The sequence below is a fragment of the Pseudomonas sp. 21LCFQ02 genome (assembly GCF_024129895.2).
In the GTDB taxonomy this organism is placed as follows: Bacteria; Pseudomonadota; Gammaproteobacteria; order Pseudomonadales; family Pseudomonadaceae; genus Aquipseudomonas.
On record NZ_CM178749.1, the window covers coordinates 3323761 to 3381431 of the forward strand.

The window sequence follows — 57671 nt, forward strand, 5'->3', positions numbered from 1 at the left end:
CGTCGGAAAATGCTCTGGCGCAGAAGGTGCGTGCCAACAATCTGGCGAACGTTTCGACCACCGGCTTTCAGCGCGACTTCGAACAGGCCCGCTCGATGCCGGTGTTTGGCGAAGTCATGCCGTCGCGCGCCTATGCCATGAGCGAACGGCCGGGTACTGACTTTTCCGGTGGCGCCCTGATTGAAACCGGCGGTGACCTGGATATCGCCGTCAAGGGTGACGGCTGGATTGCCGTGCAAACCGCTGACGGTGGCGAAGCCTATACCCGTAGCGCCGGCATGAACATTGACGCGCTGGGTGTGTTGCGCGCCGCCAATGGCCTGCCAGTGATGGGTAACGGTGGCCCGATTGCAGTGCCTCCGCAGCAGCAGATCGATATCGGTTCCGACGGCACCATCAGCATTCGCTCGTTGGGAGAAAGCCCGCAGGTCATGGCGCAGATTGACCGCATCAAGCTGGTCAATCCGGCTCTGGCCAACCTGGAAAAAGGCCCTGACGGCCTGATTCACACCAAAGACGGGCGGCCTGCCGAGATGGACGCCAATGTGCGCGTCGAGTCGGGGTTCCTGCAAGCCAGCAACGTTAATGCGGTCGAGGAAATGACCTCGATCCTGGCGTTGTCCCGGCAATTCGAATTACACGTAAAAATGATGAAAACCGCTGAAGAAGACGACCAGGCAATGGCTCGCGTCTTGCAGATTGGCTAACCATTGACAGCTCGCGCCGGTAACCCGGCGCCTGAGGAGAAAACCCATGCTTCCTGCTCTGTACGTCGCCAAAACCGGCCTGGCTGCCCAGGACACCAACCTGACGACCATTTCCAACAACCTGGCCAACGTTTCGACCACCGGTTTCAAGCGTGATCGGGCCGAGTTTCAGGACCTTCTTTACCAGATCAAGCGTCAGCCAGGTGCTCAGTCCACTCAGGACAGTGAGCTGCCGTCCGGCCTGCAGGTCGGTACCGGTGTGCGTATCGTCGGCACCCAGAAGAGCTTCGTGGCCGGCAGCCTGCAGACCACCGAGAACCCGCTTGACATGGCCATCAACGGCCGCGGTTTCTTCCAGATCATGCAGCCCGACGGCACTATCGGCTACACCCGTGACGGTACCTTCCACCTGGATGCCAACGGTCAGATCGTGACTTCCAACGGTTTTGCCCTGGAGCCGGCAGTGGTGGTTCCGCAGGGTGCCCAGACGTTTACCGTGGCTCAGGACGGCACTGTATCGATCACGCTGCCGGGGGCGACAGCGACCCCACAGGTGATCGGTAACATTCAGACTGCCGAGTTCATCAACCCGGCCGGCCTGCAGGCCATTGGCGGCAACCTGTATCTGGAAACCGCTTCCAGCGGTGCGCCGAACGTTGGCCAGCCGGGTCTCAACGGTCTGGGCCCGGTGCTGCAAAATACCCTGGAAAACTCCAACGTCAGCACCGTTGAAGAACTGGTCGACATGATCACTACCCAGCGCGCCTACGAGATGAACTCCAAGGTGATTTCTACCGCTGATCAGATGATGCAGAACCTGGTACAAAACCTGTAAGACCTGATGCACCTGCTCAATCTGCCAAGGCGCCGTCGCGGCGCCTGCTACATCGCGAGGTTTCAAGAGTCATGAAGCGCTTATCTGTTCTGCGTTTTCCCGTGCTGATCGCGCCGCTGTGCGCCGCTGTGCTATTGAGCGGTTGTGTAGCGCCAAACGCCAAGCCCGATGACCCTTATTACGCTCCGGTGTTGCCGCGCACACCGATGTCGGCGGCTGCCAACAATGGCGCGATCTATCAGGCAGGGTTTGAGCAGAATCTGTACGGTGACCGCAAGGCATTCCGGGTTGGTGACATCATCACCATCACGCTGTCGGAGCGGATGGCGGCAAGCAAGGCAGCCAGTTCGGGGTTGAGCAAGGACAGCAATACCAGCGTCGGCCTGACCTCGCTGTTCGGTTCGGGTCTGACCACCAATAATCCGATCGGCAGCAATGACCTGAGCCTCAGTGCCGGCTATGAGGGCAAGCGGGCGACCACCGGTTCCGGTCAGGCTGCGCAGAGCAACAGCCTGACCGGTTCGGTCACTGTTACGGTGGCCGATGTGATGCCCAACGGGATTCTGGCGGTGCGTGGCGAAAAATGGATGACCCTCAACACCGGCAACGAGTTGGTGCGTATCGCCGGCCTGATCCGCGCCGATGACATCGCCACTGATAACACCGTGTCGTCGACCCGTGTCGCCGATGCGCGCATCACCTATTCAGGGACCGGAGCGTTTGCCGATACCAGCCAGCCAGGCTGGTTCGACCGCTTCTTCCTCAGCCCGTTGTTCCCTTTCTGATCGCGGGATAGCCATGATTGCCTTGAAGAAACTGATCGTTGCTGCGCTGCTGATCACCGCGCCTTTCGCGGCCCAGGCCGAACGTCTGAAAGACATTGCCAGTATTTCCGGGGTGCGGACCAACCAGTTGATCGGTTATGGCCTGGTAGTGGGGCTAAACGGTACGGGTGACCAGACCACCCAGACGCCGTTCACCTTGCAGACCTTCAACAACATGCTGGCGCAGTTCGGCATCAAGGTGCCGGCTGGGTCCGGTACGGTGCAGCTCAAGAACGTGGCGGCGGTTGCGGTGTATGCCGACCTGCCGCCGTTCGCCAAGCCTGGCCAGGCGGTGGACATTACCGTGTCGTCGATCGGTAACTCCAAGAGCCTGCGCGGCGGCAGCCTGTTGATGACGCCGATGAAAGGTATCGACGGCAACGTCTATGCCATCGCCCAAGGCAACCTGGTGGTGGGCGGCTTCGATGCCGGCGGCGCGGATGGCTCGCGGATCACCGTCAATGTTCCGTCGGCCGGTCGGATCCCCGGCGGCGCAACCGTCGAGCGTGCGGTGCCAAGCGGTTTCAACCAGGGCAATAGTCTGACTCTGAACCTCAACCGCTCCGACTTCACCACTGCCAAGCGCATTGTCGACAAGATCAACGACATGCTTGGCCCGGGCGTGGCTCAGGCGCTGGATGGCGGTTCCGTGCGGGTGACGGCGCCGCTCGATCCGGGGCAGCGCGTCGATTATCTGGCGATTCTGGAAAATATCGAGATCGATCCGGGTCAGGCTTCGGCCAAGGTGGTCATCAACTCGCGCACCGGCACCATCGTGATTGGTCAGAACGTCAAGGTTTCGCCGGCGGCTGTGACCCATGGCAGCTTGACCGTGACCATCACTGAAGACCCGATTGTCAGCCAGCCAGGGGCGTTATCCGGCGGCCAGACCGCTGTGGTGCCGCGCTCGCGGGTCAATGCCCAGCAGGAAATGAAACCGATGTTCAAGTTCGGCCCTGGCACCACGCTGGATGAAATCGTCCGCGCCGTTAACCAGGTCGGTGCCGCGCCAGGTGACTTGATGGCGATTCTCGAAGCTTTGAAACAGGCCGGCGCGCTGCAGGCCGACCTGATCGTGATCTGAGGACGCGCATGATGGATATGCCCAAGGCTCCAGGATCCTCCGTCGTCGACTCCGGTGCCTATACCGACGTCAATCGTCTGGCTTCGCTCAAAGGCAGCGATAAGGACAGCCCGGAAAACCTGCGCAAGGTGGCCCGCGAGTTCGAGTCGCTGTTCGTCAGTCAGATGCTCAAAGCCATGCGCTCGGCCAATGAAGTGCTGGCCAAGGACAATCCGATGAATACTGCCGCTACCCGCCAGTATCAGGACATGTATGACCAGCAATTGGCAGTGACTCTGTCGACCCGTGGTAACGGTATTGGTTTGCAGGACGTGCTGATGCGCCAGTTGTCCAAGGACAAGGGTGTGCAGCATGCGCCGGCCGCGCCGACGGAGTCTGTCGAGGGCAGTGCGGCCGCTGAAAAGGCCGCTAACAAACCGGCCCTGGCAACTTCCATCTATCAGCAACCGTTGTGGGCCAATCGTTCGCACTCGGCAGCCGGCACTGATGCCGCGACCAATGCGTCCGGTCAGGCGCGTAACGACATGGCCATGCTCAACTCGCGGCGCCTGGCGCTGCCGGGCAAGCTCACCGATCGCTTGCTGGCCGGTATCGTACCGTCGGCCACGACCACGGTTCAGGATCAGCCTAATCACCGCATCAACGTGCCCGGCACTGGGTCGAATAAAGAGCTGATTGCCCGTGCCAACGGCGACTGGACGCGCAATCCCGAATTGGCCAATACCCCGGACATCTCCGCGAAGAGAGTGCAGACCCCACTGGCGCCGGCCAAGCGCGCGTTTGGCAACTCCGACCAGTTTGTTGCGACCATGCTGCCGCTGGCCAAGGAGGCTGCGGCGCGTATCGGTGTTGACCCGGTCATGCTGGTGGCCCAGGCGGCGCTGGAAACCGGTTGGGGCAAATCGATCATGCGCCAGAGCGATGGCAGCAGCAGTCACAACCTGTTCGGTATCAAGGCCATGGGCGGCGGCTGGAAAGGCGCCGAGGCGCGGGCGATCACTAGCGAGTTCCGTGACGGCAAGATGGTCAAGGAGACGGCCAACTTCCGTGCCTACGACTCCTACGCTGACAGTTTCCACGACCTGGTGAGCCTGTTGCAGAACAACAGCCGCTATAAAGAAGTGGTCAATTCGGCCGATAACCCGGAACAGTTTGTAAAAGAATTGCAGAAAGCTGGCTACGCCACCGACCCGGACTACGCCAGCAAGATTTCGCAGATCGCCAAGCAGATGAAGAGTTACCAGAATTACGCTGCGGTAACCGACGCTTCCACGACTTTATAAAGGCTTGAACCATGTCGCTGATCAATATTGGACTTTCAGGGCTCAACGCCAGTAGCGCTGCGATTGCCACTATCGGCAACAACACCGCTAACGTCGACACTGCGGGCTACTCGCGGCAGCAGGTCCAGACGACCTCAACGGCGCAGATCAACCTTGGCGTGGGCGTTGGTTACCTCGGCACGGGCACTACGGTGTCTGATGTGCGGCGCATCTATAACGGTTACCTGGAAACCCAGTTGCAGAACGGCACAGCATTGAGTGCAGAAGCCACTGCCTTTTCGACCCAGGCAAACAAGATCGACACGCTGCTGTCGGACAGCAATACCGGTATTGCGACCCAGTTGGCGTCGTTCTTTAGCAATTTGCAGGGCGTCGCCGCCAATGCAACGCAGTCCTCGCAGCGTTCGGCGTTGTTGGCCCAGGCTTCGTCTCTGGTTTCGCGCTTCAATTCCATCTCGGCGCAGATGGTCTCGCAAAACGACAATATCAACAGCCAGCTCAAGAGCCTGGCGGGTAACGTCAACGAGCTGACGAGCACGATCGCCAGCCTGAACAAACAGATTACCCAGGCCTCGGCCGGTAGTATGTCGCCCAACAGTCTGCTCGACTCTCGTAACGAAGCGGTGCGCAAGCTCAATGAGCTTATTGGCGTCAAGGTTGTTGAAAACAATACCGGCTTTGATATTTACACCGGTACTGGTCAGTCACTGGTCGTGGCTGGAACCTCTTACCGGATGGAGGCAGGTCCGGGGCCGAGTGACCCGAGCCAATTCAATCTGCAGGTCTATTACGGTAATACGCCGACCGATGTCACCGATGTTGTCACCGGCGGCACAATTGGCGGGCTGCTTCGCTATCGCTCCGATGTTCTGGCCCCGGCAGCTAATGAGTTGGGTCGGATCGGGCTGGTACTTGCCGATCAGGTCAATACGCAACTTTCCCAGGGTATTAACCAAAAGGGTGAGTTCGGGACCAGCCTGTTCAGCAATATCAACTCGGCTGACGCGATCACTCAGCGCAGTATCGGCGCGATCCGCAACAGTTCGGGTTCCGGCAACCTGAATGTGACCATTACCGACACGAGTAAGCTGACGGCCGCTGACTATGAGGTCAAGGTCGACTCTTCGGATCTGACCACTACGCCGCCTACTACCCTGTACACCGTGCGGCGGCTGCCCAATGGCGAAACCGTTGGTACCGGCGACCTGTATGCCAATCCTGCCCCCAGCTTCGATGGTTTCTCGTTGTCGCTTAGCGGTAATGGCCTGGCGGCCGGTGACACCTTCAAGGTGACCCCGACCCGCAATGGGGCCACAGGTATTTCGGTTGTCATGAGTGATCCGCAAGACCTCGCCGCTGCGGCGCCGCTGACGGGGGCAGCTGGGGTGAGCAACAGCGGCACAGGCGGCTTTACCCAGCCGGTGCTCAACACCAAGCCTGATATCTACAATACGACCGGGCTCAATGACCTGCATACGGCGTTGAAGGATTCGACCCCCATGCGCCTGGTCATGGGAACAGCGACCAATGGCGTACAGAGCTATTCGCTGGTCGATGCAAAAGGCGTTGCAGTCAATGATGCCAGTGGCAATGCCATTACCGGTACGATCGTTCAGGGCCAGAGCAATACCCTGAAGTTCAATGTGGGGTATACCGATAGCGCATCGAATTCGAAGTCATTCGAATTTGAAATGGTTCTGTCCGGAACGCCCAATGCCAGTGACACGTTCAACATTAGCCTGACCGGTGCCGGCTCCTCGGACAACCGTAACGCCACTGCGCTGGTAGGCCTGCAGACTGCGCGCACGGTCGGTGTCACCGGGGGCAGTGTCGGAGTAAGCCTGTCAGGCGCTTACGGCAGCCTGGTTTCCGCCGTTGGTACCCAGGCAGGTCAGGGTAAGCTTGACGTGACTGCGACCGATGCGGTGCTGGCCCAGGCGAAGACCGCGCGCGACTCGGTGTCCGGCGTATCGCTGGATGAAGAAGCCGCCAACCTGATCAAGTATCAGCAGTACTACACCGCGTCGTCGCAGATCATCAAGGCGGCTCAGACCATGTTCAGTACTCTGATCAATGCCCTTTAAGGAGTCGTAGACCATGCGCATTTCAACTACCCAGATCTACGAAGCGTCCAACGCCAGCTATCAGCGTAATTACGCCAAGTTCGTCAAGGCCGGTGACGAAGCCACCAGCGGCGTCAAGCTCAACTCTGCCGGCGATGACCCGGTCGGCGCGGCCCGGGTACTGCAACTGGCTCAGCAGAATTCGATGCTTGAGCAGTATGCGGCCAACATCACCACCATTAACTACAACACGGCCAACAGTGAGACCGCACTGGCAAGCATCGTTAATGCCTTGCAACGAGTCAGTGAGTTGGTCATCAGTGGTGGTAATGGCGGCTACACCGATGCCGATCGCACCTCCACGGCTGAAGAACTCAAGCAGTTGCAGGAGCAGATTCTCGGGTTGATGAACAGTCAGGATGCCAATGGCAGTTACCTGTTTTCAGGTTCTGATGCTGCGCAACCGCCTTATTCACGTAATGCCGACGGTACTTACAGTTACCACGGTAACCAGACTTCTGTCGGCTTGCCGGTCGGCGATGGTTTGGTGCTGCCTAGCAACACCACCGGCTGGGAAGCGTTCGACAAGGCAACCAACACCACCCGTACTTCAGTCATGCCCACCGGTGGCACGCCGAACGATGACAAGCTGAATCTTTCTGGCGGTATTGTTTCCTCTACCAGTGCCTACAACTCCAGTTTTGTCCCGGGGCAGCCCTACACGCTGACTTTTGTCAGTGCGACAGAATTTCGCATCACTGACGGGGCGGGTAACAATGTCACCGGTGACGCCTCCACGGCTGGTGTATATAACGCCACCGATGCTGCGGCACAGAAAGTGACCTTCCGTGGTGTGGATCTGACACTCAATGTCAACTTGTCGCGTGCCGATGCTGCCACCGCGGCGACTGCTGAGGCAGCGCTTGGTCTTGATCCTGGCGGAAGTGGCGCGACGCGTACCTACGAATTCTCTTCGACCCTGCCGACTCTGAGTCCAACTCGTAGCGCGGGTAATACTTCGGCTGCGGTGGTGACCCAGGCAAGCGTTACGGACCGGGCGCTGTTCAATACGACCTATCCTGCCACTGGTGCGATGCTGGTCTACAACGCTGGCGCCTACGAGCTTCGTAGTGGCAACAACCCGCCGCTGCCTGCAACCGTTTCCGGTACCACGGTTACCGTGGCAGGTGCGAGCTTTGAGATCAGTGGCACGCCGAACGATGGTGACCAGTTTGTCATTGATGCCAGCACTCATCAGACTCAGAACGTACTCAACTCGATCTCACAGGTGATCACCGCACTGACGACGCCGGCTGACGGTAATCCGGTGGCCTTGCAGAAACTGGTGGCCTCGCTGGACTCGGCTATGGGTAACGTCACTTCGGCCATCGAGCAGGCGGCCACGGCGCGCTCGGCCATTGGTGCGCGGCAGAATGCGGCGACTGATCAGGGCGTTACCAACGACTACCTCAAGACCAATAACACGGTTGAATCGCAGTCTTTCACCAAGGCTGATGAGATGGAGGCGGCAACCAACCTGACGTTGCAGAAGAACATCCTGGCGGCATCGCAGCAGGTGTTTTTGCAACTGTCCAATCTGAATCTGTTCAGTAAGTTGTAAGTCGTCCCGCAATCAGGCAACCGCCGTCTTTTTTCAGCGGTGAAGGGAGGCGTGCAGTTGGCGCTTCCCGCCGCTTGTGAGTACTCCTCGTGAATCCAGCGCCTTTCGTCAGTCTTGTCATTCCCGCCTTTAATCCACGTTTTTTCCGGGCCGCTTTGCAAAGTGCGCTGGAGCAAAGCTATGAGTCACTTGAAATCATCGTGTGCGATGACTGCCAGACTGGCGAAATCAAGTCGATATTCGATGAGCTGGTGCCTGCTGGCAGTGCGCGCGCACGTTATGTCGCCAACCTGCAGCGCCTGGGTTTTCAGGGCAACCTGCTCAAGTGCCTGAGTGAGGCCAGTGGCGAATACATCAAGTTCCTGTGTGACGATGATCTGCTGTACGACCGGTGCATTGAGGTTCAGGCCAAGGCACTGAGCCAGAATCCAGATGTCGCCTTGGTTGTATCGCGCCGTCACTTGATAGATATCAATAGCTACGTGCTACCGGTGCGCTCCGATAACCCGGGCTTGGTGCCTTACGACGCCTTGTTCATGGCCGATGACATGCTGGCGTTCTTTGAAAAGCTGCCGCATAACGTTCTGGGTAATTTTAGCAGCGCGCTGATGCGCACAGAGGATGTCAGGACATATCTGCCTTCGCTGGCCCAGCCTGGGCAGGGGTTTATAGCGCTGCTGGATTTTGCCTTGTTCCTGTGCTTGTTGAAGCGTGGGCATTTGGCTGCCTTGCACGTCGTTACAGTGCTTGAGCGCCTGCACCCTGACCGTTTGAGCAAGCAGCCTTCGACACTGAGTCTGGTCAAGCCCGAGCTGCAATGGCTGGAGCAGATGCTCGCAGCACGCACCGGCGAGCAGCCACCTGCATCAGGTTACGTGCGATTTGTGTCGTTACGCATTGTCGAGGCCGATCAGCCGCATGAATGGGACGAGGTTGGCCTGTTTAATCTGGTTGCTTCGCGCCAGGGCGTGATGCGCAGTCGCGTCGGTACGGATGCTGACAGTTACAGCGAACTGTATGCGCAATGGCTGGCTTGTCGAACCTACAGCCCTGCCCAGAAAAAACTGCTGCAACGGCGTGTCGACTCTTGGCAGTATCAGCCACGTATTGTCCCTATCGTGATTGATGAGCAAGGCGATCCTGCCGCTTTGGGAGTTACTCTGGACAGTCTTGACGCCCAGGATTACCCCGCGCAGGCGGTGGTGGTGCTTACTCGTAATGATGATGGCCAGGGTGTCGGGACGCTACGTTTTGCTCTGCAAGATAACTGGGCAGCCCAGGTCAACGAAGTGCTGCCGTTGCTGGAGCAGGCTGACTGGATTTATCTGCTGCGTGCCGGTGATCGGTTGGTTGAGCCTGCCCTGTTGGTGCTGGCAGAGCGAGTGGCGCAGACGCAAGGCTTGAAGTGTGTGTACAGCGACGAAGGTGCGTTGTGCGACGATGAATCCGCTGAGCCGATCTTCAAGCCCGACTTCAACCTGGACTTGATGCGCGGCTACCCCTACGTAGGTCGCGCCCTGGCGTTTGATCGCAAGCACTTGCTGGAGATGGGCGGCCTGGACCCCGAGCGCGGTGAGCTGGCGCCCCACGATGCAATCTGGCGCCTGGTAGAAAATATCGGGCCGCAGACCATCGAACACATTGCCGAAGTACTGGTCGAGTCCAGCCTGTGTTTTGCCGACTGGCTGTCGTTGCCGCAGGTCGTGCAGGGCAATGAGCCTTTGGTGGCGGCTCATTTACAGCGTATTGGTGTAGAGCACCTCATTCACCATGATCAACTGCCATTGCTCAATCGTATTGAATATCGACATGCCTCGCAGCCACTGGTGTCGATCGTCATCTGTACCCATGATCAATTGAGCTCGTTGCAGCGCTGCCTGGACAGCTTGCTGAGCAAGACGCTGTATCCGCATTACGAAGTATTGATCGTTGATCGGGCCAGCCAGAGTGATGAGGCCAAGGCTTGGTTCACAGCGATGGCCGGGCTTGGCAGTGACAAATTGCGCATTATCGCGGCTCCGGGCGATAACGAAGCCCGGGCGCTGAACCTGGCGGTTGAGCATGCCCGTGGCGATTACCTGTTGTTGCTTAGCCCGCATGCCGTTATCTGCGATGGGCAATGGATCGCAGGGTTGCTCAATCACGCGTTGCGCCCTGAGGTGGGTGCGGTAGGCCCAAGAATTTTGGGTGCCCAAGGACTTAACCTGTATACGGGGCTAGTGCTTGGGATGGAAGGAATTGCTGGCCGGCCCGCACTTCATACTGAGTTGACCGATCGCGGTTATCTGCAGCGTTCTCAGTTGGCACAGAACTGGAGTGTGCTAAGTGGCAATTGCCTGATGGTGCGCAAAGACATTTTCGACAGTCTCGGCCCGCAGGATGAGCAAGGCTTGACGTTGGGTTTCAATGACCTTGATGTGTGCCTTGGCGCCGGTCGAGAGGGTTACCTGATTGTCTGGACCCCTGAAAGTTGCGTGATGTTGCTAGAGCCGCCAGCGCCGCCGCGCTCTGACGAGTACAAAAAGCAACTGTACGATCAGCAGATGTCCTTTTGCTTGAAATGGCTGCCCAACCTGACCCGCGATCCGGCTTATAACCCTAACCTGTCATTGAGCGAGGGCGGGTCTTTCCAAATTGATCCAGGGTTGCGCACGGGCTGGAATCCATTCTGCAGTCGCCATTTGCCATTTATTCTCGGAGTGGCCGGCAACACCTCGGCGGTGGGACACTATCGGCTTAGCGAACCGCTTGCCCAGTTGCAGGCATCCGGCAGAATGCTGGGTCATATGACCTATGAAATGCCTTCCATTGCCGAGGTCGAGCGCTTATCGCCTGATGTCGTGGTCATGCAGGGCCGCTACAGCGAGGCAAAGCTGGCTGACATTGTCCAGATCAAGACCTTTTCCAACGCCATGCGCATCTTTGAGCTCGACGACTACATCGTCGATGTACCGCTCAAGAATGAGCACCGGCGCAGCATGCCGGAAAACATGGAAAGCGTGCTGCGGCGGGGTATCGGCATGTGTGACCGGGTTGTCGTCTCGACCCAGCCGTTGGCCGAGGCGCTGTCGAGCATGCACAGCGATATCCGTGTGGTGCCCAATATGCTGGCACCGCACATGTGGAGCAAACTCAGGAGTTCCCGGCGTACTTCGGACAAGCCGCGGGTCGGTTGGGGCGGGGGCACCAGTCACCGTGGTGACCTTGAGCTGATCGTCGATGTCATCCGTGAGCTGGCCGATGAAGTCGAGTGGGTGTTCTTCGGCATGTGCCCGGATATGTTGCGCCCCTATATCCATGAGTTCCACCGCGCGGTCAGTTTGTCGAGCTATCCAGCCAAACTGGCGAGTCTGAACCTGGACCTGGCTTTGGCGCCCCTGGAATTTCACATTTTCAACGACTGCAAAAGCAACCTGCGCCTGCTTGAATACGGGGCCTGTGGTTACCCGGTGGTGTGTTCCGACACGTTGGCGTACCGGGGCCATCTGCCGGCTACACGTGTGAAGAGCAACAGTGCGCAGGAGTGGCTTGAAGCGATCCGCATGCACCTGTCCGATCCTGCGGCCAGCTATCGTTTGGGCGATGAGTTGCGCGAGACGGTGCTGCGCGACTTCATGTTGCGTGACGAGAACCTGCAATACTGGGCCAATGGCTGGTTGCCGGACTGATTTGAGTACAGGAAAGACTATGCACAGCATGAGTGGCAATGAAGCAACAGCGATGGCTCCGCGTTTGACCCTGATTCTGCTGGCCAATGAGCAGCAGGACTTCTTGCGTCGCGCCTTGACGTGGTATCGCGATCTGCCGGTGGCCATCAAAGTTCTGGATGCTTCGCGCCAACCTGATAAAGAAGCGGCAGCCGCTATCGGCATTGACTATCAGCATACCCCTGAGCTCGGGCAGGCCAGTGTTGTTGAGCGCCTCCGTCAAGCGCTACGCGATGTGGCAACGCCTTACACGGCGTGGGCAGAGGTTGACAGTTTTCTGCTGCCGGCAGCGCTGAGTGAGGCTGTGGCATTTCTTGATGGCCACCCCGGTCATGGCGCCTGTCAGGGCTACAGCCTGACCTACGAGGCTCACGTCGACCGCGTCGACTATCTGTTGCGTGACCTTCGGGTGCTCGATGATCACGACATCGAAGATCCTGCAATGCGGGTCGAGCGCTTTATGGCGCAAAGCGTGTCGTTGCAGTATGCCGTAATCCGCACAGCGTTTTTGCGCGCATGGTTGGGTGCGCTGCCTGGCGATATTAAATCGCACTGGTATGAAATCGGTCTGGGCCTGTATCTGAGCCGTGCAGCGCAGGTGCGTATCTTGTCGGTGCCTTACGCGCTGCATCTTAGTCATGGGAAAACGCACACTGAGCATCTGGCAGCCCTGCACGGTGCCGTGGTGCATATGGACCCCAAAGCCCGCGCTGAACGCGAAGCCTGTGTTGCAATGGTCATCAAGGCGCTCGGTGGCGCTGACGGGCAAGCGGAGGAGTCGATCCATGCAGGTCTGGCTGCGATGGCCGAGGGCCTGAAAAAACGCGCCTATCAAGGTAAGCAAAAGCTGGTCAGTTCCGTCTGGAATGTTGCGTTGGAAATCCCGGAGCCGCATTTTGAGCCGCGTCAATGTGTTGAACTACCGTTCTATACCCAAGCGTTTTACGACGAATTGGCACGCATCGAGTTTCTGATTCACGCCGTGCCGGCTGGCCAGGTGCAGCTACGCGAGCTGGAGGCTGTGTTGCTGCGTCAATCTGAACTCTCTGGTCCCCAGAGTAATCCTGATGCAGAGCCGCTTCTGGATCGGCTCTGGCAAGCCTATGTTCTGTATGCCTTCAATGACGGTATCGTCCGGCGTCTGGAGCAGGAGCTGCCAAACAGTCCATCGACCAAACCAGAGCAGTTACTTGAGCTGATCGAGAGGATGTCTGCCTGGGTGCAAAGGTTGAGCTCGGTAACGGCCCATGACAACGGCGCACTGCTCGCCACGATGCCCTCGGGACGCTTGCTCAAGTGGCTCGATTCGCGTACTCCGGATACGGCCACCCTGCAAAAGATTCTGGCGCGTCAGGCAACCAGGCCGCAGGGAGCGCAGATCACTGTGCTGTTGTTGGATCTTGAGGACGATGTCTTCAAATTACAGACCACATTTGACAGCTTGATCAACGGCCATTATCGCAACTTCAAAGTGGTGGTTTTCACCACCGGCGAGTTACCGGCCACCACCACCTTGCAACACACCTTGCACTTCGTGAAAGTCACGAGCAGCAACTACGTTGATCGTATCAATCAAACGCTTAAACAGATCACCAGTGATTGGCTGATGCTCGCAGGGGCAGGGGAGCAGTTCACCTCGGCCGGGTTGTTGCTGGCCAGTGACGAGCTGACTGATGCCGGTCACTGCCGCGCCGTGGCCGTGGACAGTATTCACCGTCAGGCCGATGGCACTCTGGAGCCGGTATTGCTTCCAGACTTCAATCTGGACCTGCTGCAAAGTGTCCCCGGCTATGTCGCACGTCATTGGTTGGTGCGTCGAAGTGCTTTGCTGGAGGTGGGGGGATATTCCCGGGATTACCCACAGGCGTTAGAGTTCGACCTGTTGCTGCGCTTGATTGAGCAGGGCGGTATGCAAGGCTTGGCACACCTGAGCGAGCCGGTGGTGATTTGCCAGGCGCCGGAGCTGGTGGTTAACGAGGATGAGAAAAAGGTCCTGACCCGGCACCTCAAAACACGGGGTTATCAGGCGGAAGTCAGTCCAGTGCTGGCGGGGAGCTGGAAAACTGATTATCGCCACGAGCACCGGCCTATGGTGTCGATTCTGGTTCATGCTCAAGATAATCTGGCCGACCTGCAGCAGTGCTTGCACAGCCTGCTGCAGCGGACCCGTTACCCGCGTTACGAGGTACTGATCGGCGATAATAACAGTCGCTCTTCTGAAGTCTTTGCCTGGCTTGAGCAGCAGGAAAAACTCTCTGGCCGTATTCGGGTGTTCCGTACCGACCAGGCGATGAGCGCTACTGCCATGCTCAATCAATTGAGCCAGCAGGCTCAGGGTGAGTACCTGATCTTGCTTGATGCACAGAGCCAGATCGTTAACGTAGGCTGGATCGAATCGATGCTCAATCAGGCGCAGCGTCCCGAGGTTGGAGTGGTGGGCGTCAAACTGGTTGATCACGAAGGGAGCGTGACACAGGCGGGGCTGATTCTGGGCTTCAATGGCGGTGTAGGTTCGGCCTTTGTGGGCGAGCCTAAAAAGGCGCAGGGCTATATGCAGCGTCTGGTTGTCGAGCAGAACTACACAGCAGTCTCGATGAACTGCCTGATGATCGAAAAAACGCTATTCAATGCCATCGATGGTCTGGATGAAGTTGACTTTAATGACGCGTTTGCCGATGTCGATCTCTGTCTGAAGGCCGCTCAGGCGGGTTACCTGACGGTCTGGACACCGCAAGTGCAGGTGGTGCATCCCGGGGAGGTGCCTCAATCGGCTGCCGCGTTGCAGGCCCTGCGTGGCAAGTGGTCGAGTGCGTTTGAGCAAGATGTGGCGTACAACCGTCATCTGAGCTTGCACGGGGCCGGTTTCCAACTGACTACTGACCGGGCGTGAGACGTTCAGGGGGGGGCGGAAAACCACCCTATCCCCCCTTGGCGGCACGCTGTCTTGCCGCGACTTATGCGGATAGTCCTCTGAAGTATCCCTCTGATTCTCACGATTTCAGTCTCGCCATCAATCGCAAAGCGGCCCTGGGTCGTGACCTGCGGCCGCAAACGTGCATCTGTTGAGTAGCGCGGTGTAGGGGAAGATGTGAGCCTGACTTGCTTATTCGTGGCCTGCCCCCTGAAAATAACCGTCACAAAACTTTTCCGTGAGCGGCCTGATCGCTTCAGGGCGCCTGTTCCAGCGTTTACTTATTTGGGAAGCCACGATGATTGGCATAAAAAGCATAGCGAGTTACGTGCCCACCGCCGGGGTGGACAACTACGCTCAGGGCGCCAGGTTTGGTAAGGATGAAGAATTCATCCTGGGCAAGATCGGCTCCACCTTTTTGCCGCGCAAGGCTGCCGAGCAGGAAACCTCTGACCTGTGTGTCGAGGCTGTCAATACGTTGTTGGCCAACAATCCGCAATTGACCCGTGACAGCATCGATGTCCTGATCGTCGTCACCCAGAATGGCGACGAAGAAGGGCTGCCGCATACTGCGGCCATCGTTCAGGACAAACTCGGGTTGTCGACCCGGGTGGCGGCCTTTGATATCTCGCTGGGCTGTTCGGGCTATGTCTATGGTATTTATGCGATCAAGGGGTTCATGGAGGCCGCAGGCCTGAAGAATGGCGTGCTGGTCACTGCCGACCCCTATTCGAAGATTGTCGATACCGAAGATCGCAACACGACCATGCTGTTTGGTGATGCGGCCACCGCCACCTGGCTGGGTGAAGATGCCGCGTGGCAACTGGGCAAGGCTAAATTCGGTACCGATGGTTCCGGCGCGCCGCATCTGAAGGTCAGCAATGGCGTGTTCTACATGAACGGTCGTCAGGTGTTCAACTTCGCATTGCTCAAGGTGCCGGCCCATTTGCATGAGCTGCTTGAGGAGTCGGATCTGACCTCTGAAGACATTGACGCCTTTTGTATTCATCAAGGCAGTGCGGCGATTGTCGATGCGGTGGCGCGGCGTTTTGAGGAGCAGCCTGAGAAATTCGTCAAAGACATGGTCGAGACCGGCAACACAGTGTCATCAAGTATTCCGCTACTGATTGAAAAGCACGTATTGGGCTCATCCTGGAAGCGTGTAGCGCTGAGCGGTTTTGGCGTTGGTTTGTCTTGGGGCTCTGCGATTATTTATCGCGTTTGACCGGCTCTCCCTTCAAAGCGCCCGACCTCCTGCAGGTTGGGCGTTTTGCGTTCCGTGGCTTGCTTTCTTGTTCTCATGCCGATGGCGTTAGGTAATTTGCCAACCCGTTCATGTTTTTTTTGCGCCGGGGCGTTTCCTGGACGCTACGCTTACTGTGTGAAAGTGATGCTAAGCCCTTGTTTTGTCTGGGCCGCCAGCACGGTGGTAAAAAATTTTAAAAAAACCCTCAAGCAACCTGCCATGACGACGATAACTATTACGAAGGTTCTCTAGGCACACCCGGCGCTTGCAGGGGCCGGAAGCCACGTAGTACACAACCCACGAGGAATTCATCATGGCTTTAACAGTAAACACCAACGTTGCATCCTTGAACGTTCAGAAGAACCTGGGTCGCGCCTCTGACGCACTGTCCACTTCCATGACCCGCCTGTCTTCGGGCCTGAAAATCAACAGCGCCAAAGACGACGCTGCCGGTCTGCAAATCTCCACCCGTATCAACTCGCAGATCAAAGGCCAGACCATGGCCATCAAGAACGCCTACGACGGTATGTCTCTGGCGCAGACTGCTGAAGGTGCCCTGCAAGAGTCCACCAACATTCTGCAGCGTATGCGTGAACTGGCTGTTCAGTCCCGCAACGACAGCAACAGCTCCACTGACCGTGACGCGCTGAACAAAGAATTCACCGCGATGAGCGACGAGCTGACTCGTATCGCCAACAGCACCAACCTGAACGGCAAGAACCTGATCGACGGTACTGCCAGCACCCTGACTTTCCAGGTGGGTTCCAACACTGGCACCTCGAACCAGATCACTCTGACTCTGAGCACCAGCTTCGATGCCAGCACCCTGGGTGTTGACTCGGCTATCACCATTGCCGGTTCCGACAGTGCCGCAGCAGAAACCAACTTCTCGGCTGCAATCGCCGCGATCGACTCCGCTCTGGCAACCATCAACGCCACTCGTGCTGACCTCGGTGCTGCACAAAACCGTCTGACCAGCACCATTTCCAACCTGCAGAACATCAACGAAAACGCCAGTGCTGCACTGGGTCGTGTACAAGATACCGACTTCGCTGCTGAAACTGCACAGCTGACCAAGCAGCAAACCCTGCAGCAAGCCTCGACTTCGGTCCTGGCGCAGGCTAACCAGCTGCCATCCGCTGTACTGAAACTGCTCCAGTAATAACTGGTGTGAGCTCAAGCGAGGGGGTGCGATTACGTGCTCTCTCGCTTTTTACTTTCTGAGGTGACACGCAATGGATATGGGCGTCAGGTTGAATTTGTCTTATCCGGCCGCTAAACCGGCGAGCGAGACTGTCCCGACAGTGGATAAGGTGGCTGTGAAGCCTCCGGTTGCCGAGGCGCAAGCTTCGTCAGCAGAGAGTAAGGGCTCGCAGTCGGGTACGAGTGATGAAAAGGTCAAGAATGCCGCTGCGCAAATTCAGCAGTTTCTTGATTCGATTCAGCGTAACCTTGAGTTCTCGGTTGATGAGGACTCGGGCAGGGTTGTCGTCAAGGTGATTGCCAGCGACACCGGTCTGGTGGTTCGGCAGATTCCCAATGAGGAAGTGCTGAAACTGGCGGAAAGTCTGAGTGATGCCAACAGCGTGTTGTTCAGCGCCGAGGCCTGACGGCTGGCATGAAACTTGTTGCAGATTTTTTGTGCTCCTCCTCGGGGCCAAAAAATCGGCAGTCTTATGAGGGGAAATGCGCATGGCAAGTCCAATTACTTCAACGGGCATTGGCTCGGGTCTGAAGATCGGTGAAATGGTGACCGCACTGGTGAATGCCGAGAAGGCTGCCAAGCAGAACCAGATCAGTACCCAGAGCAAAATCAACTCGTCTTCAGTGACTGCGGTCGGCCAGCTCAAATCGGCACTGGCTACCTTTCAGAGCTCGTTGAAGGCTCTGGGTGATACCGCATCGACCGCTTTCCAGGCGTTTTCTGCTCAGTCATCCAGTGAAACGACAGTCAAGGCTAGCGCTGCCAGCGATGCTGTGGCCGGGAGTTACAGTGTCAAGGTAACCAATCTGGCAACGTCTTCAAAGGTGGCTAGCGCCGCCATGGACGCCACTCAGGTGAGTGCTATTCCGAGTGGTCAGTTGACGATCACTCAAAATGGCATTGATACAGTGGTCACGCTGGGAAGCACAATGACCTTGCAGCAGGTGCGTGATCAGATCAACACGCAAATGCAGGGCAAGGGAATCACCGCCAACATTGTCAACGATGCCAATGGTTCCCGGCTGGTGCTTGGCTCTACCACTACTGGCCTGGGCAGTGATATCAGCGTCAAGGGCAGTGGTGGTATCGGCTCGCTCCTGGATATTGACGGCACCCAGAAAATGAGCGCATCTGCAACGGGTGCCGGCACGATCGGTGAGTTTGCCACGGATGCGGTGTTCACTATCGATGGTCTTGAACTGACCAGTAAGAAAAATGTAGTCGAGAACGCTATTTCTGGCCTCAAGCTGGAGCTTACAGGTGCGACGCCTGCTAATGGGGCGGCGACAACAGTCACGGTGGCGAGCAATACCGATGGGCTTAAAACCTCGCTGCAGAGTTTTATCGACTCTTACAATACTGTGGTCAGGCTCGTTGATAGCTTGACCAAAGGTACGATGTCGGGGACCACGTATACTGCCGCTGCATTGACGGGCGACTCGACGCCGAAAAATATTCTTGCCGCCATTCGCAAGGAAATTGCTTCCTCTTCTTCCGGTGAAGGGCTGACGGCGCTTTCGCAACTCGGCATCATGACCGATCAGAAAACCGGTACCTTGTCGCTGAACAGCGCCACGTTCAACGATGCGATCAACAAAAAGCAGTTCGGTACTCAGATCCAGAGTTTCTTTACTGGTGATAATGGCTTGATCAAGCGTCTGGACAAGTCGGTTGAGGCCTATACCAAGGCGGGTGGGGTGCTGGCGCTCAGGGAGAGCAGTCTGGGCAAGGTCACCAAACGCTTGGAAGACGAGCAGGATGCGCTCGATCGGCGGATCGAATCACTGACGACGTCGCTCACCAAGAAGTACAACGCCATGGATCTGGTGGTTGCGCAGCTCAAGGCTACCGGCAACAATATCACCTCGATCTTTGAAGCGATGAACGCCCAGAAGAACGCCTCCTGATTGCAGTTCATCTACAAGAACCCGACCTGGTGTCGGGTTTTTGTTTGTTGGGCTAAAGTTTCGTGACGGTGCGTCGATAGCTTGAGTATACAAAGTTTGTTTTGCCTGCGAGGTCTTCCATGAATCCTATGCTTGCGTTGCGTCAATATCAGAAAGTTGGTTCTCATGCCCAGACGTCCGAGGCCAGCCCGCACCGTTTGGTGCAGATGCTGATGGAAGGAGGGCTCGACCGTATTGCCCAGGCCAAAGGTGCCATGTCGCGCAAGGATATGGCGGGTAAAAGTGTGAGTATCAGCAAGGCCATCGCCATTATTGGCGGCCTGCGTGAAGGTCTGGACATGGATAATCATGGTTCGGACGCGCTGCGTAATCAGGATAATCTGTACCACTACATGATGAAGCGGCTGGCCGAAGCCGGTATCAAGAGCGATCCGAAGATGCTTGATGAGGTCGCGGGCCTGTTGATTACGGTCAAAGAAGGCTGGGACGCGATTGCTGATATCGAGACGGCTCAAGGCGCTGTATAGAGGAGTCACCCCATGAGTGCTGCGCTGCAACGTATCGAAGAAACCCAGGAAGCGCTGCTTGAGGCTCTGGCTGTGCGTAACTGGGAGGCGATTACCCAACTCGATCTGGCTTGTCGTGAGTGTGTCGAGACGGTGGTAGAGCACGCAGCGCCCGATGATGAGAAGTTGCGCGGCAAACTTGAGGAGTTGCTCGGGGTCTACCGGCAGTTGATTGACGTCGCGGTCGGCGAGCGTCAGGCAATCGTCGATGAGATGTCAGAGATTCAGCGAGCCAAAAACGCTACGAAGGTATACCATTTGTTTGGCTGAGTTGGATTGTCGGACACAAAACACGCCATAAATTTGACTGTGTCCGTTTTTTTGACTTAACTAGTGATGTTTTTCGTTTTCTGGCGTCAGATCAGTATTAAGAAGTGGCTGAGATGCCAAGCGGCTTGCCTGCGGGCAGGTTAAAGAGTTGACTAGGGAAGTTGCTATTGCATGTGGCGTGAAATCAAAATCCTGCTGATCGATGACGATAGCCAGCGCCGCCGTGATCTGGCGGTCATTCTCAATTTTCTCGGCGAAGAGAACATTTCCTGTTCCAGTCAGGACTGGCAGCAGGTGGTTGGCTCTCTTGGCTCTACCCGGGAAGTACTTTGCGTACTTATTGGCAGTGTCAGCGCTGCTGGGAGCTTGCAGGGACTTCTTAAGACCATCGCTGCATGGGATGAGTTCCTTCCCGTGTTGCTTTTTGGTGAGCACGCCCCTGTAGAGCTGCCAGAAGACCTGCGCCGCCGGGTGCTGTCGACTCTGGAAATGCCGCCTAGCTACAGCAAGCTGTTGGACGCCTTGCACCGTGCGCAGGTCTATCGCGAGATGTACGACCAGGCCCGTGAGCGTGGCCGTCATCGTGAGCCGAACCTGTTTCGCAGCCTGGTGGGCACCAGCCGCGCGATTCAGCATGTCCGGCAGATGATGCAGCAGGTCGCCGATACCGACGCCAGTGTGTTGATCCTGGGTGAGTCCGGCACCGGCAAGGAAGTGGTCGCACGCAACCTGCATTACCATTCCAAGCGCCGTGACGCGCCTTTCGTGCCGGTCAATTGCGGGGCGATTCCTGCCGAATTGCTTGAGAGCGAGTTGTTCGGTCATGAGAAGGGGGCGTTCACCGGGGCGATCACCAGTCGTGCCGGGCGCTTCGAGCTCGCCAATGGCGGTACGCTGTTCCTTGACGAAATTGGCGACATGCCGTTGCCGATGCAGGTCAAGCTGCTGCGCGTGCTTCAGGAGCGCACCTTCGAGCGGGTCGGCAGCAACAAGACTCAAAGTATCGACGTGCGCATTATTGCGGCGACGCACAAGAATCTTGAGAGCATGATCGAGACCGGTGCGTTCCGCGAGGACCTGTACTACCGTCTGAACGTGTTCCCGATCGAGATGGCGCCACTGCGCGAGCGTGTCGAAGATATTCCGCTGCTGATGAATGAGCTGATTTCGCGGATGGAGCACGAGAAGCGCGGCTCGATCCGCTTCAACTCGGCGGCGATCATGTCGCTGTGTCGCCATGGCTGGCCGGGTAACGTTCGTGAGCTGGCCAACCTGGTCGAGCGCATGGCGATCATGCATCCCTATGGTGTGATCGGGGTGTCGGAGTTGCCGAAGAAATTCCGCTATGTCGATGATGAAGACGAGCAGATGGTCGACAGCCTGCGCAGCGATCTGGAAGAGCGGGTGGCGATCAATTCCACCACGCCGAACTTCACTTCCACTGCCATGTTGCCGCCCGAAGGGCTGGATCTGAAAGACTACCTGGGAGGTCTGGAGCAGGGCTTGATCCAGCAGGCGCTGGATGATGCCAACGGTATCGTGGCGCGAGCGGCTGAGCGGCTGCGGATTCGGCGTACCACGCTGGTCGAGAAAATGCGCAAATATGGCATGAGTCGCCGCGATGGTGACGAACAGGCAGATGATTGACGCTTGGCTGTCCAGGCGTTGACCAAAACCTCCGCCAATGCGGAGGTTTTGTTTTTTATGCGCCTGAAAAGCCTGGGGCTTTCGCCGCTGCACCGGTCTTGTCAGGGTTTTCCAGCGGGTTAGGCACGGTGATTGCTAAGTCTCTTTTCAACAAGCCGTTTAATGACGGTTCGCCCTGCGAGAGAGAATTCGATGCCTCAGGCCTTGCACGTTTCTACCGATCTTTCTGTTCAGTCGGCGTTGTCGCCGGAGCTGGAGAGCCGTCAGGGGCTGGAACAGGCTTTTGCGCTGTTCAATCAAATGTCCTCACAGTTGACTGACTCCTACGGGCTGCTCGAATCGCGGGTCAACGAGCTCAAGGGCGAGTTGGCCGAAGCCGGTGTGCAGCGGATGCAGGAGCTGGCGGAAAAAGAGCGTCTGGCCAACCGCTTGCAGAATTTGCTGGATCTGCTGCCAGGTGGGGTGATCGTCATTGATGGCAGTGGGGTGGTATGCGAAGCCAACCCGGCGGCTGTCGAGCTCTTGGGCCAGCCGCTGGAAGGGGAGTTGTGGCGTCAGGTGATTAGCCGCTGCTTTGCGCCGCGCAGTGACGACGGGCATGAGGTCTCGCTGAAGGACGGCCGACGCTTGTCGATTGCCACCCGTTCGCTGGACGCTGAACCTGGCCAACTGGTGTTGCTTACCGACCTGACAGAGACCCGGCGCTTGCAGGACCAGTTGGCGCGTCATGAGCGTTTGTCGTCGCTGGGGCGCATGGTCGCTTCGCTGGCGCATCAGATTCGTACGCCGTTGTCGGCGGCCATGATCTATGCCAGCCACCTGAGTGAACAGGCGTTGCCGGTCGAGACTCAGCAGCGCTTCGCCGGGCGTCTCAAGGAGCGGTTGCATGAGCTGGAGCACCAGGTGCGGGACATGTTGGTGTTCGCTCGCGGTGAGTTGCCGTTGAATGATCGTCTGCCGCCCGCCGCGCTGTTCCAGGCCTTGCAGGCGGCGGCGCAGACCCATGTGAGTGAGGTTGCGGTGCGCTGGCAGTGCGATCTGGTGCCGGGTGAGTTGCTGTGCAATCGCGACACACTGGTCGGTGCCTTGCTTAATCTGATCGAGAACGCGGTGCAGGCCAGTGGCAGCACCGCGCAGTTGAAGATCCACCTCTACCGTAGGGGTGACATGCTGCGCTTGTGCATCAGTGATCGTGGTGCGGGTATGGATGCGGCGGCGCTGGCGCGGATTGGCGAGCCGTTCTACACCACCAAGACCACCGGCACCGGGTTGGGCCTGGCGGTGGTTTTTGCGGTGGCACGGGCTCATCAGGGCCGCGTTGATTATCGCTCCAGAGTCGGGCGCGGTACGTGCGCCATTGTTAGTCTGCCGCTGATTCCCGGCGGCGCTCAGGGAGAAGTTTGATGGCGGGCAAGGTATTGCTGGTCGAGGATGATCGTGCGCTGCGCGAGGCGCTGGCCGACACGCTGGAACTGGCAGGTCATCAATACCGTGCGGTAGCCAGTGCTGAAGATGCGCTCAGAGCGGTTGCGCAGGATGCATTTAGCCTGGTGGTCAGTGATGTGAACATGCCGGGTATGGATGGCCACCAGTTGCTCGCCGCGTTGCGCGAGCGGCATCCGCACCTGCCGGTGCTGTTGATGACCGCCCATGGCGCTGTGGAGCGTGCTGTGGACGCCATGCGTCAGGGCGCAGTGGATTATCTGGTCAAGCCCTTTGAGCCGGGGGCGTTGCTGGCACTGGTGGCAAAGCATGCGCTGGGCAGTATTGGTCCTGCCGAGCATGACGGTCCGGTGGCCATCGAACCTGCCAGTCAGCAACTGCTGGAACTGGCTGCCAGGGTGGCGAGAAGTGACTCTACGGTGCTGATCTCGGGCGAGTCGGGCACCGGTAAAGAGGTGCTGGCGCGCTTCATTCATTTGCAGTCACCGCGCGCTGCGAAACCCTTCATTGCCATCAACTGTGCGGCCATTCCGGACAATATGCTCGAAGCCACACTGTTCGGGCACGAAAAGGGTTCGTTTACCGGGGCCGTCGCGGCCCAGGCGGGCAAGTTCGAGCTGGCCGAAGGCGGCACCATTTTGCTCGATGAAATTTCCGAAATGCCTATGGGGCTGCAAGCCAAGCTGCTACGGGTATTGCAGGAGCGCGAAGTTGAACGGGTCGGGGCGCGTAAGCCGATCAGCCTGGATATTCGGGTGTTGGCGACGACCAACCGTGATCTGGCCGGTGAAGTGGCGGCCGGGCGGTTTCGCGAAGACCTGTTCTATCGGCTGTCGGTGTTCCCGCTGGCCTGGCAACCGTTGCGTCAGCGAACTGCCGATATTCTGCCGTTGGCCGAGCGCTTGCTGAGCAAGCATGTCAAAAAAATGAAGCACGCGCCGGTACGGCTCTCGGAAGAGGCGCGCGCTTGCCTGGTGGCATACGCCTGGCCAGGCAATGTGCGTGAACTGGACAACGCACTGCAGCGCGCACTGATTCTGCAGCAGGGCGGGCTGATTCAGGCGCGCGATTTCTGCCTGGCCGGGCCGGTGACCTTCGCTGCCGAGCCGCCTGCGCCTGCTGGCGCCGTGCCGGTGGTGGGCGCTGATTTGTCAGCGGGCGCCGAGGCGGTCGGTGCGCTGGGCGAAGACCTGCGCCGTCGTGAATTCCAGTTGATCATCGACACGTTGCGCAGTGAGCGTGGGCGGCGCAAAGAGGCTGCTGAGCGGCTGGGTATCAGCCCGCGTACCTTGCGTTACAAGCTGGCGCAGATGCGTGACGCCGGGATGGATGTCGAGGCTTATCTGTACGCTTCATGAGAATGGTTTTTTATCGGTTTTGTTTGATGTTTATGTGATCCAGGTCAAATTGTCGATACAGTGCAATATCGCCGTGGCACTATGCACGGCATTGGGCGGTGTCGCTCATTCCGAACACTGTTTTGATGCAATAAAGCTTCTAGGTGGCTATTTGCCTGCATGTTAGCTGGCACTCTTGTTGCTACGACTTGAGTATCGCTGTTGCAGTGTCAAAAAAATGCGGGCCTCACGAGAGATAATGTCCATGAGCCAAGGTGTTGAATTTAATCGCTTGATGTTGGATATGCGGGCCATGCAGATGGATGCCATGGCGGCGTCCAAGCCGGTCGGCAATGTGCCTGAGGTCGCTGGCAGTAACTTTGCCGACCTGCTGGGGCAGGCGATCAACAAGGTGGCCGATACCCAGGCAGCCTCCAGCCAATTGTCCAATGCGTTCGAAATGGGCAAAAGCGGCGTGGACCTGACGGATGTGATGATTTCCTCGCAGAAGGCCAGCGTGTCCTTCCAGGCCTTGACCCAGGTGCGCAACAAGCTGGTGCAGGCCTACCAAGACATCATGCAGATGCCGGTTTAAGGGACGTACTGAGTCATGGCCGAAGCAGCATCTGATTCTGTCCCAGCGCGGGCGGGTAACCCGGACAAGAAGCCGCTGTTCGGCTTTGCTTTTCTGGAAAATCTTTCCGAAATGACCATGCTTCGTCAGGTCGGCCTCATGGTCGGTCTGGCAGCCAGCGTGGCCATCGGTTTTGCCGTTGTGCTCTGGTCTCAGCAACCCGACTACCGGCCGCTGTATGGCAGCCTGGCGGGTCTGGACAGCAAGCAGGTGATGGACACCCTGGGGGCGGCCAATATTCCTTACACCGTCGAGCCCAATTCCGGTGCTCTGCTGGTCAAGGCCGATGATCTGCAACGTGCCCGTATTCAGCTGGCCCAGGCCGGCGTCAGCCAGACCGATGCCAATATCGGCTTTGAGATTCTTGATAAGGATCAGGGGCTGGGTACCAGCCAGTTCATGGAAGCGACCCGCTATCGGCGTGGTCTTGAGGGTGAGCTGGCGCGAACCATTTCCTCGCTGAACAACGTCAAGGCGGCCCGTGTTCACCTGGCAATTCCGAAAAGCTCGGTGTTTGTCCGTGACGACCGCAAGCCGACCGCTTCGGTATTGGTCGAACTGTATCCGGGCCGTGCGCTGGAAGCCGGTCAGGTCGCCGCGATCGTCAATCTGGTCGCCACCAGCGTGCCCGAGCTGTCCAAATCACAGGTGACGGTGGTCGACCAGAAAGGCAACCTGTTGTCCGATCAGGCCGAGAACTCTGAGCTGACCATGGCCGGCAAGCAGTTCGACTACACCCGGCGCATGGAGAGCATGCTGACCCAACGGGTGCAGAATATCCTGCAGCCGGTGCTGGGCAGTGATCGCTACAAGGCCGAGGTCTCGGCCATGGTTGATTTCAGTGCGGTGGAGTCCACCTCGGAAAGCTTCAATCCGGACCAGCCGGCCCTGCGCAGCGAGCAGTCGGTCAATGAGCAGCGCTCCAGCAGCACTGGCCCGCAAGGTGTGCCTGGTGCGCTGAGCAACCAGCCGCCAGGTCCTGCCACGGCACCGCAAAATGCGGCAGCCGGTGCCGGCGGTGCCGCGCCTGCGATTGCGGCGGGTCAGCCGCTGCTTGATGCCAATGGTCAGCAGGTCATGGACCCCGCCACCGGTCAGCCGGCGCTGGCGCCGTTCCCGACCGACAAGCGTTCGCAGTCGACCAAGAACTTCGAGCTCGACCGCTCCATCAGCCACACCAAGCAGCAGGCCGGTCGGGTTACCCGGTTGTCGGTCGCGGTGGTGGTCGATGACATGGTCAAGACCAACCCGGCCAACGGTGAAGTCACTCGGGCGCCCTGGAGCGCTGCCGATCTGGCCCGCTTTACCCGTCTGGTGCAGGACGCAGTGGGCTACGACGCCAGCCGCGGCGACAGCGTCAGTGTGATCAACGTACCGTTTTCCAGTGAGCGCGGCGAAGTACTGCCGGATATTCCGTTCTACACCCAGCCGTGGTTCTGGGACATTATCAAGCAGGCTGCCGGGGTGATTTTCATCCTGATCCTGGTGTTTGGTGTGCTGCGCCCGGTACTGAGCAACATCACCAACCCCAAGAGCAAGGAGTTGGGCGGCTTTGGTGGCGATGCCGAACTCGGTGGCATGGGTGGTCTGGATGGCGAACTGTCGAACGACCGGGTCAGCCTGGGTGGTCCGCAGAGCATCCTGCTGCCTAGCCCGACCGAGGGCTATGACGCGCAGTTGAATGCAATCAAGGGCTTGGTGGCCGAAGACCCGGGTCGTGTGGCTCAGGTCGTAAAAGAGTGGATTAACGCTGATGAATGACCGCGCCGTGGCTGTCAAGTTGACCCAGGTCGAAAAGGCCGCAGTTCTGTTGCTGTCGCTGGGCGAAACCGATGCCGCCCAGGTGTTGCGGCATATGGGGCCCAAAGAAGTGCAGAAAGTCGGCGTGGCCATGGCGCAAATGCGCAATGTGCACCGCGAGCAGGTCGAAGAGGTGATGAGCGAGTTCGTCGACACGGTCGGCGATCAGACCAGTCTCGGCGTCGGCTCCGATGGCTACATTCGCAAGATGCTGACCCAGGCGCTGGGCGAAGACAAGGCCAACGGCCTGATCGACCGCATCCTGCTCGGTGGCAACACCAGCGGTCTGGACAGCCTCAAGTGGATGGAGCCGCGTGCGGTGGCCGACGTCATTCGTTACGAGCACCCGCAGATTCAGGCCATCGTGGTGGCGTATCTGGACGCTGACCAGGCGGGTGAGGTGCTTGGCCACTTCGATCATAAAGTGCGTCTGGATATCATCCTGCGGGTGTCGTCGCTCAACACGGTGCAGCCGGCGGCACTCAAAGAGCTCAACCAGATTCTCGAGAAGCAGTTCTCCGGCAATGCCAATACCTCGCGGACCACGCTGGGCGGTATCAAGCGTGCTGCGGACATCATGAACTTCCTCGACAGCTCCATCGAAGGCGCGCTCATGGATTCGATCCGCGAGGTCGACGAAGACCTGTCGACGCAGATCGAAGACCTTATGTTTGTCTTCAACAACTTGGCCGACGTCGACGACCGCGGCATCCAGGCGCTGCTTCGCGAAGTGTCTTCCGATGTGCTGGTGCTGGCGCTCAAGGGTGCCGACGAGGCAATCAAGGAGAAGGTCTTCAAGAACATGTCCAAGCGTGCTGCCGAGCTGCTGCGCGACGATCTGGAGGCCAAAGGGCCGGTGCGGGTCAGCGATGTGGAGACCGCGCAGAAGGAAATCCTCACCATCGCCCGCCGAATGGCCGAAGCTGGCGAGATTGTGCTGGGTGGCAAAGGTGGCGAGGAAATGATCTAAGCCATGTCCAGCTCTGTAAAAGATTCGTTACCCAGTGATCTGATTCGCGCCAAGGATGTTCGTGACGCAGATGTCTGGGCCTTGCCCAGCTTTGACCCCTATGTGGAGCCCGAGCCGGAACCGGAGCCTGAGCCTGAACCGCTGGAGATGGAAGAGGTGCCGCTGGAGGAAGTCCAGCCACTGACGCTTGAAGAGCTGGAAAGCATTCGCCAGGAGGCCTGGAACGAAGGCTTCGCTACCGGCGAAAAAGAAGGTTTTCATAGTACCCGGATCAAGGTTCGCCAAGAGGCTGAAGTGGCTCTGGCGGCCAAGCTCGACAGCCTTGAACTGTTGATGAGCCAGTTGCTCGACCCTATCGCCGAGCAAGACACCCAGATTGAGAAGTCGCTGGTCCATTTGGTCGAGCATATCGCCCGCCAGGTCATTCAGCGCGAACTGCAAACCGACTCGCAGCAGATCGCCCATGTGTTGCGCGAAGCGTTGAAACTGCTGCCGATGGGCGCCAATAATCTGCGCATTTTTGTCAATCCGCAGGACTTTTCCGTGGTTAAGCTGCTGCGCGAGCGTCATGAAGAGAATTGGAAGATTCTTGAAGATGACGCGCTGATGCCAGGTGGCTGCCGCATTGAAACCGAGCACAGCCGGATCGATGCCAGTGTCGAGACCCGGATCAGTCAGGCGATTGCCCGCCTGTACGATCAGATGCATGAACAGGTCGCGCATCCGGCAGCGCCTGATCTGAGCATCGAACTGCCTGATGTTGAAGTGCCGCGCAGCAGTGATATCCCCGAGCAGCCGGTCGGCGCTGACTCGCTGGCGGCGGACGAAGAGCCGGGCCATGCGCCTTGAACGCCTGAGTTTCGCCAAGCGCCTGGGCGGTTACGCCAGCGCCATCGACCTGCCGACTCAGCCCGTGGTTGAAGGCCGTCTGCTGCGCATGGTCGGCCTGACCCTTGAGGCTGAAGGTTTGCGCGCAGCGATGGGCAGCCGCTGTGTGGTCATCAACGACGACAGTCACCATCCGGTCCAGGTGGATGCCGAAGTCATGGGTTTTGCCGGTGGCAAAGTGTTCCTGATGCCGGTGGGCAGTGTGGTCGGTATTGCGCCAGGTGCGCGGGTCGTGCCGCTGGCTGACACTGGTCGGCTGCCCATGGGCATGAGCATGCTGGGTCGGGTGCTTGACGGTGCCGGTCGCCCGCTCGACGGTCGCCCGCCGGTCAAGGCTGAAGACTGGGTGCCGATGGATGGCCCGACCATCAACCCGCTCAAGCGTGACCCGATCAGTCGGCCGCTGGATGTGGGCATTCGCTGCATCAACGGTTTGTTGACGGTGGGGCGTGGTCAGCGGCTGGGGCTGTTCGCCGGTACCGGGGTGGGCAAGAGTGTGTTGCTCGGCATGATGACCCGCTTTACTGAGGCCGACATCATTGTGGTCGGGCTGATCGGTGAACGGGGTCGGGAGGTGAAGGAATTCATCGAGCACATTCTTGGCGAAGAGGGGCTCAAGCGTTCCGTGGTGGTGGCTTCACCTGCCGATGATGCGCCGCTGATGCGTTTGCGGGCGGCGATGTATTGCACCCGTATCGCGGAATACTTCCGCGATCGGGGCAAGAACGTGCTGCTGCTGATGGATTCATTGACCCGTTTTGCCCAGGCCCAGCGTGAAATCGCTCTCGCCATTGGCGAGCCGCCTGCGACCAAGGGCTACCCGCCATCGGTGTTTGCCCGTTTGCCCAAACTGGTGGAGCGTGCCGGTAATGCCGAGGCCGGTGGCGGCTCGATCACAGCGTTCTATACCGTGCTGTCTGAAGGTGACGATCAGCAGGACCCGATTGCCGACTCGGCCCGTGGCGTGCTGGACGGGCATATCGTGCTGTCACGACGTCTGGCCGAAGAGGGGCACTACCCGGCCATCGATATCGAGGCATCCATCAGCCGGGTCATGCCGGCGGTGGTCAGCCCTGACCACATGATGCGCGCGCAATACTTCAAGCAACTATGGTCCCGTTATCAGCAGACTCGCGACCTGATCAGCGTCGGTGCTTATGTGGCCGGCGGTGACCGGGAAACCGACCTGGCGATTCAGTTGCAGCCGGCACTGGTGCGCTTTCAGCGCCAGGGCCTGACCGAAAGCTTCAGCATGCAGGACAGTGAGGGTGCTTTGGCGGCGGTGTTCGGTCCGGCACCGGGCGGTTGATGAGCCATGGCACAGAGTCGTGCGGCGCGCCTGGCGCCGGTTGTGGAAATGGCCGAGTCGGCAGAGCGAACCGCGGCGCAGCGCCTGGGGCACGCCCAGGGGCAGGTCAATCTGGCGCACAGCAAGCTTGAAGAGCTGGAGCAGTTTCGCCTCAACTATCAGCAGCAATGGATCGACAAGGGCAACCATGGCGTTTCAGGTCAGTGGCTGATGAACTACCAGCGCTTTCTCAATCAGCTTGAAACTGCGATCGGCCAGCAGCGCAAGAGCCTCGCCTGGCATCAAGCCAACCTGGATCGGGCGCGTGGCGTCTGGCAGCAGGCCTATGCGCGGGTCGAAGGGTTGCGCAAGCTGGTACAGCGCTACATTGATGAGGCGCGGGCGCTGGAAGACAAGCGTGAGCAGAAACTGCTCGATGAGCTGTCTCAGCGCTTGCCGCGTCACGAGATGTAGCGCCGATCATGGTCTAGTCTGTGTCTTATCATTGATGCAGCGCAGGAGTGGGTTATGACAGTCACTTGCGGTCTCTCGCCAGACGGTCGGCAAGTCACGCTGTTTATCGAGGGGCGATTCGACTTCTCCTGCCATCAGGATTTTCGTGCCGCTTATGAAGCTTTTTCCGGCGAGCTGGATTATGTCGTGGACCTGCGCGGCACTCACTATCTGGACAGCTCGGCGCTGGGCATGCTGCTGTTGTTGCGCGACCATGCCGGTGGCGACCATGCGCAGGTACGGCTGATCAACTGCAGCAGCGACGTGGTCAAGATCCTGACCATCTCCAATTTCTCCAAACTGTTTACGCTGGGTTAAGTCTTGCAGCCTGTGGGACAAGAGCTACGGGTGCTGATTGCTGATGACAGTGCCAGTGACAGGCTGCTGTTATCGACCCTGATCAGTCGGCAGGGGCACCAGCCGCTGGTCGCTGCCAATGGTCAGGAGGCTGTGCAGCTGTATCGCGATCACCAGCCGCAGTTGGTACTGATGGATGCCCTGATGCCGGTCATGGACGGCTTCGAGGCTGCCCGTCAGATCAAGCAGATGGCCGGGCAGGCGCTGGTGCCGATCATCTTTCTGACCTCTCTGACCGAGGGGGAGGCGCTGGCCCGATGCCTGGATGCCGGCGGTGACGACTTTCTGGCGAAGCCCTTCAATCCTCTGGTGCTGGCCGCCAAGATCAATGCCATGAATCGACTGCGGCAACTGCAGGATACTGTGCTGCGCCAGCGCGACCTGCTTGCCAGTCATCGTGAACATTTACTCAACGAGCAGCGGGTGGCCAAGGCGGTATTTGACCAGGTGGCGCATTCCGGCTGTCTTGACGCATCGTGTATCCGTTATCTGCAGTCGCCTTATGCGCTGTTCAATGGCGACCTGATGCTGGCGGCCTATACACCGGCCGGGCACATGCATGTGTTTCTCGGCGACTTCACAGGGCATGGTTTGCCGGCAGCAGTAGGTGCCATGCCGCTGGCCGAGGTTTTCTACGGGATGACCGCCAAAGGCTACGAGCTGGCGGAAATCCTGCGGGAGATGAACGGCAAGCTCAAACGTATCCTGCCGGTAGACATGTTTTGTTGCGCCACGCTGTTGTGCATCGATGCCGGTCAGCAGCAGGTCGAGCTATGGAATGGCGGGTTGCCTGACGGTTATCTGCTGCGCGCCGACAACGCCGGGTTTGTCCCGTTGCAGTCCCGGCACCTGCCGCTGGGCGTGTTGTCACCCAAGGCGTTCGAGGCGCATACCGAGGTTCACCCGTTGGGGGCCGGGGACCGGATCTTTCTGTTGTCTGATGGAGTGATCGACACCCGGGATGCTCAGGATCAGCTGTTTGGCTCGCAACGCCTGTGCGAAGTCCTGGCTGCCAATCGCGAGCCCGAAATGCTGATTCAGGAGATTCTCCAGGCGCTCAACGATTTTGGCGGTCGTGCGCGCGACGATGTGAGCATGCTGGAGATCAGTGCCGGGCATGGCGCGCTGCCGGCCACTGCGTTGACCCAGGGTTGGTCCGACAGTGGCCTGGCGGAGCCGGTGGACTGGTCGGTGGCCTTCGAGTTTCGCGCTGCGACCCTCAAAGCGAGTAATCCGCTGCCTGGCGTGCTGCAACTGCTGCTGGAGCAGCGCGGCTTGCGTGAGCAGGCGGCCACGATTTACAGCGTGCTCACCGAGCTTTACAGCAATGCTTTGGAGCATGGCGTTCTCGGGCTGGATTCCACGCTCAAACAGGATGCGGCCGGTTTTGCCCGGTATTACGAGGCGCGCGCCAAGCGTCTGGCTGAGCTGCAAAACGGGTTCATCCGCCTGGAGTTGGTGCTTTGTTCTGCTGCGCAAGGCGGCAGGTTGCAGATTTGCATGCAGGACAGTGGCCAAGGTTTCGACGTCCAGGCGGTGCTGGCCAGGCTACCAGATGATGCGGGCCTGCACGGTCGCGGGCTGCGCCTGATTCGCTCGTTGTGCCGGGATGCGCGATGGTCCGCCGATGGTTGTACGGTGCATGTGGAATTTGTCTGGGGGGCGATGGCATACTTGCCTTCGGGGTCTTGATCAAGGAGTGAGCAAGTGTCGTTCGTACAGATTGACTACGCGGTATTGAATACCTTGCAAGAGGTCATGGAAGACGAGTATCTGACGCTCATCGACGTCTTCCTGAGCGACTCCGAGCAGCGCCTGGCATTGCTTCGTCAGGCGGCGCGCAACCTGGCCGGCGGTACATCGCCTGATCTGGCGGAACTGGGGCTGGCGGCGCACAGCTTCAAGGGCAGCAGCAGCAATATGGGCGCCCTGCGCTTGTCCGAATTGTGCCGTCAGCTCGAAGAGCAGGCCCGGCGTCAGGCGCTCGATGGCCTTGAAGAACTTGTCGGCTTGATCGACGGCGAGTATCAGGCCATTCGCCAAGTGTTCAATGCCGAGCGACAGGTCCTTGTGGCTCAGACCTGAGTATTGCTGTGTTTGCTATCTCCCTGGCTAATTTGGCCTGCATTTTGCTAGTGCAATAGCATTGTGCTGCTTTATGTGGAGATCCCGATGCCCCTTGCTCCAGATGTGTTCCTCCAGGCGAATGTAGCGGCTCCGGCCAAGACCGGTGCCGTCAGTAATTCGTTCAAGCCTGCCGAAACCAGCAAGGCTGACGCCTCCAGCTTCTCTGATGTCTATGCGCAGCAGTCTCGCGACAAGCCTGCCGTCGAGCGCGATGTGCCGGCCAGGCCTGCTCGGGACAAGCCCGCTGCCGATAAAGACAAGGCGGTTGCAACCAAAGACAAGCCTGCTGCGGTCGGCAAAGACAAGCCGGATACGGCAGACAAGGCCAAGAGTGAGCCTGATCAGGTTGCCGGAAGCGGCAATTCATTGCCAGTCCAGGCCAAGGGTCAGACCGCTGATGCTGATGATCAATCGAGTGCCGATCCGTCCGAGGCTGTCGAGCAACTGGTGGGGCTGCCGACGCTGATTCAGATTCCGGTTGAGGTAGCGGTTGACGCTCCGGTGTCGGCAGATGCGGCCATTGATGGCCTGCAGCAGTCCCAGCTCGCAGCGTCGCCGCTGGCAGCGGCGCCTGCGGCAACTTCTGCTGCTGTGGAAGAGGCGTTCAATCCGGAGGCTGACCCGCTTGACGGTCTGCATGCCTTGCAGTTTGCGCTTGAAAGTGCAGGCGGCAAGAGTCGTGCTGCTGCGCCGGTGGCGACTAATCAGGCCGGGCAGGCTCAGGCGAATCCGGACCTCAACGCCGACGACACTCGGGCGCAGAACGTTGTCAATAATCTGGCGAGCCTTAATGGTGACCCGGCAGCTCAGGATGGTTCTACCGAGAGCAGTGATCAGTCTTTTACTGCGGTGCTCGGTGATGGGCTTAAGGATGTAAAGAGCGCTGCCGGTGATACCCGGGTCGATAACTTTGCCGAACGTCTTGCCGCGTTGAGTCAGGCCGCCCAGCCGGCGCGGCCGGTGACTGCGCCGGTGGCTTCGCCATTGGGTCAGCCGTTGGCCATGCATCAGAGTGGCTGGACCGAGGGTATTGTCGATCGGGTCATGTACCTGTCGAGTCAGAATCTCAAGTCGGCAGAGATCAAGCTTGAGCCTGCGGAGCTGGGGCGTCTGGACATCCGTGTCAATATGGCGCCGGATCAACAGACCCAGGTGACCTTTGCCAGTGCGCATCTGGGCGTGCGCGATGCATTGGAGAGCCAGGTCGCGCGCCTGCGTGAGTCGTTCAGTCAGCAGGGCCTGGGTCAGGTTGACGTCAATGTCTCTGACCAGTCACAGCAACAAGCCCAGCAGCAGGCGCAGGAGCAGGCCAGTCGCGCGCAGCGTGGCGGGCGAGGGTCTATGGCGCAGGATGAAGTTGAGGATGAAGTGGCGCCGGCAGCGGTTGCTGCAGTGTCTCAGCCTGCCCAGCGGATTGTGGGTAGCAGCGAAATCGATTACTACGCCTGATCCGCAAAAAAGCGCGCCTGAAATTGCTCGGTGCGCGCTTTCCTCTGCTGTGCTCGCCACTCTGGCATAACACTTGCTCAAACTCTGTTACGTATCAACGAACCCCTTGAATACTGACGGATTATTGGCATGGCGAGTGACGCAGTTAAAGAGCCCGGCTCGAAAAGTAAACTCAAGCTCATCATTATCGGCGTTGTTGCCCTGTTGCTGGCGGTAGGCTTGTCGGCAGGCGCGACCTGGTTTCTCATGCACAAATCCGAGCCCAAGCCTGATCCGGCAGCGGCTGCGGCCGCTGCGAATGTTCGGCAGCCTGCGGTATTTGAACCTCTCACACCGGCATTCGTGGTCAACTTCAATGCCAATGGACGCCAGCGTTACATGCAGGTCAACATCACCATGCTTGCACGCAATACGGCAGACATGGAGGCGCTGAAAGTGCATATGCCGACCATTCGCAATAATCTGGTCATGCTGTTCGCCGGTATCCCGTTCGAATCGCTGTCATCGCCGATCGGCCAGGAAATGTTGCGCCAGAAAGCCACGGCCAGCATTCAGGAAGTCGCTCAAAAAGAGCTGGGCAAGACTGTGATTGAGCAGCTGCTCTTCACCAACTTCGTATTGCAGTAGGACTCCAGGACATGGCCGTGCAAGACCTGCTGTCCCAGGATGAGATCGACGCGCTGCTGCACGGCGTGGACGATGGAATGGTCCAGACCGATAACGCAGTCGAGCCTGGCAGCGTCAAAAGTTATGACCTGACCAGCCAGGACCGGATCGTCCGGGGGCGCATGCCGACCCTGGAAATGATCAACGAGCGGTTCGCCCGTTACACCCGCATCAGCATGTTCAATCTGCTGCGCCGCTCGGCGGATGTTGCGGTAGGTGGCGTACAGGTAATGAAGTTCGGTGAGTACGTGCATTCGTTGTATGTGCCCACCAGCCTCAACCTGGCCAAGATCAAGCCGCTGCGCGGCACTGCCTTGTTCATTCTTGACGCCAAGCTGGTGTTCAAGCTGGTGGACAACTTCTTTGGCGGTGACGGGCGCCATGCCAAGATCGAGGGGCGTGAGTTCACGCCGACCGAACTGCGTGTGGTGCGTATGGTGCTCGATCAGGTATTTATCGACCTCAAGGAGGCCTGGCAGGCAATCATGGAGGTCAATTTCGAGTACATCAACTCGGAAGTGAACCCGGCCATGGCCAACATCGTCGGGCCCAGTGAAGCCGTCGTGATCTCGACCTTCCATATCGAGCTCGATGGCGGTGGCGGCGACCTGCACGTGACCATGCCTTATTCGATGATCGAGCCGATCCGCGAGATGCTTGATGCCGGCTTTCAGTCTGATCTGGATGATCAGGATGAGCGCTGGATCAAGGCACTCAAGGAGGACGTGCTGGATGTATCGGTCCCGCTGACGACTACGGTTGCGCAGCGTCAGTTGCAGTTGCGCGACATCCTGCACATGCAGCCTGGCGATGTGATTCCTGTCGAGCTGCCCGAGGCGCTGGTCATGCGCGCCAACGGTGTGCCGTCATTCAAGGTCAAGCTCGGTTCGCACAAGGGCAATCTGGCCTTGCAGGTTATCGAACCGATAGAGCGGCGTTGACAGACCGTCGCGCCACAACCCAATTGCGTAATTGAATTACTGCCCGCAGAGGACAACCGATGGCTGATGAAAACGATATGACGTCTGCTGATGATCAGGCGTTGGCCGATGAGTGGGCTGCTGCGCTGAATGAAGCCGGCGAGGGAGGGCAGTCTGATATTGATGCGCTGCTGGCGGCTGATGAAGCGAGCCGCCCCAGCTCCAATCGTATGCCCATGGAAGAGTTTGGCAGTGTGCCCAAGAGCACTGCGCCGGTCACGCTCGATGGTCCGAACCTGGATGTGATCCTGGATATCCCGGTGTCGATTTCCATGGAAGTGGGCAGCACCGATATCAGCATTCGTAACCTGTTGCAGCTCAACCAGGGCTCGGTGATCGAGCTTGATCGCCTGGCGGGAGAGCCGCTGGATGTGCTGGTTAATGGCACCCTGATCGCCCATGGCGAGGTGGTGGTGGTCAATGAAAAGTTCGGCATTCGCCTGACTGACGTGATCAGTCCGAGTGAACGCATCAAGAAGCTGCGCTAAGTGAACCGCTGGTTGATGCTGTTGCTGGCTGCGCCTTTGGCTGTGCTGGCAGCCGAGCCGACAGCTCAGGCGGCTGCCCCGCAGGTGGGTAGCGCTCTGTCCGGTGGCTGGGGTGGGCAACTGTTGCAGTTATTACTGGGGCTGTTGCTGGTCATCGGGCTGATCTTTGTGCTGGCGTGGGTGATGCGTCGGATTCAGGGGGCGTCGATCGGCAATCAGCAGGTTATCGAATTGGTTGGCTCCAGAGCTTTGGGGCCGCGTGACCGGCTGGTACTGGTGCAGGTGGGTAAGGAACAGATTTTATTGGGGATCACGCCTGGGCGTATCACGCCTCTGCATGTGCTCAATGAAAATGTTCAGGTGCCGGTTCGCGAGCCGGCCACTCCCGAGTTCGCCCAGCGCCTGCTGGAGCTCATGGGCAAGGATAAGGACAACAAGTGATGGGTGCCTTGCGTTGGCTGGTGGTGCTGTTGTTGGGGCTGGGAGCACCTGTGGCCCTGGCGGCCGATCCGTTGTCGATTCCGGCTATTACGCTGTCCAACGGGACTGACGGCCAGCAGGAGTATTCGGTCAGCTTGCAGATCTTGCTGATCATGACGGCGCTGAGTTTTATTCCGGCATTCGTCATGCTGATGACCAGTTTCACCCGGATCATCGTGGTGTTCTCGATTCTGCGCCAGGCTCTGGGCTTGCAGCAAACCCCATCGAACCAGATTCTGATTGGCATGGCGCTGTTTCTGACCATGTTCATCATGGCGCCGGTGTTTGATCGGGTGAACAACGATGCTCTGCAGCCTTATCTGGCTGAGACCCTTACTGCCCAGCAAGCGGTCGCCAAAGCCCAGGTGCCGATCAAGGACTTCATGCTGGCCCAGACCCGGACCAGCGACCTGGAACTGTTCATGCGTCTGTCCAAACGCACTGATATTCCTACACCGGATGCCGCGCCCCTGACCATCCTGGTGCCGGCATTTGTGATCTCTGAGCTCAAGACGGCGTTCCAGATCGGTTTCATGATCTTCATCCCGTTTCTGATCATCGACATGGTGGTGGCCAGTGTGCTGATGGCGATGGGTATGATGATGCTCTCGCCGCTGATCATCTCATTGCCATTCAAGATCATGCTGTTTGTGCTGGTTGATGGCTGGGCGTTGATTGTCGGTACTTTGGCTGGCAGTTTTGGCGGCGTATGAAGAGTCTGGTGGAGGCGTCGTTGTCATGACCCCTGAAGTCGCGGTCGATCTGTTTCGCGAGGCGTTGTGGTTGACCACCATGCTGGTGGCCATTCTGGTGGTGCCGAGCCTGATCTGCGGTCTTATCGTGGCCATATTTCAGGCGGCCACGCAAATCAACGAACAGACCCTGAGCTTTCTGCCGCGCCTGTTGGTGATGCTCATCACGCTGATTGTCACCGGTCCCTGGTTGTTGAAAGTGTTCATGGACTATGTCCTGAATCTGTTCAACAGCATTCCCACCTTGATCGGCTGAGGATCATGCAGCCATTGCTCATGCTGACCGACACCCAGATCAGCACGTGGGTGGCCAGTTTCATGCTGCCGTTGTTTCGTATTGTCGCTTTGCTGATGACCATGCCGATTATCGGCACGACGCTGGTGCCACGGCGTGTGCGCCTGTATTTAGCGGTCGCTATCACAGTGGTTGTAGCGCCGGTGCTGCCACCGATTCCGGCTGTGCAGGCATTGGATCTCAGTGCGTTACTGCTGATTGGCGAGCAGGTAATCATCGGGGTTGGCATGGGGTTGTGCCTGCAGCTGTTCTTTCAAGTGTTCGTGATCGCCGGCCAGATCATCGCTACCCAGATGGGTATGGGCTTCGCCTCGATGGTTGACCCTGCCAACGGCGTATCTACAGCTGTGGTCGGGCAGTTCTTTACCATGCTGGTCACCCTGATGTTTCTGGCCATGAATGGCCACCTGGTGGTGCTGGAGGTTCTCATCGAGAGCTTCACTACGCTCCCGGTTGGCGGGGGCTTGCAGATCAACAGCTTCTGGGGGTTGGCCAATGGTCTGAGCTGGACGCTGGCAGCGGGGTTGCGTCTGGTTCTGCCAGCCATTGCCGCCTTGCTGATCATCAACATTGCGTTTGGCATCATGACTCGCGCCGCGCCGCAATTGAACATCTTCTCCATCGGTTTCCCGATGACTCTGGTGCTTGGTATGGTCATCTTGTGGATGAGCATGGCTGACATGCTGGGCCAGTATCAGCCAATGGCGGTCGAAGCCTTGCAGCAACTGCGAGATCTGGTGAGGGCGCGTTGAATGGCCGAGAGCGAGAGTGGTCAGGACAAGACAGAAGACCCCACGGAGAAGAAAATCCGTGACACCCGGGCTGAGGGGCAGATTGCCAGATCCAAGGAGCTGACCACGCTGGTTGTTACGCTTATGGGGGCGGTCGGGCTGTTGATATTTGGTGGCGGTATTGCCCAAATGATGCAGGAGTTGATGCGCGACAACTTCTCGATTTCTCGTGAAGCGCTCATGGACCCGACCTGGATGGGAACCATGCTTCTCAAGTCGGGAAAGTTCGCGATCATTGTCATGTTGCCGTTCATGGTCGCCATGCTGGTAGCGGCTCTGGTGGGGCCGATCCTGCTTGGTGGCTGGCTGTTCACGACCAAATCGCTGATGCCCAAATTCAGCCGGATGAATCCGTTGTCCGGCATCAAGCGCATGTTCTCGATGCATTCGCTGGTAGAGTTGCTCAAGTCGTTGGCGAAGTTTCTGATCATCCTTATCGTTGCGCTGGTGGTGATCGACGGCGACCGTGATGATCTGGTGGCTATCGCTTATGAGCCGCTTGAGCAGGCGATGATCCATAGTCTGCAAGTGGTGGGTTGGAGCACCTTGTGGATCGTGTCCGGGCTGTTCCTGATTGCGGCGGTGGATGTGCCGTTCCAGCTGTACGAGGCGCATAAAAAACTGCTGATGACCAAGCAGGAAGTGCGTGATGAGCACAAGAACAGTGATGGTAGTCCGGAAGTCAAACAGCGTATTCGCCAACTGCAGTTTCAGATGTCTCAGCGGCGGATGATGGCTGCCATTCCCGAGGCGGACGTGATTATTACCAACCCCACCCACTTTGCCGTAGCGCTCAAGTACGACCCTGAAAAGGGTGGGGCGCCGATGCTGCTGGCCAAAGGGGTGGATATGATTGCCCTGAAGATTCGTGAGATCGGTGCGCACAACCAGATCCTGATCCTGGAGTCGGCTGCCCTGGCGCGTTCGATTTACTACAGCACCGAGCTGGAAGAAGAGATTCCGGCCGGTCTGTATCTTGCTGTGGCGCAGGTGCTGGCCTATGTCTTTCAGATTCGTCAATTCCATGCCGGGCGCGCCAAGCGTCCGGATCCTTTGGGCGATCTTCCCATTCCGCCCGATCTGCAGCGCGACTCCTGATGACGATTTCTGCGTCGACGATGGATGGTTTTATCGACGCGGTTGTGGCGGCAAAGTTGGACGGTTTCTTGCAATAGGCCAGTGCATGGCGCGTGGGGCGTCAAAGTTTTGGTCTGATGCAGGAAAGAACCGGTGGATCGCTCTCAGTTAATCAGTAACGCGCGCAGCAATCTGGCCGGGTTCGGGCGCGGCCAGTTGGGCGTGCCGATATTATTGCTGTCGCTGCTGGCAATGATGATGTTGCCAATCCCGCCGTTCCTGCTCGACGTGTTTTTCACCTTCAACATTGCCTTGTCGATCGTGGTTCTGCTGGTCTGTGTGTACGCCATGCGGCCGCTGGACTTCTCGGTATTCCCGACCATCCTGCTGGTCGCCACCCTGTTGCGTCTGGCGTTGAACGTCGCCTCGACCCGGGTGGTGCTGTTGCACGGCCAGGATGGTCACGACGCTGCCGGTAAGGTCATCCAGGCCTTTGGTGAGGTGGTGATCGGTGGTAACTACGTTGTCGGTATCGTGGTCTTCACCATCCTGATGATCATCAACTTCGTGGTAATCACCAAGGGTGCCGGGCGGATTTCCGAGGTCAGTGCGCGCTTTACTCTTGACGCCATGCCGGGTAAGCAGATGGCGATCGATGCCGACCTCAATGCTGGATTGATTGACCAGAACCAGGCCAAGGCGCGTCGTTCTGAAGTGGCCGCCGAGGCCGAGTTCTATGGCTCGATGGACGGTGCCAGCAAGTTTGTGCGCGGTGACGCTATTGCCGGTCTGCTGATTCTGTTCATCAACCTGATCGGCGGCATGCTGGTGGGCATGTTGCAACACAGCATGAGTTTTGGCGACGCCGGGCGTGTTTATACCTTGCTTGCGATCGGTGACGGTCTGGTGGCGCAATTGCCATCTCTGTTGCTGTCGACCGCAGCGGCGATCATGGTAACCCGTGCTTCCGGTTCGGAAGAAATGGGCAAGCAGATCAACCGCCAGATGTTCTCGTCTTATAAGGCGCTGGCGGTGTCGGGGGCGATCATGATCGTCATGGGTCTGGTGCCTGGCATGCCGCACTTTGCCTTCATTGGTCTGGGGGCAATCGCCTCGGGTGCTGCCTACTGGCTGTGGCGCCGTGACCAGAATGCCAAGGCTGTGGCGCTGGCCGAGGTGCAGCGTCAGCAGGACCTGCTGCCTTCGCCAGTGCGTGCCCAGGACTCCAAGGAGTTGGGCTGGGACGACGTAACGCCGGTCGACATCATCGGTCTTGAGGTCGGTTACCGGCTGATTCCGCTGGTGGATCGCAATCAGGGTGGTCAGTTGCTGGCGCGGATCAAGGGTGTGCGCAAGAAGCTTTCCCAAGACCTGGGCTTTCTGATGCCCACGGTGCACATTCGCGACAACCTCGATCTGGCGCCCAGCGCCTATCGTTTGACGCTGATGGGGGTGATTCTGGCCGAGGCGGAGATTTATCCGGACCGTGAACTGGCGATCAACCCGGGTCAGGTGTTCGGTACCCTCAACGGTATCAATGCGCGCGATCCGGCGTTTGGTCTGGAAGCGGTGTGGATCGAAATCAGTCAGCGCAGCCAGGCCCAGTCGTTGGGTTACACAGTGGTGGATGCCAGCACCGTTGTGGCGACGCACCTGAACCAGATTCTCTACAAGCACTCCCATGAATTGATCGGCCACGAGGAAGTGCAGCAACTGATGCAGTTGCTGGCCAAGAGTTCGCCCAAGCTGGCTGAAGAGCTGGTGCCTGGGGTGCTGTCGTTGTCGGCGCTGCTCAATGTGCTGCAGGCGCTGCTGGCCGAGCATGTGCCGGTGCGCGATATCCGCACGATTGCCGAGGCCATCGCGAACAATGCGGCCAGGAGTCAAGATACCGCCGCGTTGGTGGCTGTGGTACGGGTCGGGTTGAGCCGGGCGATCGTGCAAAGCATTGTAGGGACTGAGACAGAGCTGCCTGTCATCACCCTTGAGCCTAGATTGGAACAGATTTTGCTAAATAGTATGCAGAAGGCGGGTCAGGGTCAGGAAGAAGGCGTTCTTCTGGAGCCAAGCATGGCCGAGAAGCTGCAACGCTCGTTGATTGAGGCGGCGCAGCGTCAAGAGATGCAAGGCTCGCCGGTGATTTTGCTGGTGGCAGGTCCGATTCGGGCCATGCTGTCACGATTTGGACGATTGGCTGTACCGAACATGCATGTTCTGGCGTACCAGGAAATTCCTGACAACAAGCAAGTCACCATCGTAGCGACTGTCGGGCCTAACGGCTGAGGTAGTGAGTCATGCAAGTTAAGCGTTTTTTCGCCGCCGATATGCGTCAAGCCATGAAACTGGTTCGCGATGAGCTGGGCGCCGAGGCGGCCATCATCGGAAATCGGCGCATTGCCGGTGGCGTTGAGCTGACTGCTGCTCTTGATTACAAGCTGTCTGCGCTGGCGCCGCGGGTGCCGAACATGGAGCTTGAAGACGAGCTGCGCAAGACTCAGTCGCGGATCGTCTCGGCGCAAGCTGAACTCGAAAGTCGCAACGAAGGCGATGACGTATCGAGCAACCGTCAGTTGTTTTCTGGCTTGCCGCTGAGCGCTGCCGACCGGCACATCGAGCCGACCCTTGAAGAACCGCCGCGTCCTGCTGTTGCCGCCCCTGCACCCGGCGTTGCCGAGCCGACGCTGAACCAGCGTGCGTTTGACTCGATGCGCTCGGAGCTCAACGGCTTGCGCGAGCTGCTGGAAGTCCAGTTGGGTTCGCTGGCCTGGACGCAATTGCAGGGCAGTCGTCCGCAGCAGGCCAACCTGTGGCGGCGTCTGCAGCGCGTTGGCCTGTCCGGCCCGCTGTCGCGGGATCTGCTGGATATGGTTCCCGATATCGACGATCCCCGTCATGCCTGGCGCATGTTGCTGGCGCATCTGGCGCGGATGATCAATGTGCCTGACAACGAGCCGCTGGAAGAGGGCGGGGTGATCGCGATGGTCGGTCCGGCAGGGATGGGCAAGACCACTACGCTGGCCAAGCTGGCGGCGCGTTACGTGCTCAAGTACGGCGCGCAGAATATCGCACTGGTGAGCATGGACAGCTTCCGGATCGGTGCCCAGGAGCAGCTCAAGACCCTTGGGCGTATTCTCAATGTGCCGGTGACCCACGTCGATCCGGGACAGTCCCTGGCCCAGGCGCTCGAACCGCTGATCCGCAAGCGTGTGGTGCTGATCGATACCGCCGGCCTGCAAGCCAGCGATCCGGCGCTGCGCCTGCAGCTTGAAAGCCTGGCCGGGCGCGGGATTCGTTCACGCAACTATCTGGTCCTGGCCACTACCAGCCAGAAGCAGGTGTTGACCGCCGCTTACCACAGTTACAAACGTTGCGGGCTGGCCGGCTGCATCCTGACCAAACTGGATGAAACTGCCAGCCTGGGTGAAGTGCTGAGCCTGGCGATCGGGCATGAACTCCCCGTGGCCTATCTGACCGATGGGCCGCGTATTCCTGATGATTTGCATCTGCCACGCCGCCATCAACTGGTGAGTCGGGCCGTCAGTGTGCAAATGCAGGATGAACCCAGCGAAGAGGCTATGGCGGACATGTTCGCCGACCTTTATCACAACCCCGGCAAGCGAGTGGGGTGATTGATGAACACGACTAAAAAATTACTGCATCGGTGGTCTGCCAGGCATTGTTCGTCACGGAACGTGCAGCCCGTAATGTGGCTCCAGTCTACGCATGACAAGGTAAAGAAATAACATGGGCAGCATGCATCCCGTACAGGTTATCGCCGTGACCGGCGGCAAAGGTGGCGTTGGCAAGACCAACGTTTCAGTGAATCTGTCGCTGGCGCTGGCCGAGCTCGGCCGTCGCGTCATGCTGCTTGATGCCGATCTTGGTCTGGCCAACGTTGATGTTTTGCTGGGCCTTACGCCCAAACGTACCCTGGCCGATGTTATCGAGGGCCGCTGTGAGCTGCGTGACGTCCTGCTCCAGGGGCCTGGCGGCGTGCGTATCGTGCCGGCGGCCTCCGGTACCCAGAGCATGGTGCACCTGGCGCCCGCGCAGCATGCCGGCCTGATCCAGGCGTTCAGCGAGCTTGGCGACAATCTTGATGTGCTGGTGATCGACACCGCAGCCGGTATCGGTGAATCGGTGGTCAGTTTCGTGCGTGCCGCCCAAGAGGTCTTGCTGGTGGTCTGCGATGAACCGACCTCGATCACCGACGCTTACGCGCTGATCAAACTGCTCAATCGCGACTACGGCATGAACCGCTTCAGGGTCTTGGCCAACATGGCGCAGACGCCGCAAGAGGGTCGTAACCTGTTTGCCAAGCTGACCAAGGTGACCGATCGTTTTCTGGACGTGGCCTTGCAGTATGTCGGCGCAGTGCCCTATGACGAATGTGTGCGCAAGGCGGTGCAAAAGCAACGTGCGGTCTACGAAGCCTTTCCACGCTCCAAATGCGCGCTGGCATTCCGAGCCATTGCCCAGAAGGTCGATACCTGGCCGTTGCCGGCCAATCCGCGTGGGCACCTTGAGTTCTTTGTCGAGCGACTTGTTCACCAGACCAGTGCAGCGGGACCGGTTCAATGACAGCCAGCGGTTATCAGATGTACAGCAAGGCATCAAGGAATTCGCAATACGAGTTGATTGAGCGCTATGCGCCACTGGTCAAGCGTATTGCCTACCACCTGCTGGCCCGTCTGCCTGCCAGCGTCCAGGTCGAAGACCTGATCCAGGCGGGCATGATCGGCCTGCTTGAAGTATCGACCAAATACGACTCCACCAAGGGTGCCAGTTTCGAAACCTACGCCGGCATTCGGATCCGTGGCGCGATGCTTGACGAGGTGCGTAAAGGTGACTGGGCGCCGCGTTCAGTGCATCGAAATACCCGGATGGTCAGTGATGCGATTCGCGCTATTGAAGCAAGAACAGGGCGCGATGCTAAAGATCATGAAGTTGCTGCCGAACTCCAGTTAAGTCTTGATGATTATTACGCTATCTTGAACGACACTTTGGGCAGTCGGCTGTTCAGCTTTGACGACCTGTTGCAGGACGGCGAGCATGATGGGCTGCACGAAGATGGCGCCAGCGGTTCGCTGGAGCCGTCGCGCGATCTTGAGGACGAGCGCTTCCAGAAAGCATTGGCCGATGCCATTGCCAATCTTCCGGAGCGTGAGCGTTTGGTGCTGGCGTTGTACTATGACGAGGAGTTGAACCTCAAAGAGATCGGTGAGGTCCTTGGGGTCAGCGAATCTCGGGTCAGCCAGTTACACAGTCAGTGCGCAGCCCGCTTGCGAGGTCGTTTGGGGGAATGGCGGGCGCGCTGACAGATCCATTGGTTTCAGGCCGGCTGTGCAGGGCTTGAGGTGTCGACTACCCGGACAAGGCAGGAGCCTGTCAATCAACTCTACAGGGTTGTTCGCAGGCGATTTGGCCGTGTTCTGGTGTCTGGTGCGTCGAGCGCTGGTTGCACCGGGGGGTTGCTGTACCTGTATTGAGTGAACGGCGGGTCCGGGGAGCGGGCTCGTTAAAGACTGCTTGGAGGTCGAATTGGACAAGAACATGAAAATCCTCATCGTTGATGACTTTTCAACGATGCGGCGGATCATAAAAAATCTGTTGCGTGACCTGGGGTTTACCAATACATCGGAAGCAGATGACGGTCTTACCGCGCTGCCGATGCTGCAAAGCGGTGCCTTTGATTTTCTGGTAACCGACTGGAACATGCCTGGCATGTCGGGTATCGACCTGCTGCGCCAAGTGCGTCAGGACGAGCGCCTGAAGAACATTCCGGTGCTGATGGTGACTGCTGAAGCCAAGCGTGAGCAGATCATTGAAGCGGCCCAGGCCGGTGTGAACGGCTATGTGGTCAAGCCTTTCACCGCCCAGGTATTGCAAGAGAAGATTGAAAAGATCTTCGAGCGCGTCAATAGCTGAGTGCATGCCGCGAGGGCGCTATGGATAACAATGATTCATTGGGTGACTTCGAGTCGACCCTGAAAAAACACGCGCACGAGCTGGTCGCCAGCCTTGAAAAAGGCAAATTCGGCGACGCCGTGCAACTGATCCATGAGCTCAACCAGGCGCGCGACCGCGGCCTGTATCAGGAAGTGGGCAAATTGACGCGTGAGCTGCACAGCGCGATCGTCAATTTCCATATCGATCCGCAGATGCCGCAAGCCGAAGAGGTGTCTCAGATCACTGATGCCGCCGAGCGCTTGTCGTATGTTGTAAGGCTGACCGAGGGTGCGGCCAACCGCACCATGGATCTGGTGGAGCAAAGCACACCGTTGATGAACAGCCTCAGTGACGACGCCAAGACGCTGAGTGCCGACTGGGGGCGCTTCATGCGCCGCGAAATCGGTGCTGAGGAGTTTCGTGATCTGGCCAAGCGGGTGGACGGTTTCCTGTCGCGTACCGAGAAAGAGAGCCATGCCGTTGCCAGCCATCTCAACGACATTCTGCTGGCCCAGGATTATCAGGACCTTACCGGTCAGGTGATCAAGCGCGTGACGCAACTGGTCACCGAAGTTGAGAGCAACCTGCTCAAGCTGGTGCTGATGGCCAGCCATGTCGATCGCTTTGCCGGGATCGAGCATGACCGTGAAGCGATGCAAGCAGAAAAAGATCCGAAAAAACATCTTGCTCAGGGTGAAGGTCCGCAGATTCATGCCGATAAACGGGAAGATGTCGTTTCCGGTCAGGATGATGTGGACGACTTGCTATCCAGCCTTGGCTTCTAAGGTCAGTTGACGGTTAATTTTAGGGAGCACCCCAATGAGCTTCGGCGCCGATGAAGAGATCCTCCAGGATTTTCTGGTAGAGGCCGGCGAAATTCTCGAGCAATTGTCTGAACAACTGGTCGAGCTTGAAAGTCGCCCGGATGACGCGGACTTGCTCAACGCAATTTTTCGCGGTTTTCACACTGTAAAAGGAGGCGCCGGCTTCCTTCAGTTGCATGAGCTTGTCGAGTGCTGCCACATTGCCGAGAACGTATTCGACATCCTGCGCAAGGGTGAGCGTCGCGTTAACGCCGAATTGATGGACGTGGTCCTCGAAGCACTGGATACCGTCAACAGCATGTTCGGCCAGGTGCGTGAGCGCAGTGACATCACGCCTGCTACCCCTGAGCTGCTGCAGGCACTGTCACGGCTGGCAGAGCCTGAGTCAGCTGACGAAGTGGCTGCGGTGGCAGCGGCTCCTGAGCCGGCTCCGGAGCCCGCGCCGGAACCGGTGGTCGAGGCGGCTGCACCGGCTGCCGGGGAGGCCGGCTCCGACCTGATCACCGACGATGAGTTCGAGCGGCTGCTCGACTCCCTGCACGGCCCGGTCGGCAGCCCGGTCGCCGCTACGCCGTCTGCGCCAGCCGCGCCTGCGGCTGCAGCGAGTGATGAAATCACCGATCACGAATTCGAAGCGCTGCTCGATCAGTTGCATGGCAAGGGTTCGTTCGATGCCAGCGTCGCCACTGTCAGTGCTGCAGCACCTGCTGTCGCAGCGCCCGCTGGCGCTGCCTCGGATGAAATCACCGACGACGAATTCGAGTCGCTGCTTGATCAGTTGCACGGCAAAGGCTCGTTCAGCGGCGCTGTAGAAGCGGTGGCCGTTGCCCCTGCGGCACCTGCCAGCAGCCCTGCATCGGATGAAATCACCGATCACGAATTTGAAAACCTGCTCGACGAGTTGCACGGCAAGGGCAAGTTCGAACCGGCGGCAGTAAGCGGCGCGGTTGCCGCCGCAGCGCCGGCGGCCAAGCCGCCAGCCCCTGTCGCCAAGGTCGAGCCTGCGGTGGCCAAGCCTGCTGCTGCGCCTGCGCCTGCGCCCGCGGCGGCCAAGCCTGCCGCTGCCGCACCGGCCAGAGCTGCTGCCGCGCCAGCCGAGAAGCCGACCGCGACAGAAGCCGAAACCACGGTGCGCGTCGATACCGCGCGGCTTGACGAGATCATGAACATGGTCGGCGAGTTGGTGCTGGTGCGTAACCGTCTGGTACGCCTTGGCCTCAACAGCGGCAATGAAGCGATGTCCAAGGCGGTTTCCAACCTGGATGTGGTCACCGCCGACCTGCAAACCGCGGTCATGAAGACCCGCATGCAGCCGATCAAGAAAGTCTTCGGCCGCTTTCCGCGTCTGGTTCGTGACCTGGCACGCCAGCTCAAGAAAGAGATCAACCTGGAACTGGTGGGTGAAGAGACCGACCTGGACAAGAACCTGGTCGAGGCGCTCGCTGACCCGTTGGTGCACTTGGTGCGTAACGCGGTCGACCACGGTGTGGAAACTCCTGAGGAGCGTGAGGCCAGCGGCAAGTCACGCAGTGGCCGGGTGGTGCTGTCGGCCGAGCAGGAAGGCGATCACATCCTGTTGTCGATTTCCGATGACGGCAAGGGCATGGACCCGGCCGTGCTGCGCGCCATTGCGGTCAAGCGCGGCGTCATGGACAAGGACGCGGCTGATCGTCTCAGCGACAGCGACTGCTACAACCTGATCTTCGCCCCCGGCTTCTCGACCAAGACCGAGATTTCCGATGTGTCCGGTCGTGGGGTGGGCATGGACGTGGTGAAAACCAAGATTTCCCAGCTCAACGGTACGATCAACATCTATTCGACCAAGGGCCAGGGTTCGAAGATCGTCATCAAGGTGCCGCTGACCCTGGCGATCATGCCGACCCTGATGGTGATGCTCGCCGACCAGGCGTTTGCATTCCCGCTGGTCAACGTCAACGAAATCTTCCACCTCGACCTGTCGACCACCAATGTGGTTGACGGCCAGGAAGTGGTGATCGTGCGCGACAAGGCACTGCCACTGTTCTACCTCAAACGCTGGCTGATCAAGTCGGCAGCTCATGAGGAGCAGCGCGAAGGGCACGTGGTGATTCTGTCGGTCGGCACGCAGCGCATTGGTTTCGTGGTCGATCAACTGGTCGGCCAGGAAGAGGTGGTCATCAAACCGCTGGGCAAGATGCTGCAAGGCACCCCTGGCATGTCGGGCGCCACCATTACCGGTGACGGTCGGATTGCCTTGATCCTTGATGTTCCGAGCATGCTCAAGCGTTACGCCGCACGGCGTATTTGATTCTGGCCCCGGGGCAGTATTGTCCCGAGGTCTATTGGAGTGTTTATGGCAGTCAAGGTCCTGGTGGTGGATGATTCGGGTTTTTTCCGCCGCCGCGTTACGGAAATCCTCTCTTCGGACCCGCTCATTCAGGTGGTCGGTACCGCAACCAACGGCAAGGAAGCCATCGAACAGGCCCTGGCGCTCAAGCCTGATGTGATCACCATGGACTACGAGATGCCGATGATGGACGGCATCACTTCGGTCCGCCACATCATGCAGCGTATCCCTACGCCGGTATTGATGTTCTCCTCCCTGACCCACGAGGGCGCGCGGGTCACACTCGACGCGCTGGATGCCGGTGCGGTCGACTTCCTGCCCAAGAATTTCGAAGACATCTCGCGCAACCCTGACAAGGTCAAACAGTTGCTGTGCGAGAAGATCAACAGCATCGCGCGCAGTAATCGTCGTTTCAGCTCGTTTGGCAGCAGCTCGCAGTCAACGCCTGCGGCTACCGCATCCGCCCCGGCACCTGCGGCCAGCCCGAGTGTGCGGCGCACGCCGCCCCCTGTGGCGCCGGCGCCTGCTCCGGCGGCTACCCGGCCGTTGACCAGTCGCGCTGCGCCGGTCACAGCATCCGCCAGCCCGGCTGCTGCGCCGGCCCATGCTCATCATTCGCCGGCGCCACGGCGCAAGGCCTACAAGCTGGTAGCCATTGGCACCTCCACCGGTGGGCCGGTTGCGTTGCAGCGCGTGTTGACCCAATTGCCTGCCAACTTCCCGGCGCCCATCGTGCTCATCCAGCACATGCCGGCAGCCTTTACCAAGGCGTTTGCCGAGCGCCTCGACAAGTTGTGCAAGATCAGCGTCAAGGAAGCCGAAGACGGTGATCTGCTGCGTCCGGGTCTGGCGTTGCTGGCTCCGGGTGGCAAACAGATGATGGTCGATGGCCGTGGCGCGGTGAAAATCCTGCCCGGTGATGAGCGCCTGAACTACAAGCCGTGCGTGGATATCACCTTTGGCTCGGCGGCCAAGGCCTACGGTGACAAGGTGCTGTCGGTGGTCCTCACCGGAATGGGCGCCGACGGCCGTGAAGGTGCGCGCATGCTCAAGCAGGGCGGCAGCACCGTATGGGCCCAGGATGAGGCCAGTTGCGTGATTTATGGTATGCCGATGGCCATCGTCAAGGCTGATCTGGCGGATGCGGTGTACAGCCTGGACGATATCGGCCGGCACATCGTGGAGGCGTGCCTGTAATGGATGTACTGAGCCTTATCGGCCTGATTCTGGCGTTTGTCGCGATTCTGGGTGGCAATCTGCTTGAGGGCGGGCATGTCAGCTCGCTGGTCAACGGCCCGGCTGCGCTGATCGTGCTGGGCGGCACCCTGGCGGCTGCGTTGTTGCAGGCACCGATGAGTGCGTTCAAACGTGCCGTGCAGATCCTGCGCTGGATTCTGTTTCCGCCACGCATCGATCTGCCTGGCGGCATTGACCGGATCATTGGCTGGAGCATGACGGCGCGCAAGGAAGGCCTGTTGGGGCTGGAGAGCGTGGCAGACACCGAGCCTGACCCCTATGCGCGCAAGGGCCTGCAACTGCTGGTTGACGGTGCGGAGCCGGCGTCGATTCGCAGTATTCTGGAAGTCGATTTCATTACCCAGGAAAACCGCGATATCCAGGCCGCCAAGGTTTACGAAAGCATGGGCGGTTACGCGCCGACCATCGGCATCATCGGTGCGGTCATGGGCCTGATCCACGTGATGGGCAATCTGGCCGACCCGAGCCAGTTGGGTGGCGGTATCGCGGTCGCGTTCGTCGCCACGATCTATGGCGTGGCCAGTGCCAACCTTTTCCTGCTGCCGGTGGCCAACAAACTCAAGGCGATTGCCCTGCGCCAGTCGCGCTACCGCGAGATGCTGCTCGAAGGCCTGCTGTCCATTGCCGAGGGTGAAAACCCGCGCTCCATTGAGCTCAAGCTGCAAGGCTTCATGGAGTAACCGCATGTCCCGTCGTCGCCGCCACGAAGAGCATGAAAATCACGAACGCTGGCTGGTGTCCTACGCGGATTTCATCACCTTGCTGTTCGCCTTTTTTGTGGTGATGTACTCGATCTCGTCACTCAATGAGGGCAAGTACAAGATTCTGTCCCAGGCGCTGGTCGGGGTGTTCAATGACGCTGAGCGGACCATGCAGCCGATTCCGATCGGTGAGCAGCGGCCGCAGACCACCCGGCCTGCCGAGCCTCTTCTGAAAGACAGTGAGCAGACCGACGCCGGTATCGGTGCCAAAACGGTCGATCCGTTGCAGGCCATCGCCGATGATGTGCGCGCCGGATTCGGCGACCTGTTGCGCTCCGACCAAATGACCGTGCGCGGCAACGAGTTGTGGGTTGAGATCGAGCTTAATTCCAGCCTGTTGTTCGGCAGCGGTGACGCCATGCCCAGCAATCAGGCCTTCAGCATCATCGAAAGGGTGGCCAATATCGTCAAACGCTTCGATAACCCGGTGCATGTCGAAGGTTTCACAGACGATCAACCGATCAACACCGCGCAGTTCCCGACCAACTGGGAGCTGTCCGCTTCACGGGCGGCGAGCATCGTGCGTCTGCTGGCCATGTACGGCGTCAATCCGGCGCGCATGGCTTCAGTGGGGTACGCTGAGTTTCAGCCAATCGCCAGTAATGCCACCGCGCAGGGGCGGGCGCAGAATCGCCGCGTGGTGCTGGTTATTTCCCGTAACCTGGATGTGCGCCGCAGTCTGACCGCAGGTGGTTCAGCCAATGCCACCCCTGATGCAGCATTACGGCGTGCTGGCACACAAACTGCACCGGCTCCGGCAAGTCCACCGTCAGGCACCAATGCCGTCAATTCTCCGTCACCCGCTCGCTAGAACGGTCAGGGACATTGCCGTGCACAAGGAATACAGCTAAATGAGAGTCTGGGCAGTCGCCAATCAGAAAGGTGGGGTCGGCAAGACCACCACGACCATTGCCCTGGCCGGCCTGCTGGCTGACTCGGGCAAGCGTGTGGTCGTGGTCGATCTGGACCCGCATGGCTCGATGACCAGTTACTTCGGCCATAACCCTGACGAGCTGGAGCACAGCGCTTTCGACCTGTTTTTGCATAAAGGTGCAGTGCCTCAAGGCCTGCCCGGCCAGTTGCTGCTGCCGACCAGCGATCAGCGGATTTCGCTGTTGCCGTCCAGTACCGCACTGGCCACTCTGGAGCGCCAGTCGCCAGGCCAGAGCGGCCTGGGCTTGGTGATTGCCAAAAGCCTTGCGCAACTGTGGCAGGATTTTGACTATGCGCTGATCGACAGCCCGCCGTTGTTGGGCGTGTTGATGGTCAATGCGCTGGCGGCCAGTCAGCAACTGGCGATTCCGGTGCAAACCGAGTTTCTCGCGGTCAAGGGCCTGGAACGCATGGTCAACACGCTGGCGATGATTAACCGCTCGCGCAAGGTGCCGTTGCCGTACACCATCGTGCCGACCCTGTTCGATCGACGCACCCAGGCTTCGATGGGCACCCTCAAGCTGCTGCGTGACAGCTTCCCGGAACATGTCTGGAAAGCCTACGTGCCGGTCGACACCCGCCTGCGCGATGCCAGCCGGGCCGGAGTGACCCCTTCGCAGAATGACCCCAAGAGTCGTGGGGTACTGGCCTATCGTGCGTTGCTCAAGCACCTGTTGGCCGAACAACTGACAGCGCAGGTGGCCTGAGGTGACGTTTAAATCCTTGTTCGTGCGCTCAAGCCTGTGCACCCGGCAGCCGATAACCCGGTCAATGAGGCATGGCACTTTTTCTGGTTGGGTTCTGACATGATTCGCCCCGTAGATTTGGCAACCCGGCCACAGGTGGCTTTGCAGTCGTATCTGGATGCGCTGCTGCAAGACGTCACCGACGAGCTGTTGGTGGTGCCGGCGCCGGTTGATCATTTCGATGAATTCAAGGCGGCTGTGCTTGAAGAGCAGGCGCATGACGCCCGTATGCTGGCACCCAAACCGCTGGCAGTGGCTGTCGCGGCGCCGGCATCGGTGGCAGTACCGGTTGCTGTTGCGGTCCAGGCCAAGGTTCAGGACAGGGTCGAGCTGCCGGTTCCGGTGGTGGTGCCTGAAGTGGTGGTGCCCAAGCTCGAGGTTCCGGTCGTCGAGGCGCTGGAGTCGGCCATTGCGCGGGCCGAGCCAGTGGCTGAGCTCAACACCCGGCTCGATCAGAGCCCGCCACCACCACCGGCCACCGATGGGCGTCCGGACTGGGCTGCCGAGCCGTTCGAGTGCCTGTTGTTCGATGTGGCGGGTTTGACCCTGGCGGTGCCGTTGGTGTGTCTGGGGGCGATCTATTCTCTGGAAGGGCAGGAACTGACGCCGCTGTTTGGTCAGCCTGACTGGTTCCTGGGCATCCTGCCGTGTCAGGCCGGCAACCTGAAGGTGCTCGACACCGCCCGCTGGGTCATGCCGGACCGCTATCGGGAAGATTTCCGCCAGGGATTGAAGTATGTGATTTCGGTACAAGGTTACGAGTGGGGGTTGGCGGTGCATCAGGTCAGCCGTTCGCTGCGCCTGGACCCGCAGGAAATCAAGTGGCGCGCCCAGCGCGGTCATCGGCCATGGCTGGCCGGTACAGTGATTGAGCATATGTGCGCCTTGCTCGATGTTGCACAGTTGGCCGAGTTGATCGCCAGTGGCGCGGTCAAGCAAATGAACACGCTCAGATAATCGATAATCATTGGCTGGCGCTTGTTGCGCTGCCTGCACAGCACTAGGTGAGGGGTTGGAAACATGAATAAGTCGTCTGCACAAGGTTCCGAAGATCCCATCCTGCAGTGGGTGACCTTCCGTCTGGACAACGAGTCGTACGGCATCAATGTGATGCAGGTCCAGGAAGTGCTGCGCTACACCGAAATCGCGCCGGTGCCAGGTGCTCCCAGCTATGTGCTGGGTATCATCAACCTGCGCGGTAACGTGGTCACGGTGATCGACACGCGCCAGCGCTTTGGTCTGGCCCCGGTCGAGGTCAGTGACAACACCCGGATCGTGATCATCGAAGCCGACAAGCAGGTGGTCGGTATCCTGGTCGACAGCGTGGCGGAAGTGGTCTATCTGCGTCAGTCCGAAGTCGAGACCGCGCCGAACGTGGGTAACGATGAGTCGGCCAAGTTCATTCAGGGCGTGTGCAACAAGAACGGCGAATTGCTGATTCTGGTTGAGCTGGACAAGATGATGACCGAGGAAGAATGGTCCGAGCTGGAGAACATCTGACCGATGCTGTGGATCGCTGTCGGTGTTCTGGGCATGCTCTGGGTCGTGACCCTGGTTGTGCTGCTGAATCATATCAAGCGCCAGCGTCAGCTCGATGAGCAGCGTAGCAAGGCTGATGAAGCCCGTGAGCAACGTCTGCGCGAGCTGGCCCGGCGAGTGGAAAACTTCCAGAAGGGCACGGTCGGCATGGGCGAGGATCTGCACGAACTGCGTGCCATCGTCGCCGTGTTGCCGGACAAGATCACGGCCCTGGAGCAACGTGATCCTTCGACCCTGACCTTTGCCCAGGCGGCTCGGCTGGTGGGGATGGGGGCCAGCGTCGAAGAGCTCACCCAGTCTTGCGGCCTGACCCAGGCCGAAGCGCAACTGATGAGCAAGCTGCACAAGAACAGTTGAAGGCGGCAAGCCACGAGCGGCATGAGAGTGCCGCTTGTGGCTTGAAGTTCGCGCCTAGCGCCCTCTGAGCGGGGTGATGTCTTTTTCCCGCGGTGGGTCATTCGGCCCCTGGCCCGCCGGAAACTTGCCCTTCAAATGCCAGGCAAAAGCGATGATTTCGGCGATGGTGCGATACAGCTCCTGAGGAATACTGTCGCCCAGCTCCAGGCGTGCCAGCAGCTTGACCAGTTCGGCATTCTCATAGATCGGCACTTCGTGCTCGCGGGCAATGCTGAGGATTTCTTCCGCGAGGCGGTCGTCACCTTTGGCGCTGAGGGTGGGTGCCTGCTGGCCGTCGTAGGTAAGGGCAATGGCCTGGCGAGGGTTGGCAAGGTCAGAATGGCTCATCAGGCGTTCTCGTCGATCCAGCGTTGTTCAAGGTGGGTACGTGGGCCTTGTGGTGCGCTGCCATGGGAGCAGGCCAGCTCGCCCACCGCCAGGCCGCAGGCAACCAGGCGCTCGCGCAGGTAGCCAAGTTCGCGCTCGATCAACTGCGCACTGTCCTCGCGCTGGGCCCAGAGCTGGCTGGACAAAGTGCCGCGCACCAATTGCGCGTGAACCTGCAAAGGCCCCAGCGGCTCCAGATCAAAACTCAGGTCGATGCGCCAGAGCTGCTCGCGCTGCTGTGCTCCTGATTCCTCTTCGCGGCCCTGTTGTTCTTGCCGCTCTGGCGAGTCTTCGCGTTGTACCTTGACCTGCAGCGGCACGATTTCATGCGCATGGCGCATCGGCACTTCAGTCTGCCAGGTGGTCAGCTGGGTTCCATCGGGCTGGGTGCGGGTCTGTTCCAGCGCGCCGAGTTGATGGCTCTGCACCCGTGATACCGCTGCGGCCGCCAGTTTGAGCAACAGCTCCAGGTCATCTTTTTCTGCGCCTGCACCGGCATCGCGTGCCGGCAGCGGAAAGCTGCTCGGCATCACCGGCGGCGCGAGCTGGCCCAGAGTGCCCAAGGCGGCGCGGATGGCGCTGGGCATCACCCGGACCAGCGTGTTGGACGCGGCGGCGGCGCTGTAGGCGGTGTTGGCCGGCACTCCGGGCGGCAGGATCTGGGCGATCAGGCGCATCAGATTGGCTTTCATGTCCGGCAACTGCGTCAGGTTCTGGCCGGCCAACAGTTTTGACTCCATGAACAGGCCGCTGGCGTTAAGCGCTTGTGCCACATTGCGCGGGCTGGCCATTTGCTCAATGTCGGGAATATCGGCCAATAACTGGTCAACCCTGGCTTGCAGTGCAGGGGCGATCGGGGCCTGGCTGCGTGGCAGGTTCTGCAGGGCGTTGAACAAATTCTCCAGCGACCCTTGGCGGCTCTGTTGAGTGCTCAGTTGCTGAGCGACCGCCAATTGATCGAGGCCGCCGGGCAGGGGGACAAAGTTCAGCGCCTGGCTGCCCAGCACCCGGGCGCTGAGCAGGCTGCCCAGCTTCAGTGGCTCTGGGCTGTCGATGCTCAAACTGGTGCCCGCCAGCGCGGTGTTGAGCAGCAGCACGATCGAGCGATACTGGGCGGTGAGCCCTTGGCCCGAGGCCGGACCAGCGGGTTGGCCGGGGCCCGAAGGCGCTGTGGTCAGTGAGTTGATGACCTGACTGGTCAGCACCTTGCCCTGCAACAGCGTACCGATCGGTATCTGCCGGGTATCGAGTTCGGTCTTGAGGTTATTCAATGCACTGTTGATCTGCTGCAACGACAGCGTCAGTTCATTGGGTGATGCTTGCGCCACCAGCAATTGGGTGCCGGGTGTCAGCGGCAGGTTGCTCTTCACCTGCAGGCTGGTCTGGTTACCGTTACCCAGCATCACCCGCAGCAGCAACTGAAATTGCTGGTCGATCTGCTTGAGGGTGACCACTTCAGCTTCGGCGGTCTGACCTTGGGGGATCAGATTGGCCGCAGCGTTGAACAGGGTCAGAACCTGATTGGCCGTGATGCTGGCACGCAGTTGGGCCAGGTTGGGATTGGCCGGCGGGACGCTGGCAATATCACCTGTCATTAAGCTGTGACCTGCTGAATTAGACGCTTTGGGGAGCGGGCTGCCATGTATAATCCCAGCTTTTTTTGCCGGGCTTGCAAGAACCTTGCATCAGTGTAACGGCCGTTACGAGGCCGACTTGAACCTCCATTTAACCCGCTCGCAGCGCCGTGTCTGTTCCGGCTGTGCGCAGTGTACTGGCGGATGTGTGCGATGAGTGTGACTCTACAGGCTGAGGGCCTGTGTTGCGAACGTGACGGGCGGCTGCTGTTCGAGCATCTTGACCTGCAATTGCGGTCGGGGGACATGCTGCAAGTCAGCGGCCCCAATGGCAGTGGCAAGACCAGCCTGTTACGTCTGCTCTGTGGCCTGATGCGCCCGGCCGCCGGGCAGGTTAGCCTCAACGGCCTGCCATTGGCCGGGCAGCGAGGGCAACCGGACCGTCATCTGCTGTGGATCGGCCATGCCACCGGGATCAAGGATGTGCTGACGCCACTGGAGAACCTCGCCTGGCTGTGCGCACTGCATCAACCGGTGCCGCCTGCTGTGCTGTGGCAGGCGCTGGAGCGGGTGGGGTTACGCGGTTTCGAGGACGTGCCTTGCCATACCCTGTCGGCCGGTCAGCAACGCCGGGTGGCGTTGGCCCGGCTGTATCTGCCCGGTCCTGATACCTGGATTCTTGACGAGCCGTTCACCGCGCTTGATGTGCACGGTGTGGCGCAGCTGGAGGCACGGCTGGTCGAGCACTGTGAGCAGGGTGGCTTGCTGG

General features: G+C 59.1%; 52 protein-coding genes and 2 pseudogenes (2 of these 54 only partly in view). 52 read left to right on the top strand and 2 right to left on the bottom strand.

The window, feature by feature from the left end; all coding sequences use genetic code 11:
- The 51 genes and pseudogenes from NJC40_RS14915 to NJC40_RS15165 all read left to right on the top strand — a co-directional run.
- A protein-coding gene (locus NJC40_RS14915) for a flagellar basal body rod protein FlgF (protein ID WP_045489360.1) crosses the window boundary here: on the top strand, window positions 1-707 show its 3' portion. It extends 34 nt beyond the left edge of the window; only the last 707 of its 741 coding nucleotides appear in the window; the start codon falls outside the window, past its left edge; its stop codon occupies window positions 705-707.
- 46 nt (window positions 708-753) lie between these two features.
- On the top strand, window positions 754-1542 hold the full coding sequence (flgG, locus tag NJC40_RS14920; RefSeq protein ID WP_045489363.1) for a flagellar basal-body rod protein FlgG: 789 nt from the start codon (window positions 754-756) through the stop codon (window positions 1540-1542).
- Between the two features lie 71 nt (window positions 1543-1613).
- On the top strand, window positions 1614-2327 hold the full coding sequence (gene flgH, locus NJC40_RS14925; protein ID WP_253140110.1) for a flagellar basal body L-ring protein FlgH: 714 nt from the start codon (window positions 1614-1616) through the stop codon (window positions 2325-2327).
- A 13-nt stretch (window positions 2328-2340) separates the two neighbouring features.
- On the top strand, window positions 2341-3450 hold the full coding sequence (locus NJC40_RS14930; RefSeq protein ID WP_045489368.1) for a flagellar basal body P-ring protein FlgI: 1110 nt from the start codon (window positions 2341-2343) through the stop codon (window positions 3448-3450).
- A 215-nt stretch (window positions 3451-3665) separates the two neighbouring features.
- Window positions 3666-3716 (top strand): annotated as a pseudogene (locus NJC40_RS14935) (hypothetical protein); the annotation flags it as partial.
- A gap of 255 nt (window positions 3717-3971) precedes the next feature.
- Window positions 3972-4733: pseudogene (gene flgJ / locus NJC40_RS14940) on the top strand (flagellar assembly peptidoglycan hydrolase FlgJ); the annotation flags it as partial.
- An 11-nt stretch (window positions 4734-4744) separates the two neighbouring features.
- The gene (flgK, locus tag NJC40_RS14945; RefSeq protein WP_253140112.1) at window positions 4745-6817 is read left to right on the top strand and encodes a flagellar hook-associated protein FlgK; all 2073 of its coding nucleotides are present in this window, start codon (window positions 4745-4747) and stop codon (window positions 6815-6817) included.
- Window positions 6818-6830: 13 nt separating this feature from the next.
- Window positions 6831-8417 (top strand): flagellar hook-associated protein 3, encoded by a 1587-nt coding sequence (locus tag NJC40_RS14950; RefSeq protein WP_253140113.1) that lies wholly within the window; start codon window positions 6831-6833, stop codon window positions 8415-8417.
- An 89-nt stretch (window positions 8418-8506) separates the two neighbouring features.
- On the top strand, window positions 8507-12085 hold the full coding sequence (locus tag NJC40_RS14955; protein WP_253140114.1) for a glycosyltransferase: 3579 nt from the start codon (window positions 8507-8509) through the stop codon (window positions 12083-12085).
- A gap of 19 nt (window positions 12086-12104) precedes the next feature.
- Window positions 12105-15014 (top strand): glycosyltransferase family 2 protein, encoded by a 2910-nt coding sequence (locus tag NJC40_RS14960; RefSeq protein ID WP_253140224.1) that lies wholly within the window; start codon window positions 12105-12107, stop codon window positions 15012-15014.
- Window positions 15015-15333: 319 nt separating this feature from the next.
- Window positions 15334-16260 (top strand): ketoacyl-ACP synthase III, encoded by a 927-nt coding sequence (locus NJC40_RS14965; protein ID WP_253140115.1) that lies wholly within the window; start codon window positions 15334-15336, stop codon window positions 16258-16260.
- 334 nt (window positions 16261-16594) lie between these two features.
- Window positions 16595-17443 carry a flagellin domain-containing protein gene (locus NJC40_RS14970; RefSeq protein ID WP_253140116.1) on the top strand — a complete coding sequence of 283 codons (849 nt, stop codon included), beginning with the start codon at window positions 16595-16597 and terminating at the stop codon, window positions 17441-17443.
- A 73-nt stretch (window positions 17444-17516) separates the two neighbouring features.
- Complete coding sequence (locus NJC40_RS14975; RefSeq protein WP_253140117.1) at window positions 17517-17891, top strand: flagellar protein FlaG; 375 nt, start codon at window positions 17517-17519, stop codon at window positions 17889-17891.
- Window positions 17892-17973: 82 nt separating this feature from the next.
- Window positions 17974-19392, top strand: a complete 1419-nt coding sequence (gene fliD / locus NJC40_RS14980) for a flagellar filament capping protein FliD (protein WP_253140118.1) — start codon at window positions 17974-17976, stop codon at window positions 19390-19392.
- A 119-nt stretch (window positions 19393-19511) separates the two neighbouring features.
- On the top strand, window positions 19512-19919 hold the full coding sequence (gene fliS / locus NJC40_RS14985; protein WP_253140119.1) for a flagellar export chaperone FliS: 408 nt from the start codon (window positions 19512-19514) through the stop codon (window positions 19917-19919).
- 12 nt (window positions 19920-19931) lie between these two features.
- On the top strand, window positions 19932-20228 hold the full coding sequence (gene fliT, locus NJC40_RS14990; protein WP_045489418.1) for a flagellar protein FliT: 297 nt from the start codon (window positions 19932-19934) through the stop codon (window positions 20226-20228).
- A gap of 171 nt (window positions 20229-20399) precedes the next feature.
- Complete coding sequence (gene fleQ / locus NJC40_RS14995; protein ID WP_045489420.1) at window positions 20400-21875, top strand: transcriptional regulator FleQ; 1476 nt, start codon at window positions 20400-20402, stop codon at window positions 21873-21875.
- Window positions 21876-22067: 192 nt separating this feature from the next.
- Window positions 22068-23279, top strand: coding sequence for a sensor histidine kinase (locus NJC40_RS15000; protein WP_253140120.1), 1212 nt, complete (start codon window positions 22068-22070; stop codon window positions 23277-23279).
- Window positions 23279-24676 (top strand): sigma-54-dependent transcriptional regulator, encoded by a 1398-nt coding sequence (locus NJC40_RS15005; RefSeq protein WP_253140121.1) that lies wholly within the window; start codon window positions 23279-23281, stop codon window positions 24674-24676. The genes NJC40_RS15000 and NJC40_RS15005 overlap by 1 nt, the downstream gene beginning before the upstream one ends.
- A 244-nt stretch (window positions 24677-24920) precedes the next feature.
- On the top strand, window positions 24921-25250 hold the full coding sequence (gene fliE, locus NJC40_RS15010; RefSeq protein ID WP_045494508.1) for a flagellar hook-basal body complex protein FliE: 330 nt from the start codon (window positions 24921-24923) through the stop codon (window positions 25248-25250).
- Between the two features lie 15 nt (window positions 25251-25265).
- Complete coding sequence (gene fliF, locus NJC40_RS15015) at window positions 25266-27050, top strand: flagellar basal-body MS-ring/collar protein FliF (RefSeq protein ID WP_045489428.1); 1785 nt, start codon at window positions 25266-25268, stop codon at window positions 27048-27050.
- Entirely contained in the window at window positions 27043-28059 is a 1017-nt protein-coding gene (gene fliG / locus NJC40_RS15020) for a flagellar motor switch protein FliG (protein WP_045489430.1), read from the top strand. Before fliF ends, fliG begins: the two co-directional genes overlap by 8 nt.
- Before the next feature lie 3 nt (window positions 28060-28062).
- Window positions 28063-28908 carry a flagellar assembly protein FliH gene (gene fliH / locus NJC40_RS15025; protein ID WP_045489433.1) on the top strand — a complete coding sequence of 282 codons (846 nt, stop codon included), beginning with the start codon at window positions 28063-28065 and terminating at the stop codon, window positions 28906-28908.
- On the top strand, window positions 28898-30256 hold the full coding sequence (gene fliI / locus NJC40_RS15030; protein ID WP_045489436.1) for a flagellar protein export ATPase FliI: 1359 nt from the start codon (window positions 28898-28900) through the stop codon (window positions 30254-30256). Before fliH ends, fliI begins: the two co-directional genes overlap by 11 nt.
- Before the next feature lie 6 nt (window positions 30257-30262).
- On the top strand, window positions 30263-30709 hold the full coding sequence (fliJ, locus tag NJC40_RS15035; RefSeq protein ID WP_045489438.1) for a flagellar export protein FliJ: 447 nt from the start codon (window positions 30263-30265) through the stop codon (window positions 30707-30709).
- Between the two features lie 54 nt (window positions 30710-30763).
- Window positions 30764-31066, top strand: a complete 303-nt coding sequence (locus tag NJC40_RS15040) for an STAS domain-containing protein (RefSeq protein ID WP_045489440.1) — start codon at window positions 30764-30766, stop codon at window positions 31064-31066.
- Window positions 31067-31069: 3 nt separating this feature from the next.
- Window positions 31070-32797, top strand: a complete 1728-nt coding sequence (locus NJC40_RS15045) for an ATP-binding SpoIIE family protein phosphatase (protein WP_253140122.1) — start codon at window positions 31070-31072, stop codon at window positions 32795-32797.
- 66 nt (window positions 32798-32863) lie between these two features.
- On the top strand, window positions 32864-33190 hold the full coding sequence (locus tag NJC40_RS15050) for an Hpt domain-containing protein (RefSeq protein WP_253140225.1): 327 nt from the start codon (window positions 32864-32866) through the stop codon (window positions 33188-33190).
- Window positions 33191-33277: 87 nt separating this feature from the next.
- On the top strand, window positions 33278-34681 hold the full coding sequence (locus tag NJC40_RS15055; protein WP_253140123.1) for a flagellar hook-length control protein FliK: 1404 nt from the start codon (window positions 33278-33280) through the stop codon (window positions 34679-34681).
- A 129-nt stretch (window positions 34682-34810) separates the two neighbouring features.
- A complete protein-coding gene (gene fliL / locus NJC40_RS15060) occupies window positions 34811-35308 on the top strand; it encodes a flagellar basal body-associated protein FliL (protein WP_253140124.1) in 498 nt (165 codons plus the stop codon).
- Between the two features lie 11 nt (window positions 35309-35319).
- Window positions 35320-36288, top strand: a complete 969-nt coding sequence (gene fliM, locus NJC40_RS15065; protein WP_045489451.1) for a flagellar motor switch protein FliM — start codon at window positions 35320-35322, stop codon at window positions 36286-36288.
- A gap of 59 nt (window positions 36289-36347) precedes the next feature.
- The gene (gene fliN, locus NJC40_RS15070) at window positions 36348-36815 is read left to right on the top strand and encodes a flagellar motor switch protein FliN (RefSeq protein WP_045489454.1); all 468 of its coding nucleotides are present in this window, start codon (window positions 36348-36350) and stop codon (window positions 36813-36815) included.
- The gene (gene fliO, locus NJC40_RS15075) at window positions 36816-37256 is read left to right on the top strand and encodes a flagellar biosynthetic protein FliO (RefSeq protein ID WP_253140125.1); all 441 of its coding nucleotides are present in this window, start codon (window positions 36816-36818) and stop codon (window positions 37254-37256) included. It begins immediately after the preceding gene.
- Window positions 37256-38008, top strand: a complete 753-nt coding sequence (gene fliP / locus NJC40_RS15080; RefSeq protein WP_045489461.1) for a flagellar type III secretion system pore protein FliP — start codon at window positions 37256-37258, stop codon at window positions 38006-38008. The genes fliO and fliP overlap by 1 nt, the downstream gene beginning before the upstream one ends.
- Window positions 38009-38033: 25 nt before the next feature.
- Window positions 38034-38303 carry a flagellar biosynthesis protein FliQ gene (gene fliQ / locus NJC40_RS15085; RefSeq protein WP_045489464.1) on the top strand — a complete coding sequence of 90 codons (270 nt, stop codon included), beginning with the start codon at window positions 38034-38036 and terminating at the stop codon, window positions 38301-38303.
- A gap of 5 nt (window positions 38304-38308) precedes the next feature.
- Window positions 38309-39094: a flagellar biosynthetic protein FliR gene (gene fliR / locus NJC40_RS15090; RefSeq protein WP_253140126.1), complete on the top strand. Its 786-nt coding sequence runs from the start codon at window positions 38309-38311 to the stop codon at window positions 39092-39094.
- Window positions 39095-40231, top strand: coding sequence for a flagellar biosynthesis protein FlhB (gene flhB, locus NJC40_RS15095; RefSeq protein ID WP_045489470.1), 1137 nt, complete (start codon window positions 39095-39097; stop codon window positions 40229-40231).
- A gap of 132 nt (window positions 40232-40363) precedes the next feature.
- Window positions 40364-42493: a flagellar biosynthesis protein FlhA gene (gene flhA, locus NJC40_RS15100; RefSeq protein ID WP_045489474.1), complete on the top strand. Its 2130-nt coding sequence runs from the start codon at window positions 40364-40366 to the stop codon at window positions 42491-42493.
- Window positions 42494-42504: 11 nt separating this feature from the next.
- The gene (flhF, locus tag NJC40_RS15105) at window positions 42505-43839 is read left to right on the top strand and encodes a flagellar biosynthesis GTPase FlhF (protein WP_253140127.1); all 1335 of its coding nucleotides are present in this window, start codon (window positions 42505-42507) and stop codon (window positions 43837-43839) included.
- A 115-nt stretch (window positions 43840-43954) separates the two neighbouring features.
- Window positions 43955-44791 carry a flagellar synthesis regulator FleN gene (gene fleN / locus NJC40_RS15110; protein WP_045489480.1) on the top strand — a complete coding sequence of 279 codons (837 nt, stop codon included), beginning with the start codon at window positions 43955-43957 and terminating at the stop codon, window positions 44789-44791.
- Window positions 44788-45528, top strand: coding sequence for an RNA polymerase sigma factor FliA (fliA, locus tag NJC40_RS15115; protein ID WP_045489483.1), 741 nt, complete (start codon window positions 44788-44790; stop codon window positions 45526-45528). Before fleN ends, fliA begins: the two co-directional genes overlap by 4 nt.
- Window positions 45529-45763: 235 nt before the next feature.
- On the top strand, window positions 45764-46138 hold the full coding sequence (locus tag NJC40_RS15120) for a chemotaxis response regulator CheY (RefSeq protein ID WP_173426689.1): 375 nt from the start codon (window positions 45764-45766) through the stop codon (window positions 46136-46138).
- Window positions 46139-46158: 20 nt separating this feature from the next.
- The gene (locus NJC40_RS15125) at window positions 46159-46944 is read left to right on the top strand and encodes a protein phosphatase CheZ (protein WP_253115316.1); all 786 of its coding nucleotides are present in this window, start codon (window positions 46159-46161) and stop codon (window positions 46942-46944) included.
- A gap of 34 nt (window positions 46945-46978) precedes the next feature.
- Window positions 46979-49270 (top strand): chemotaxis protein CheA, encoded by a 2292-nt coding sequence (locus NJC40_RS15130; protein ID WP_253140128.1) that lies wholly within the window; start codon window positions 46979-46981, stop codon window positions 49268-49270.
- A gap of 45 nt (window positions 49271-49315) precedes the next feature.
- Window positions 49316-50506 carry a protein-glutamate methylesterase/protein-glutamine glutaminase gene (locus NJC40_RS15135; RefSeq protein ID WP_045489495.1) on the top strand — a complete coding sequence of 397 codons (1191 nt, stop codon included), beginning with the start codon at window positions 49316-49318 and terminating at the stop codon, window positions 50504-50506.
- The gene (locus tag NJC40_RS15140; protein ID WP_045489498.1) at window positions 50506-51246 is read left to right on the top strand and encodes a flagellar motor protein; all 741 of its coding nucleotides are present in this window, start codon (window positions 50506-50508) and stop codon (window positions 51244-51246) included. Before NJC40_RS15135 ends, NJC40_RS15140 begins: the two co-directional genes overlap by 1 nt.
- Window positions 51247-51250: 4 nt before the next feature.
- Window positions 51251-52138 carry a flagellar motor protein MotD gene (gene motD / locus NJC40_RS15145; protein ID WP_045489502.1) on the top strand — a complete coding sequence of 296 codons (888 nt, stop codon included), beginning with the start codon at window positions 51251-51253 and terminating at the stop codon, window positions 52136-52138.
- Window positions 52139-52178: 40 nt separating this feature from the next.
- The gene (locus NJC40_RS15150; protein WP_045489505.1) at window positions 52179-52967 is read left to right on the top strand and encodes a ParA family protein; all 789 of its coding nucleotides are present in this window, start codon (window positions 52179-52181) and stop codon (window positions 52965-52967) included.
- A gap of 99 nt (window positions 52968-53066) precedes the next feature.
- Window positions 53067-53963, top strand: a complete 897-nt coding sequence (locus NJC40_RS15155; protein ID WP_253140129.1) for a CheW domain-containing protein — start codon at window positions 53067-53069, stop codon at window positions 53961-53963.
- 63 nt (window positions 53964-54026) lie between these two features.
- Window positions 54027-54506 (top strand): chemotaxis protein CheW, encoded by a 480-nt coding sequence (locus NJC40_RS15160; protein WP_045489510.1) that lies wholly within the window; start codon window positions 54027-54029, stop codon window positions 54504-54506.
- Between the two features lie 3 nt (window positions 54507-54509).
- Window positions 54510-54902, top strand: coding sequence for a DUF2802 domain-containing protein (locus NJC40_RS15165; RefSeq protein WP_045489513.1), 393 nt, complete (start codon window positions 54510-54512; stop codon window positions 54900-54902).
- 54 nt (window positions 54903-54956) lie between these two features.
- On the opposite strand, the gene NJC40_RS15170 is transcribed toward NJC40_RS15165, so the two are convergent.
- Both NJC40_RS15170 and fliK read right to left on the bottom strand, forming a co-directional pair.
- The gene (locus NJC40_RS15170) at window positions 54957-55289 is read right to left on the bottom strand and encodes an EscU/YscU/HrcU family type III secretion system export apparatus switch protein (protein WP_045489516.1); all 333 of its coding nucleotides are present in this window, start codon (window positions 55287-55289) and stop codon (window positions 54957-54959) included.
- Window positions 55289-56923, bottom strand: a complete 1635-nt coding sequence (fliK, locus tag NJC40_RS15175) for a flagellar hook-length control protein FliK (protein WP_253140130.1) — start codon at window positions 56921-56923, stop codon at window positions 55289-55291. The genes NJC40_RS15170 and fliK overlap by 1 nt, the downstream gene beginning before the upstream one ends.
- A 192-nt stretch (window positions 56924-57115) precedes the next feature.
- Here fliK and ccmA point away from each other — a divergent pair, with 192 nt between their 5' ends.
- A protein-coding gene (gene ccmA / locus NJC40_RS15180) for a cytochrome c biogenesis heme-transporting ATPase CcmA (protein WP_253140131.1) crosses the window boundary here: on the top strand, window positions 57116-57671 show its 5' portion. 77 nt of this gene lie beyond the right edge of the window; 556 of the gene's 633 nt are visible here — the first part of the coding sequence; the start codon lies at window positions 57116-57118; its stop codon lies off the right edge, out of view.

Bases quoted from the DNA above. Each gene is read 5' to 3' on its own strand.
- NJC40_RS15005 (WP_253140121.1), top strand. From the start codon at position 23,279: ATGGCGGGCAAGGTATTGCTGGTCGAGGATGATCGTGCGCTGCGCGAG.
- NJC40_RS15055 (WP_253140123.1), top strand. From the start codon at position 33,278: ATGCCCCTTGCTCCAGATGTGTTCCTCCAGGCGAATGTAGCGGCTCCG.
- fliT (WP_045489418.1), top strand. From the start codon at position 19,932: ATGAGTGCTGCGCTGCAACGTATCGAAGAAACCCAGGAAGCGCTGCTT.
- NJC40_RS15000 (WP_253140120.1), top strand. From the start codon at position 22,068: ATGCCTCAGGCCTTGCACGTTTCTACCGATCTTTCTGTTCAGTCGGCG.
- fliQ (WP_045489464.1), top strand. From the start codon at position 38,034: ATGACCCCTGAAGTCGCGGTCGATCTGTTTCGCGAGGCGTTGTGGTTG.
- fliI (WP_045489436.1), top strand. From the start codon at position 28,898: ATGCGCCTTGAACGCCTGAGTTTCGCCAAGCGCCTGGGCGGTTACGCC.
- NJC40_RS15050 (WP_253140225.1), top strand. From the start codon at position 32,864: ATGGAAGACGAGTATCTGACGCTCATCGACGTCTTCCTGAGCGACTCC.
- fliN (WP_045489454.1), top strand. From the start codon at position 36,348: ATGGCTGATGAAAACGATATGACGTCTGCTGATGATCAGGCGTTGGCC.
- flhB (WP_045489470.1), top strand. From the start codon at position 39,095: ATGGCCGAGAGCGAGAGTGGTCAGGACAAGACAGAAGACCCCACGGAG.
- NJC40_RS14970 (WP_253140116.1), top strand. From the start codon at position 16,595: ATGGCTTTAACAGTAAACACCAACGTTGCATCCTTGAACGTTCAGAAG.
- NJC40_RS14930 (WP_045489368.1), top strand. From the start codon at position 2,341: ATGATTGCCTTGAAGAAACTGATCGTTGCTGCGCTGCTGATCACCGCG.
- fliP (WP_045489461.1), top strand. From the start codon at position 37,256: ATGGGTGCCTTGCGTTGGCTGGTGGTGCTGTTGTTGGGGCTGGGAGCA.
- fliK (WP_253140130.1), bottom strand. From the start codon at position 56,923: ATGACAGGTGATATTGCCAGCGTCCCGCCGGCCAATCCCAACCTGGCC.
- NJC40_RS15165 (WP_045489513.1), top strand. From the start codon at position 54,510: ATGCTGTGGATCGCTGTCGGTGTTCTGGGCATGCTCTGGGTCGTGACC.
- NJC40_RS15040 (WP_045489440.1), top strand. From the start codon at position 30,764: ATGACAGTCACTTGCGGTCTCTCGCCAGACGGTCGGCAAGTCACGCTG.
- fliG (WP_045489430.1), top strand. From the start codon at position 27,043: ATGAATGACCGCGCCGTGGCTGTCAAGTTGACCCAGGTCGAAAAGGCC.
- flgG (WP_045489363.1), top strand. From the start codon at position 754: ATGCTTCCTGCTCTGTACGTCGCCAAAACCGGCCTGGCTGCCCAGGAC.
- NJC40_RS15140 (WP_045489498.1), top strand. From the start codon at position 50,506: ATGGATGTACTGAGCCTTATCGGCCTGATTCTGGCGTTTGTCGCGATT.
- NJC40_RS15120 (WP_173426689.1), top strand. From the start codon at position 45,764: ATGAAAATCCTCATCGTTGATGACTTTTCAACGATGCGGCGGATCATA.
- NJC40_RS15125 (WP_253115316.1), top strand. From the start codon at position 46,159: ATGGATAACAATGATTCATTGGGTGACTTCGAGTCGACCCTGAAAAAA.
- NJC40_RS15160 (WP_045489510.1), top strand. From the start codon at position 54,027: ATGAATAAGTCGTCTGCACAAGGTTCCGAAGATCCCATCCTGCAGTGG.
- fliL (WP_253140124.1), top strand. From the start codon at position 34,811: ATGGCGAGTGACGCAGTTAAAGAGCCCGGCTCGAAAAGTAAACTCAAG.
- fliM (WP_045489451.1), top strand. From the start codon at position 35,320: ATGGCCGTGCAAGACCTGCTGTCCCAGGATGAGATCGACGCGCTGCTG.
- NJC40_RS15135 (WP_045489495.1), top strand. From the start codon at position 49,316: ATGGCAGTCAAGGTCCTGGTGGTGGATGATTCGGGTTTTTTCCGCCGC.
- NJC40_RS14965 (WP_253140115.1), top strand. From the start codon at position 15,334: ATGATTGGCATAAAAAGCATAGCGAGTTACGTGCCCACCGCCGGGGTG.
- flgK (WP_253140112.1), top strand. From the start codon at position 4,745: ATGTCGCTGATCAATATTGGACTTTCAGGGCTCAACGCCAGTAGCGCT.
- flgH (WP_253140110.1), top strand. From the start codon at position 1,614: ATGAAGCGCTTATCTGTTCTGCGTTTTCCCGTGCTGATCGCGCCGCTG.
- fleN (WP_045489480.1), top strand. From the start codon at position 43,955: ATGGGCAGCATGCATCCCGTACAGGTTATCGCCGTGACCGGCGGCAAA.
- NJC40_RS14960 (WP_253140224.1), top strand. From the start codon at position 12,105: ATGCACAGCATGAGTGGCAATGAAGCAACAGCGATGGCTCCGCGTTTG.
- fliJ (WP_045489438.1), top strand. From the start codon at position 30,263: ATGGCACAGAGTCGTGCGGCGCGCCTGGCGCCGGTTGTGGAAATGGCC.
- fliH (WP_045489433.1), top strand. From the start codon at position 28,063: ATGTCCAGCTCTGTAAAAGATTCGTTACCCAGTGATCTGATTCGCGCC.
- fliD (WP_253140118.1), top strand. From the start codon at position 17,974: ATGGCAAGTCCAATTACTTCAACGGGCATTGGCTCGGGTCTGAAGATC.
- fliE (WP_045494508.1), top strand. From the start codon at position 24,921: ATGAGCCAAGGTGTTGAATTTAATCGCTTGATGTTGGATATGCGGGCC.
- NJC40_RS15170 (WP_045489516.1), bottom strand. From the start codon at position 55,289: ATGAGCCATTCTGACCTTGCCAACCCTCGCCAGGCCATTGCCCTTACC.
- flhF (WP_253140127.1), top strand. From the start codon at position 42,505: ATGCAAGTTAAGCGTTTTTTCGCCGCCGATATGCGTCAAGCCATGAAA.
- NJC40_RS15150 (WP_045489505.1), top strand. From the start codon at position 52,179: ATGAGAGTCTGGGCAGTCGCCAATCAGAAAGGTGGGGTCGGCAAGACC.
- NJC40_RS14975 (WP_253140117.1), top strand. From the start codon at position 17,517: ATGGATATGGGCGTCAGGTTGAATTTGTCTTATCCGGCCGCTAAACCG.
- fliF (WP_045489428.1), top strand. From the start codon at position 25,266: ATGGCCGAAGCAGCATCTGATTCTGTCCCAGCGCGGGCGGGTAACCCG.
- fliA (WP_045489483.1), top strand. From the start codon at position 44,788: ATGACAGCCAGCGGTTATCAGATGTACAGCAAGGCATCAAGGAATTCG.
- NJC40_RS15155 (WP_253140129.1), top strand. From the start codon at position 53,067: ATGATTCGCCCCGTAGATTTGGCAACCCGGCCACAGGTGGCTTTGCAG.
- fliR (WP_253140126.1), top strand. From the start codon at position 38,309: ATGCAGCCATTGCTCATGCTGACCGACACCCAGATCAGCACGTGGGTG.
- NJC40_RS15130 (WP_253140128.1), top strand. From the start codon at position 46,979: ATGAGCTTCGGCGCCGATGAAGAGATCCTCCAGGATTTTCTGGTAGAG.
- fleQ (WP_045489420.1), top strand. From the start codon at position 20,400: ATGTGGCGTGAAATCAAAATCCTGCTGATCGATGACGATAGCCAGCGC.
- motD (WP_045489502.1), top strand. From the start codon at position 51,251: ATGTCCCGTCGTCGCCGCCACGAAGAGCATGAAAATCACGAACGCTGG.
- fliS (WP_253140119.1), top strand. From the start codon at position 19,512: ATGAATCCTATGCTTGCGTTGCGTCAATATCAGAAAGTTGGTTCTCAT.
- NJC40_RS14950 (WP_253140113.1), top strand. From the start codon at position 6,831: ATGCGCATTTCAACTACCCAGATCTACGAAGCGTCCAACGCCAGCTAT.